Annotated in this window: 55 protein-coding genes (2 of these 55 running past the window's edge); 29 read left to right on the top strand and 26 right to left on the bottom strand. The window is 62.8% G+C overall.

The window, feature by feature from the left end:
- The 5 genes from rho to hutC form a co-directional block, all read right to left on the bottom strand.
- On the bottom strand, positions 1–627 hold the start of the coding sequence (gene rho, locus IGS60_RS01310) for a transcription termination factor Rho (RefSeq protein WP_034746249.1). 636 nt of this gene lie to the left of the window's left edge; 627 of the gene's 1,263 nt are visible here — the first part of the coding sequence; it begins with the start codon at positions 625–627; its stop codon lies off the left edge, out of view.
- A 155-nt stretch (positions 628–782) separates the two neighbouring features.
- Positions 783–1,109: a thioredoxin TrxA gene (gene trxA / locus IGS60_RS01315; protein WP_070224200.1), complete on the bottom strand. Its 327-nt coding sequence runs from the start codon at positions 1,107–1,109 to the stop codon at positions 783–785.
- 303 nt (positions 1,110–1,412) lie between these two features.
- On the bottom strand, positions 1,413–1,871 hold the full coding sequence (locus IGS60_RS01320; protein ID WP_070224201.1) for a response regulator: 459 nt from the start codon (positions 1,869–1,871) through the stop codon (positions 1,413–1,415).
- 73 nt (positions 1,872–1,944) lie between these two features.
- Positions 1,945–5,268, bottom strand: a complete 3,324-nt coding sequence (locus IGS60_RS01325; protein ID WP_230501924.1) for a PAS domain-containing hybrid sensor histidine kinase/response regulator — start codon at positions 5,266–5,268, stop codon at positions 1,945–1,947.
- A 451-nt stretch (positions 5,269–5,719) separates the two neighbouring features.
- Entirely contained in the window at positions 5,720–6,439 is a 720-nt protein-coding gene (gene hutC / locus IGS60_RS01330) for a histidine utilization repressor (RefSeq protein WP_070224202.1), read from the bottom strand.
- Positions 6,440–6,619: 180 nt separating this feature from the next.
- Here hutC and ada point away from each other — a divergent pair, with 180 nt between their 5' ends.
- From ada to IGS60_RS01345, 3 genes are all read left to right on the top strand, one after another.
- Complete coding sequence (gene ada, locus IGS60_RS01335; RefSeq protein WP_230501926.1) at positions 6,620–7,675, top strand: bifunctional DNA-binding transcriptional regulator/O6-methylguanine-DNA methyltransferase Ada; 1,056 nt, start codon at positions 6,620–6,622, stop codon at positions 7,673–7,675.
- Positions 7,672–8,361: a 2OG-Fe(II) oxygenase gene (locus IGS60_RS01340; RefSeq protein WP_230501928.1), complete on the top strand. Its 690-nt coding sequence runs from the start codon at positions 7,672–7,674 to the stop codon at positions 8,359–8,361. The genes ada and IGS60_RS01340 overlap by 4 nt, the downstream gene beginning before the upstream one ends.
- A 75-nt stretch (positions 8,362–8,436) precedes the next feature.
- Entirely contained in the window at positions 8,437–10,113 is a 1,677-nt protein-coding gene (locus tag IGS60_RS01345; RefSeq protein WP_230501930.1) for a mechanosensitive ion channel family protein, read from the top strand.
- A gap of 42 nt (positions 10,114–10,155) precedes the next feature.
- Here IGS60_RS01345 and IGS60_RS01350 read toward each other — a convergent pair whose 3' ends face one another.
- From IGS60_RS01350 to IGS60_RS01370, 5 genes are all read right to left on the bottom strand, one after another.
- Positions 10,156–10,659 carry a hypothetical protein gene (locus tag IGS60_RS01350; RefSeq protein WP_230501932.1) on the bottom strand — a complete coding sequence of 168 codons (504 nt, stop codon included), beginning with the start codon at positions 10,657–10,659 and terminating at the stop codon, positions 10,156–10,158.
- 170 nt (positions 10,660–10,829) lie between these two features.
- Positions 10,830–11,345 (bottom strand): hypothetical protein, encoded by a 516-nt coding sequence (locus IGS60_RS01355; protein ID WP_230501934.1) that lies wholly within the window; start codon positions 11,343–11,345, stop codon positions 10,830–10,832.
- Positions 11,346–11,358: 13 nt separating this feature from the next.
- Entirely contained in the window at positions 11,359–11,793 is a 435-nt protein-coding gene (locus tag IGS60_RS01360) for a hypothetical protein (protein ID WP_230501936.1), read from the bottom strand.
- A 64-nt stretch (positions 11,794–11,857) separates the two neighbouring features.
- On the bottom strand, positions 11,858–12,328 hold the full coding sequence (locus tag IGS60_RS01365) for a hypothetical protein (protein WP_230501937.1): 471 nt from the start codon (positions 12,326–12,328) through the stop codon (positions 11,858–11,860).
- A complete protein-coding gene (locus tag IGS60_RS01370) occupies positions 12,303–13,334 on the bottom strand; it encodes a hypothetical protein (RefSeq protein WP_230501938.1) in 1,032 nt (343 codons plus the stop codon). Before IGS60_RS01370 ends, IGS60_RS01365 begins: the two co-directional genes overlap by 26 nt.
- A gap of 164 nt (positions 13,335–13,498) precedes the next feature.
- Here IGS60_RS01370 and IGS60_RS01375 point away from each other — a divergent pair, with 164 nt between their 5' ends.
- The 9 genes from IGS60_RS01375 to IGS60_RS01415 all read left to right on the top strand — a co-directional run bounded on the left by IGS60_RS01375 (position 13,499) and on the right by IGS60_RS01415 (position 24,802).
- Entirely contained in the window at positions 13,499–14,113 is a 615-nt protein-coding gene (locus IGS60_RS01375) for a GNAT family N-acetyltransferase (RefSeq protein ID WP_230501940.1), read from the top strand.
- A gap of 67 nt (positions 14,114–14,180) precedes the next feature.
- Entirely contained in the window at positions 14,181–15,854 is a 1,674-nt protein-coding gene (locus IGS60_RS01380; RefSeq protein ID WP_230501942.1) for an amidohydrolase, read from the top strand.
- A 127-nt stretch (positions 15,855–15,981) separates the two neighbouring features.
- Entirely contained in the window at positions 15,982–17,685 is a 1,704-nt protein-coding gene (gene hutU, locus IGS60_RS01385) for a urocanate hydratase (RefSeq protein ID WP_230501944.1), read from the top strand.
- Positions 17,686–17,704: 19 nt separating this feature from the next.
- Positions 17,705–19,264 carry a histidine ammonia-lyase gene (gene hutH / locus IGS60_RS01390; protein WP_230501946.1) on the top strand — a complete coding sequence of 520 codons (1,560 nt, stop codon included), beginning with the start codon at positions 17,705–17,707 and terminating at the stop codon, positions 19,262–19,264.
- Positions 19,265–19,284: 20 nt separating this feature from the next.
- Positions 19,285–20,088, top strand: coding sequence for an N-formylglutamate deformylase (gene hutG / locus IGS60_RS01395; protein WP_230501947.1), 804 nt, complete (start codon positions 19,285–19,287; stop codon positions 20,086–20,088).
- Positions 20,073–21,461 (top strand): formimidoylglutamate deiminase, encoded by a 1,389-nt coding sequence (locus IGS60_RS01400; RefSeq protein ID WP_230501949.1) that lies wholly within the window; start codon positions 20,073–20,075, stop codon positions 21,459–21,461. Before hutG ends, IGS60_RS01400 begins: the two co-directional genes overlap by 16 nt.
- A complete protein-coding gene (locus tag IGS60_RS01405) occupies positions 21,461–22,036 on the top strand; it encodes a HutD family protein (protein ID WP_230501951.1) in 576 nt (191 codons plus the stop codon). Before IGS60_RS01400 ends, IGS60_RS01405 begins: the two co-directional genes overlap by 1 nt.
- A 12-nt stretch (positions 22,037–22,048) precedes the next feature.
- Positions 22,049–23,275 carry an imidazolonepropionase gene (gene hutI, locus IGS60_RS01410; protein ID WP_230501954.1) on the top strand — a complete coding sequence of 409 codons (1,227 nt, stop codon included), beginning with the start codon at positions 22,049–22,051 and terminating at the stop codon, positions 23,273–23,275.
- Positions 23,276–23,356: 81 nt separating this feature from the next.
- Positions 23,357–24,802, top strand: coding sequence for a glycine betaine ABC transporter substrate-binding protein (locus IGS60_RS01415; protein WP_230502662.1), 1,446 nt, complete (start codon positions 23,357–23,359; stop codon positions 24,800–24,802).
- Positions 24,803–24,813: 11 nt separating this feature from the next.
- Here the strand turns inward: IGS60_RS01415 and IGS60_RS01420 are convergent, their stop codons facing one another.
- Complete coding sequence (locus tag IGS60_RS01420) at positions 24,814–24,993, bottom strand: hypothetical protein (RefSeq protein ID WP_034746290.1); 180 nt, start codon at positions 24,991–24,993, stop codon at positions 24,814–24,816.
- Positions 24,994–25,208: 215 nt separating this feature from the next.
- Here IGS60_RS01420 and IGS60_RS01425 point away from each other — a divergent pair, with 215 nt between their 5' ends.
- Positions 25,209–25,346 carry a hypothetical protein gene (locus IGS60_RS01425; RefSeq protein WP_157751284.1) on the top strand — a complete coding sequence of 46 codons (138 nt, stop codon included), beginning with the start codon at positions 25,209–25,211 and terminating at the stop codon, positions 25,344–25,346.
- Between the two features lie 203 nt (positions 25,347–25,549).
- On the opposite strand, the gene IGS60_RS01430 is transcribed toward IGS60_RS01425, so the two are convergent.
- The 4 genes from IGS60_RS01430 to IGS60_RS01445 form a co-directional block, all read right to left on the bottom strand.
- Positions 25,550–26,074, bottom strand: coding sequence for a GNAT family N-acetyltransferase (locus tag IGS60_RS01430; protein ID WP_070224219.1), 525 nt, complete (start codon positions 26,072–26,074; stop codon positions 25,550–25,552).
- Positions 26,071–27,015: a DMT family transporter gene (locus IGS60_RS01435; protein WP_230501956.1), complete on the bottom strand. Its 945-nt coding sequence runs from the start codon at positions 27,013–27,015 to the stop codon at positions 26,071–26,073. The genes IGS60_RS01430 and IGS60_RS01435 overlap by 4 nt, the downstream gene beginning before the upstream one ends.
- Positions 27,016–27,333: 318 nt before the next feature.
- Complete coding sequence (locus IGS60_RS01440) at positions 27,334–27,783, bottom strand: glycine zipper 2TM domain-containing protein (protein WP_034780449.1); 450 nt, start codon at positions 27,781–27,783, stop codon at positions 27,334–27,336.
- A gap of 153 nt (positions 27,784–27,936) precedes the next feature.
- A complete protein-coding gene (locus tag IGS60_RS01445; protein ID WP_230501958.1) occupies positions 27,937–28,365 on the bottom strand; it encodes a DUF962 domain-containing protein in 429 nt (142 codons plus the stop codon).
- Between IGS60_RS01445 and IGS60_RS01450 the strand changes: the two genes are divergently transcribed.
- Together IGS60_RS01450 and IGS60_RS01455 are read left to right on the top strand one after the other, a co-directional pair.
- On the top strand, positions 28,355–29,404 hold the full coding sequence (locus tag IGS60_RS01450; RefSeq protein ID WP_230501960.1) for a hypothetical protein: 1,050 nt from the start codon (positions 28,355–28,357) through the stop codon (positions 29,402–29,404). The genes IGS60_RS01445 and IGS60_RS01450 overlap by 11 nt on opposite strands.
- Before the next feature lie 66 nt (positions 29,405–29,470).
- Entirely contained in the window at positions 29,471–29,983 is a 513-nt protein-coding gene (locus IGS60_RS01455) for a DNA-deoxyinosine glycosylase (RefSeq protein WP_230502664.1), read from the top strand.
- 15 nt (positions 29,984–29,998) lie between these two features.
- Here IGS60_RS01455 and IGS60_RS01460 read toward each other — a convergent pair whose 3' ends face one another.
- Both IGS60_RS01460 and IGS60_RS01465 read right to left on the bottom strand, forming a co-directional pair.
- Complete coding sequence (locus tag IGS60_RS01460) at positions 29,999–31,207, bottom strand: hypothetical protein (protein ID WP_230501962.1); 1,209 nt, start codon at positions 31,205–31,207, stop codon at positions 29,999–30,001.
- 106 nt (positions 31,208–31,313) lie between these two features.
- The gene (locus IGS60_RS01465) at positions 31,314–32,180 is read right to left on the bottom strand and encodes an HDOD domain-containing protein (RefSeq protein WP_070224224.1); all 867 of its coding nucleotides are present in this window, start codon (positions 32,178–32,180) and stop codon (positions 31,314–31,316) included.
- A 275-nt stretch (positions 32,181–32,455) separates the two neighbouring features.
- Here IGS60_RS01465 and IGS60_RS01470 point away from each other — a divergent pair, with 275 nt between their 5' ends.
- Positions 32,456–33,046 (top strand): DNA-3-methyladenine glycosylase, encoded by a 591-nt coding sequence (locus tag IGS60_RS01470; RefSeq protein ID WP_230501964.1) that lies wholly within the window; start codon positions 32,456–32,458, stop codon positions 33,044–33,046.
- On the opposite strand, the gene IGS60_RS01475 is transcribed toward IGS60_RS01470, so the two are convergent.
- Entirely contained in the window at positions 33,043–34,740 is a 1,698-nt protein-coding gene (locus IGS60_RS01475) for a methyl-accepting chemotaxis protein (RefSeq protein ID WP_230501966.1), read from the bottom strand. The genes IGS60_RS01470 and IGS60_RS01475 overlap by 4 nt on opposite strands.
- Positions 34,741–34,804: 64 nt before the next feature.
- A complete protein-coding gene (locus IGS60_RS01480) occupies positions 34,805–35,263 on the bottom strand; it encodes a cache domain-containing protein (protein ID WP_034780434.1) in 459 nt (152 codons plus the stop codon).
- Between the two features lie 281 nt (positions 35,264–35,544).
- Between IGS60_RS01480 and IGS60_RS01485 the strand changes: the two genes are divergently transcribed.
- The 5 genes from IGS60_RS01485 to IGS60_RS01505 all read left to right on the top strand — a co-directional run bounded on the left by IGS60_RS01485 (position 35,545) and on the right by IGS60_RS01505 (position 41,258).
- Positions 35,545–36,909 carry a lysine 2,3-aminomutase gene (locus IGS60_RS01485; protein ID WP_230501969.1) on the top strand — a complete coding sequence of 455 codons (1,365 nt, stop codon included), beginning with the start codon at positions 35,545–35,547 and terminating at the stop codon, positions 36,907–36,909.
- A gap of 2 nt (positions 36,910–36,911) precedes the next feature.
- Positions 36,912–38,261: a nitrate/nitrite transporter gene (locus IGS60_RS01490; protein ID WP_230501971.1), complete on the top strand. Its 1,350-nt coding sequence runs from the start codon at positions 36,912–36,914 to the stop codon at positions 38,259–38,261.
- Positions 38,206–39,054, top strand: a complete 849-nt coding sequence (locus IGS60_RS01495; RefSeq protein ID WP_070291020.1) for a fumarylacetoacetate hydrolase family protein — start codon at positions 38,206–38,208, stop codon at positions 39,052–39,054. Before IGS60_RS01490 ends, IGS60_RS01495 begins: the two co-directional genes overlap by 56 nt.
- Complete coding sequence (locus tag IGS60_RS01500; protein WP_070311625.1) at positions 39,054–39,620, top strand: carboxymuconolactone decarboxylase family protein; 567 nt, start codon at positions 39,054–39,056, stop codon at positions 39,618–39,620. The genes IGS60_RS01495 and IGS60_RS01500 overlap by 1 nt, the downstream gene beginning before the upstream one ends.
- A gap of 90 nt (positions 39,621–39,710) precedes the next feature.
- A complete protein-coding gene (locus IGS60_RS01505; protein ID WP_230501973.1) occupies positions 39,711–41,258 on the top strand; it encodes a S1C family serine protease in 1,548 nt (515 codons plus the stop codon).
- A gap of 56 nt (positions 41,259–41,314) precedes the next feature.
- Here the strand turns inward: IGS60_RS01505 and IGS60_RS01510 are convergent, their stop codons facing one another.
- The 3 genes from IGS60_RS01510 to yjgA all read right to left on the bottom strand — a co-directional run bounded on the left by IGS60_RS01510 (position 41,315) and on the right by yjgA (position 43,298).
- Positions 41,315–41,983 (bottom strand): alpha/beta hydrolase, encoded by a 669-nt coding sequence (locus tag IGS60_RS01510; protein ID WP_099409140.1) that lies wholly within the window; start codon positions 41,981–41,983, stop codon positions 41,315–41,317.
- Positions 41,980–42,609: a molybdopterin adenylyltransferase gene (gene mog / locus IGS60_RS01515; RefSeq protein WP_099409141.1), complete on the bottom strand. Its 630-nt coding sequence runs from the start codon at positions 42,607–42,609 to the stop codon at positions 41,980–41,982. Before mog ends, IGS60_RS01510 begins: the two co-directional genes overlap by 4 nt.
- 89 nt (positions 42,610–42,698) lie before the next feature.
- Positions 42,699–43,298 (bottom strand): ribosome biogenesis factor YjgA, encoded by a 600-nt coding sequence (gene yjgA, locus IGS60_RS01520; protein WP_070224233.1) that lies wholly within the window; start codon positions 43,296–43,298, stop codon positions 42,699–42,701.
- Between the two features lie 92 nt (positions 43,299–43,390).
- Between yjgA and pmbA the strand changes: the two genes are divergently transcribed.
- Positions 43,391–44,743: a metalloprotease PmbA gene (pmbA, locus tag IGS60_RS01525; RefSeq protein WP_230501975.1), complete on the top strand. Its 1,353-nt coding sequence runs from the start codon at positions 43,391–43,393 to the stop codon at positions 44,741–44,743.
- 46 nt (positions 44,744–44,789) lie between these two features.
- On the opposite strand, the gene IGS60_RS01530 is transcribed toward pmbA, so the two are convergent.
- From IGS60_RS01530 to IGS60_RS01540, 3 genes are all read right to left on the bottom strand, one after another.
- Complete coding sequence (locus tag IGS60_RS01530; RefSeq protein WP_230501977.1) at positions 44,790–45,899, bottom strand: cytochrome-c peroxidase; 1,110 nt, start codon at positions 45,897–45,899, stop codon at positions 44,790–44,792.
- Positions 45,900–46,320: 421 nt separating this feature from the next.
- Complete coding sequence (locus IGS60_RS01535; protein WP_230501979.1) at positions 46,321–48,030, bottom strand: methyl-accepting chemotaxis protein; 1,710 nt, start codon at positions 48,028–48,030, stop codon at positions 46,321–46,323.
- A 368-nt stretch (positions 48,031–48,398) separates the two neighbouring features.
- Positions 48,399–49,523 (bottom strand): M14-type cytosolic carboxypeptidase, encoded by a 1,125-nt coding sequence (locus IGS60_RS01540; protein WP_230501980.1) that lies wholly within the window; start codon positions 49,521–49,523, stop codon positions 48,399–48,401.
- Positions 49,524–49,664: 141 nt separating this feature from the next.
- Between IGS60_RS01540 and IGS60_RS01545 the strand changes: the two genes are divergently transcribed.
- Positions 49,665–49,919, top strand: coding sequence for a hypothetical protein (locus IGS60_RS01545; RefSeq protein WP_070224236.1), 255 nt, complete (start codon positions 49,665–49,667; stop codon positions 49,917–49,919).
- Between the two features lie 235 nt (positions 49,920–50,154).
- On the opposite strand, the gene paaX is transcribed toward IGS60_RS01545, so the two are convergent.
- The gene (paaX, locus tag IGS60_RS01550) at positions 50,155–51,084 is read right to left on the bottom strand and encodes a phenylacetic acid degradation operon negative regulatory protein PaaX (protein WP_070224237.1); all 930 of its coding nucleotides are present in this window, start codon (positions 51,082–51,084) and stop codon (positions 50,155–50,157) included.
- A gap of 267 nt (positions 51,085–51,351) precedes the next feature.
- On the opposite strand from paaX, the gene paaA reads away from it, so the two are divergent.
- From paaA to paaG, 6 genes are all read left to right on the top strand, one after another.
- Positions 51,352–52,341: a 1,2-phenylacetyl-CoA epoxidase subunit PaaA gene (paaA, locus tag IGS60_RS01555; RefSeq protein WP_070291027.1), complete on the top strand. Its 990-nt coding sequence runs from the start codon at positions 51,352–51,354 to the stop codon at positions 52,339–52,341.
- A gap of 28 nt (positions 52,342–52,369) precedes the next feature.
- Positions 52,370–52,654 (top strand): 1,2-phenylacetyl-CoA epoxidase subunit PaaB, encoded by a 285-nt coding sequence (gene paaB, locus IGS60_RS01560; RefSeq protein ID WP_070224239.1) that lies wholly within the window; start codon positions 52,370–52,372, stop codon positions 52,652–52,654.
- Complete coding sequence (gene paaC / locus IGS60_RS01565; protein WP_256267233.1) at positions 52,654–53,421, top strand: 1,2-phenylacetyl-CoA epoxidase subunit PaaC; 768 nt, start codon at positions 52,654–52,656, stop codon at positions 53,419–53,421. The genes paaB and paaC overlap by 1 nt, the downstream gene beginning before the upstream one ends.
- Positions 53,421–53,948: a 1,2-phenylacetyl-CoA epoxidase subunit PaaD gene (paaD, locus tag IGS60_RS01570; RefSeq protein ID WP_230501982.1), complete on the top strand. Its 528-nt coding sequence runs from the start codon at positions 53,421–53,423 to the stop codon at positions 53,946–53,948. Before paaC ends, paaD begins: the two co-directional genes overlap by 1 nt.
- Before the next feature lie 40 nt (positions 53,949–53,988).
- Positions 53,989–55,068, top strand: a complete 1,080-nt coding sequence (gene paaE / locus IGS60_RS01575) for a 1,2-phenylacetyl-CoA epoxidase subunit PaaE (RefSeq protein WP_070311618.1) — start codon at positions 53,989–53,991, stop codon at positions 55,066–55,068.
- A gap of 74 nt (positions 55,069–55,142) precedes the next feature.
- On the top strand, positions 55,143–55,235 hold the start of the coding sequence (gene paaG / locus IGS60_RS01580) for a 2-(1,2-epoxy-1,2-dihydrophenyl)acetyl-CoA isomerase PaaG (RefSeq protein WP_121670501.1). 699 nt of this gene lie beyond the right edge of the window; 93 of the gene's 792 nt are visible here — the first part of the coding sequence; its start codon is at positions 55,143–55,145; its stop codon lies beyond the right edge, outside the window.

The following is a 55,235-nucleotide window of genomic DNA, read 5'->3' on the forward strand; positions in this document are numbered from 1 at the left end:
GATCAGCAGCACGATCAGCGTGATGTCCGGGTGGTTGGCCGTGATCGCATGGGCGATGTGCTGCAGGATCACGGATTTGCCGGATTTCGGCGACGCCACCAGCAAGCCGCGCTGGCCTTTGCCGATCGGGGCGATCAGGTCGATGATGCGGCCGGTGATGTTTTCCTGGCCATTCATTTCACGTTCCAGGCGCAGCGGCTCGTTCGGGTGCAGCGGCGTCAGGTTTTCAAACAGGATGCGGTGTTTCGACATCTCCGGCGATTCGCCGTTGACCTTGTCGACTTTGACCAGTGCGAAATAGCGTTCGCCATCTTTCGGGGTCCGTACCTCGCCTTCGATCGAATCGCCGGTGTGCAGATTGAAGCGGCGGATTTGCGAAGGGGAGATGTAAATATCGTCGGTGGACGCCATGTAGCTGGCGTCAGGCGAGCGCAGGAAGCCGAAGCCGTCAGGCAGCACTTCCAGGGCGCCGTCGCCAAAAATCTGTTCGCCGGACTTGGCGCGTTTTTTCAGGATAGCGAACATCAGCTCCTGTTTGCGCAAGCGGGCTGCGTTGTCAATGTCAAGACCGATCGCCATCTCAAGCAGGGCGGATACGTGTAGGGCCTTTAGTTCGGATAAATGCATATGTGTTGAGTGTCCCGAGACGGGATGTAAAGGTAGGGGAGGGGACTGCGTGGCGTTGATTAATTATTGGGGAAGGCTGTGCACGAATGAGGCAAAGCCGCTTCCCGGTCTATCCAGTCAGGCGGCGCTGCGGGCGCAGCGCTGCCCATCATACATTAAATGTTGCTGTCGACGAAAGCGGTCAACTGGCCCTTGGCCATGGCGCCCACTTTTTGAGCAGCTGCAGCACCATCCTTGAACAGGATCAGGGTCGGGATGCCGCGGATGCCGAACTTGGCAGGTACCGCCTGGTTGGCGTCCACGTCCATCTTGGCGATCACGATGCGGCCGGCGTATTCCTTGGCCACTTCTTCCAGGATCGGGGCGATGGCCTTGCAGGGACCGCACCATTCTGCCCAGAAGTCGACCAGTACTGGCAACTCGGATTTCAGGACGTCTGCTTCAAAAGATGCATCGCTAATGTGTTTGATATTTTCGCTCATATTTTCCTCAAATGAGGGTGGGATCAATAATGCCTGGAATTCACCATACGCTGGTTCGCCATCCATGCTTCCTGGAATGCAGTGAGAAGATGGGGGCAATGGGCACAAATTCAATGTTCTTGGAAGGTGCGACCAGAGGTATGCAGGCGGGGATGGCTGAAATAATAACCCATTTTTTCAAAGCGTGGCGATTATTGCAGAAAAACTTGAGGCATATCGCCCCTGCGCCTGCCGCCAGGGCGGCAAAGCCGCATGCCTGCTGGCTTGCGGCGCCGTGTCCGCTCTCCCGGCCTGGCTGCGCGCTCAGGCTTGCGCGCCGGCCTGACGCGCCGTGTGCTGCAGCTGCAAGTTCACCATCAGCTGCAGTTCCGCGCTTTCCATCGGCTTGCGGAAGGTGCCTAATATATGCAGGCCGTTGGCCATGGCCAGGCGTTCGGCCGCCAGGCGCACGGCCGAATGCAGTCCCGACAGCAGGACTACGCCGCCGCGAAAACCGTTTTCAGCCGCCATGCGCAAAAATTCGATGCCGTCGATGTCGGGCATGGACAGGTCGCAGATCAGCAGGTCGGGCTGGTGCTGCTTCAGAGTGGCCAGCGCCTGTTCGCTGTGCGACTCGCAGCGGATGTCGAACGGGCCCATTTGCTCGAGCATGTCGCTGAGCACGTCGAGCATGAACACGTCGTCGTCCAGCAGCAATACGCGCAATGGCGCCAGGCCTGCTTCGCTGTGTTCACGGCTTGCTTGGTTTGATACAGTAGTCATCGTCCTGTCTTCCTATTGATATGCTGCATCGCTGTCGATGCCGATACCTTGCCTTAACGGAATTTGGCGGTAGCTAATCGTCATTGGCAAAGCTGGTGTTATTCATGATTTGTTCGGTAATTTGTTCCAGCAGGGGCCACAGGCGCGCGACGATGTGCCGGGCCCGCTCCGCCTCGTCGGCCGCTTCGCCCGGCGCCAGGGTTTCCAGGTTGTGGCACAGCTCGGCCAGTCCCAGGGCCCCCACGGTGCGCGCCGACGACTTGATGCGGTGTCCCAGTTCGCGCACCTGGTGCACGTCGCCGCGCGCCAGGGCCGCATCGATGTCGCCAAAGCCGTCCTGCGTCGTCTGCAGGAACTTGAAGGCGAATTTGCGCACCTTTTCCGGGTTATAACCGAGCAGCTTGGCCAGGATCGACAGGTCGATCACCTGCGGGTCGCCCGCCAGCGTGGTCTTGAAGGCGGGCGCGGCGCGGCTGCGCGCCGGTGGTGGCGGCGTGTCGCGCGCCGGCAGCCAGCTGGCGATGGTCTGGTACATCATGGCCGGCTGGATGGGCTTGGAAATGAAATCGTCCATGCCCGCGTCCAGGCAGCGCACGCGGTCTTCGCTGGTGGCCGTGGCCGTCATGGCCAGCACGCGCAGGTGCGCCAGCTGCGGGTCGGCGCGGATGTGGCGCGTTGCCTGCAAGCCATCCATCAGCGGCATCTGCACGTCCATCAGCACGCAGTCGAACTGGGTCTGGCGCAGCAGGTCGAGCGCTTCCTCGCCATTGTTGGCCAGGCAGACGGAGGCGCCCGCTTCTTCCAGCAATTCCAGTGCCACCTGCTGATTAAACGTGTTGTCTTCCACCAGCAGAATGCGCGCATGCTTGAGCGTGCGCATCACCAGGGCCGCGTCGGCGCTGGCGCGCATGGCCGCCGCCGTCTGCACCATGCTGTCGAGCATGGCGGGCGCCGCCTGGTCGGAAATGCCCAGGTTGGCCGTGAACCAGAAGGTGCTGCCGGCGCCGGGACGGCTGTCGACGCCCACGTCGCCGCCCATCAGCTGGGCCAGCTGCTTGCAGATGGCCAGGCCCAGGCCCGTGCCGCCATATTCGCGCGTGGTGGACGTGTCAGCCTGCTGGAAGGACTGGAACAGCTTGCTCATTTCATCCTGCGACAGGCCGATGCCGTGGTCGCATACTTCAAAGCGCACCAGGCAGTGCCTGGCGTCCGCCACCACCTTGCGCACTTTCACGGTGATGCTGCCCTGTTCGCTGAACTTGATGGCGTTATTGGCGTAGTTGATCAGCACTTGTCCCAGGCGCAGCGGGTCGCCCACGAGCACGGCCGGTAATTGCGGGTCGATTTCAAACAGCAACTCCAGGTTCTTGCCGGCGGCGCGCGGCGCCACCACTGTCATCAGCGTTTGCACGACGTGGTCGAAACTGAAGTTGACGCGCTCGATCTCCAGCTTGCCCGCCTCGATCTTCGAAATGTCGAGAATGTCGTCGATGATGCCCAGCAAGTGTTCGCCGGCAAAACGGATTTTTTCCAGGTAATCGCGCTGGCGCGGTTCCAGGTCCGTTTTCAGGGCCAGATACGCCATGCCGATCACGCCATTCATCGGCGTGCGGATTTCATGGCTCATGTTGGCCAGGAATTGCCCCTTCGCCAGGCTCGCTTCTTCGGCCACCTGCTTGGCCTGGTCCAGCTGCTCCGTGCGCTGCGCCACGCGCTCTTCCAGATGTTCATTGAGTTCGCGCAAGGCACTCTCGCTGCGCTTGTGATACGTGATGTCCGTCAGGCTGGCCACCACCATGCCCACCTTGCCGTATTCATCGCGGATGGCCTCGGTATTTACGGACAGCCACGACAGGCTGCCGTCGGGCTGTTGCACGCCCATCAGCACGTCGCGCATGGCGACACCCGTCGACAGGGTGATGTGCACGGGATGGCTGCGCTGGTCGAAGGGGGAACCGTCTTCGTGGATCGCTTGCCACAGGCTGTTGCCGGCTGGACTGGCCGCCAGCATGCGCTCGGCAGCGGCATTGCTTTCCAGTATGTGGCCGTGGCTGTCCTGCACCACCAGCCCGTTCGTCACGGCGCCGAACACGGACGCCATGCGCTGGCTCGAGTTCGACAGGGCGATCGACGCCTGGCGCCGCTCCGTGATGTCGGTGATCATCGCCAGGGTGCCGCCCGGCTCGCCGTTGTCCGACTGGATGCTGGTGCTCGACAGCAAGCCCCACAGGCTCGACTGATCCTTGCGGAAGAAGCGGAAATCGACCTGATCCGGCTGGCTGGCGGCACTGCCGTGGCTGGCCAGGCGGCGCTGCATCAGCAGCTGGCTGTCGCGGTCCATGAAGTCGAGCAGGGGACGGCCCAGCATTTCCTGCACCGTGTAGCCGAGCATGTGCGCCATCTTCGGGTTGACGAAGGTGGTCTTGCCGTCCGCATCCGTCATCCAGATGCCTTCGGCGGCCGTCTGCACGATCAGGCGGTAGCGTTCGGAACTGGCGTGCAGCGCTTCCTCGGCGCGTTGCCGCTGCGTCATGTCGCGCAGCGAGACGATGGAAAATACTTGCCCGGCCATGCGCAGCGGCGACAGGCTGACCTTGGCCGGGAAGTGCGTGCCATCGCGGCGGCGCGCCATCATCACCCGGCCCGGCAGGCTGTGCCGCGCTTGCGGGTCGCCCACGGAGTGGTTGGCCGTGCTTTCCGGTACCAATTGCTCCAACGACATGCCCGTCAATTCGGCCAGCGGATAGCCGAAGCAGCGCGCGCCGATCTGGTTGGCGTAGTGCACCTTGCCTTCGACGTCGGCCACCAGCATGGCTTCGGGCGCCGCTTCCAGCATCGAGCGCATGCGCGATTGCTCATCCTGTTTGCGTTCGCTGATATCGCAGACGATGCCGCTGGCCTGCGTGGCGGCGCCATCCGAGGCGCGTGTCAGCACGGCGCCGCGCGCCAGCAGCCAGCGCCAGTGGCCGTCGCTGTGGCGCAAGCGGAATTCGCAATTGAAGGTGCCGGGCGCCTGGCCATCCAGATGCTGGCGAAAGGCCAGGCTCAGGCGCGCGCGGTCGTCGCGGTGCACTTCGGCCAGCCACTCGTCCAGTGCATGGTCGAGCCTGGCGCTTTTGTCGCCCAGCACGTCCTGGTACTGGGGCGCGAACTGCAGCCGGTCGGCCTGTCGTCGCCAGGTCCAGCCAGCCATGGCCGCGCCGCGCAAGGCTTGCCCGGCGTCCTGTTCGGCCAGGGCATGCGCGGGCAGCAGCAGGCGGCGCAACTGTTGCCGCAGCCGCCAGGCTTGCCAGCAAGCCACTCCCGCCAGGGCGGTGGCGCTGGCGGCAGCGTAAGGCCATAGCAGTGTTGGCGCCATGCCGTGTACCGCCGCCTGCACCGGCAAGGAAAGCGTCATGCCTGCCGCCAGCATCGTATGAGCGAGACGACGCAGCGCAGGGCGCCGTCGGCGTGATGCGCTGAAACTCGTGTGGCTGCAATACGACAAATGCATCCCTTTCTGGAGCATGATGGAACTGGGCTGACAGTGCATGATGCGCGCTCAAATAAACGCCTGCGGCGCTTTCTGGCGGCAACTATAGCATCGAATATTTGCTCGGGGTATTTAAGTTCTGAAACAGCCAAAACGGGATTTTTTTTGCCCCGGAATGGCTGTTTTTTTCGCGATTTGGTGAGAATCTGAGAGAAAGTCGGCGCGAAATCGTGCTACGGAATCAGCGATCTGTAGAACGCCTGATAAAACCGTAGCGAGCGGCAGCGATTTGTGGCCGAGAAGCGCAACCGTGCTTGAGCACGGTGAGCATCACAGGCCGCAAAGCGCGACGCGCAGTAGGTTTTTTCAGGTGTTCTCAGGTGAAACTTCCGGCAAACTGATATCGGTGTCCGGGATGCCACATGGTGGCGATCGAGGCGATCTTGCCGCCCGAGCGCGTCTGGCGGCGCAGGACCAGGCACGCCTGTTTCGTGTCGATGGCCAGCATTTCCGCGATGTCGCGCGGTGCCGACAGCGCTTCGATGCTGTAGGTGGCGCCTTGCAGGGGCGCGGCGGCCATCAGGTATTCGTTCGGCGTGATGCTGGAAAAATCCTGCGTCATGTAGTCTGGTGCGCACTCGGGGTTGACCCAGCGGTCTTCCACTTGGATCGGCACGCCGTTTTCAAAATGCACGATCAGCGAGTGGAAGAGCGGGTGTTCCGGCGGCAGGCCGAATTGCTTGGCCAGCAAATCCGAGGCTTTCGTACGTTCCAGCAATTGCAGGCTGCTGCGGTGGATATGTCCGCGCGCCCGCACTTCATCGGCGATACTCTTGATTTCCAACAAGGTCGCCTGGTATTTTTGCTGCGCCACATAGGTGCCGGAACCCTGGCGCCGCGTCAGCACCTGTTCGCTGGTCAGTTCGCGCACGGCGCGGTTGACCGTCATGCGCGAGACGCCGAATTGTTTCACGAGGGCTTGCTCGGAGGGAATCACGTCGCCTTCCTTCCAGCGTCCGGCGGCGATGCCGGCCAGCAGAAAATCCTTGATGCGCTGGAAAATGGGCGTATTTTCCTGGGTAGTATGATCGTCCAATGCGGTTTCTCCGGGGCGCGGGCAGGGCGCGCCGCCGGCTGGAGGCGCGATGGCCGATTTTAGCACCGAGCAAGGCAGGCGCCGCCAGCCTTTTTTGAATTCAAAAGCAAGCGCCGGAGTGTGGCGCGCGCGGGTGCTGGCTATGCTGGTGACTTATTATTGATTTGCACGGAGTTCGCCATGGAACACGCTTACCTGACTGACGATGAACGCTGGGACGCCCTGCAGCGGCGCGCGCCCGATGCCGACGGCGTCTTTTATTACTCGGTGCGCACGACGGGCGTGTATTGCCGCCCTTCCTGCGCGGCGCGTCCCGCCTTGCGCCGCAACGTGGCTTTTCACGCCACGTGCGAGCAGGCGGAGGCGGCCGGTTTCCGCCCCTGCCTGCGCTGCAAGCCGAACTTGCCGCCGCTGGCCCAGCGCCAGGCGGCCATCGTGGCCGACATCTGCCGTTTGATCGACGCCAGCGACGAGCTGCCCGACCTGGACGCGCTGGCGCAGGCGGCCGGCATGAGCCGCTTTCACTTTCACCGCGTCTTCAAGGCGCACACGGGCATCACGCCGAAAGCCTACGCGGCGGCGCGGCGCGGCGAGCGCCTCAAGGCCGGCTTGCAGGGGGCGGCGAACGTCACGGAAACGTTATATGCGGCCGGCTTCAATTCCAGCGGCCGCCTGTATGCCGCCACGCCCGGCTTGCTGGGCATGACGCCGGGCGCGTTTCGCGCCGGCGGCAGCGGGGCCGTGATCCGCTTTGCCATCGGCGCCTGCTCGCTGGGCGCCATCCTCGTGGCCAGCACGGACAAGGGCATCTGCGCCATTTTGATCGACGACGACCCGGAAGTGCTGCTGCGCGACTTGCAGGATCGCTTTCCGCAAGCCGAGCTGCGCGGCGCCGAGCCTGATTATGAACAGACGGTGGCGCAGGTGGTGGGCCTGGTCGAGGCGCCGGGCCTGGGACTGGACTTGCCGCTGGACGTGCGCGGCACCGTGTTCCAGCAGCGCGTGTGGCAAGCCTTGCGCGAAATTCCCGCCGGCAGCACCGTCAGCTATGCCGAGCTGGCGCGCCGCATCGGCGCGCCGAAAGGCGCGCGCGCCGTGGCGGGCGCCTGCGCCGCCAATGCCCTGGCCGTCGCCATCCCCTGCCACAGGGTGGTGCGCAACGATGGCGCCTTGTCCGGTTACCGCTGGGGCGTGGAACGCAAGCAGGCGCTGCTGGAACGCGAGGGCGAACGGTGAGGGCGCTCGATTGGCGGCAGATCGAGGATGAGCTGAATCAATACGGCTGCGCCGTCGTGCCGGGCTTGCTCAATCCCGCGCAGTGCGCGGCGCTGGCAGCGCAGTATGACGATGCGTCGCGCTTTCGCAGCCGTGTGGTGATGCAGCGCCATGGCTTTGGACAGGGCGAGTACCAGTATTGGGCGCATCCGCTGCCCGATGTGGTGGCCGGCCTGCGCGAACAGCTGTACGGACCGCTGGCGGCGATTGCCAACCGCTGGCACGCCAGCATGGGTCTGGAGACGCGCTTTCCCTCCAGCCACGCCGATTTCCTCGCGCGCTGCCATGCGGCGGGGCAAACGCGGCCCACGCCCTTGCTGCTGCGCTACCGCGAAGGCGATTACAACTGCCTGCACCAGGACCTGTATGGCGAGCACGTGTTTCCGCTGCAGCTGGCCGTGCTGCTGTCGCGCCCGCAGGACGATTTCACGGGCGGCGAATTCGTGCTGACGGAGCAGCGCCCGCGCATGCAGTCGCGTGCCGAAGTCGTGCCCTTGATGCAGGGCGACGCCGTGATCTTTCCCGTGGCGCAACGCCCCGTCAACGGCGCGCGCGGCAGTTACCGCGTCAACATGCGCCATGGCGTGTCGCGCCTGCGTTCGGGCTTGCGCCACACCCTGGGCATCATTTTTCATGATGCGAGCTGAACGGTAGGTGCGGCGCTTGAGTTTCCGCAATTACATGGCATGATGGCTACTCCTTGTCACTCTTTCATTTCTGCCATGTCCGCGTTGCTCCGCCTGTTGTGCCTGTTGACGATCTTCCTGCTGCCCGCAGCCCATGCGGACGAGGGCGCATCCTCGCTCGTTGCGGAAGCCGCGACCGCCATCGCGCCGTCACAGGCCGCCGCCGTCAAGACGGCGCCATTGATGTTTGCCAACCGCAAGGTATTCGTCTTCCGCGCCGCGCTGGCCGGCTATCCGCCCGATGAACGGGCCATCGGCGCGCAGCGCCGCCTGGAAAGCGTGCTGGCGAAAAACGGTCCCTTGCAGGCGAGCACGCGCATGATTCCAGAAGGCACGCAAGTGCTGCTCGACGGCGTGCAGCTGTTCGTCGTCGTGCCTGGCGACGTCAACTTGCTGGCCGGTGACACGACGGAAAGCGTGGCGAAAACGGCCGCCGGCGAGTTGAGCAAGGCCGTGTTTGACTATCGCGAACAGGGCAGTTGGCGCTACCTGGCGATCGCCGCCGCCGTGTGCGCGGCCGCCACGCTCGTGTTCTGGCTGGTGTGGATGGGCTTGACGCGCTTGTACCGCTGGGCCAAGCGCCGCAGCGGCATCCTGCTCGCTTCGCGCCTGCGCGACGTGCGCCTGAAAAATGTGCGCGTGCTCGACGCCGAACACTACATCGCCTTCGCGTATCAACTGCTCAGCGCCGTGCTGTGGGGCTTGCGTCTGATGGCCACGTATCTGTGGGCCGCCTTCGTGCTGGGCCGTTTGCCCTACACGCGCTCCTGGGGCGAAAGTCTGAGCGGCTACCTGTTCGACGTGGCGGCCGACGTCTTCCACGCCATCATCGGTGCCTTGCCGGGGCTGGTGCTGGTGTGCGTGATCTTCGCCATCGCGCGCCTGATCGCCGCCACGGCCGCCTCGCTGTTCAAGCGCGTGGAAAGCGGCGAATTGCAGATCGGCTGGCTCGACAAGGACACGGCCCTGCCTACGCGCCGCATCGCCAGCGTGGTGATCTGGCTGTTCGCGCTGGCCATGGCGTATCCGTATCTGCCCGGCTCGCACACGGCCGCTTTCCAGGGGCTGTCCGTGCTGGTGGGCTTGATGGTGTCGATCGGCGCGTCGAGCATCGTGGGCCAGGGCGCCAGCGGCCTGATCCTGATGTACACGCGCGCCCTGCGCAAGGGCGAATATGTGCGCGTGGGTGACTGCGAGGGCACGGTGGTCGAGTTGGGCATGTTCGAGACGCGCCTGCGCACGGGCCTGGGCGAGGAGGTCGCCTTGCCGAACGCCTGGGTGATGTCGCAAACGACCAAGAATTATTCGCGCGCCCAGCCCGGCGGCGGCTTCGTGCTCGACTCCACCGTCACCATCGGCTACGCCACGCCGTGGCGGCAAGTGCACGCCATGCTGGAACTGGCCGCGTCGCGCACGACGGAACTGTCGACCACGCCGAAACCGTACGTGATGCAGCTGGCCTTGCAAGATTACTACGTGCAATACCGCCTCGTCGCCTACGCCAGCGCCGAAGTCCCCCGCCAACGCGCCGAAGTGCTGAACCGCTTGCACCAGAACATCATCGACGTCTTCAACGAGTTCGACGTGCAGATCACCTCGCCGCACTACATCGACGACCCGAAAGAGTCGCAGGTGGTGCCGCCCGGTGAATGGTTCAGGGCGCCGGCGAAGCGGGGGGAGGAATCGATTGAGGTGGTTCCGCCCAAGTCTTGAACGCGAGGCGTGGTCTGTGCGTGACGGATGCAATGGCACGCGCTATCTTGGTTTTTCCTCGGGAGCGCAGGTATTCTTGCCATTTGTCAGCTGAATCACTTGGAATCCCCCGGCGGGTGCCGTGAGCAGGCAGAAATCTGCCGAGTAGCGCGAAGTGGGATCGGACGCGGATGGCGGCCTTCCCAGGAAGGATACGCCATACACTTTTCCCGCCACCAGCGGCGCGGCAGCGCTGCTCTCTGCCCCCTCGGGAGCCTTGCCATAGCGCACGCATCCCTTGTTTGGCAGACGATAGCTGGGATCGCCAAACGAGGCATTCGGAAACATGACCGTCCATACATCTTTCCAGCCATTCGGCCCAGGCGTGCTGATCGTCAGCATCTTCAGGCTGACTGGCCCCCTTGAGCGTTCCTCTTCGCTGGCAATTTTGAAGCAGGGAAGGCCAGCCTCCGTCATGACGGCGGCAGTGCCCATGCGCGACCACGCCGAGGCATTGATGCTCGTCAAGGCGGCAAGCAGGAATAACAGTGTGTGACGATATGGCATGGCGATCCTTGCACTATCTGATGAGCGAATGCTCTGGGCAACTATCCTGTTTCCACGCTGGCGTGTCGCTGCCAATGGCGATGATTTTTCGTTCACCAGTGGCCGTGGCTACTATGCAAAACTTTCCCATGTAGCCATAGGTACCAATAGGCTCTTGTGGCAGATGGGCATTATTGGCCTTTTTGTGCTGGGGTGTCTGCCGGGCAAATTTCGTCTATCCAGGCCTGCATATCGCGCTTGATGGGAATGACCTGTTGACCACCGTTAGCTGTCGTGATGAGACAGAATTTCCCTTTATAGCCACGGGTTGAGTCAGACGGGTCATCCGGCCTGCCATTCAAGAAGACGCTGTACATCCTGCCTGTTTTCAACATCGTCGCGGCAGTCGATTCGGCTTCTGCTGGTACTTGGCCATACAAATAGCAGGTTTTTGCATGCATGGGTAGGGTCGTCGCTCCATAGAGAATGAAGGACCAGACCTCTACAGGCGGCTTTATGGAGATGTCGTAAACCATGAGTGCGCCCAGCATTGGCGTTCCATTGCGGCGTTCTTCTTTTTTTGAAATGGTAAAGCATGGTATGCCTTTGAATGAGCTAATCTCGGCTTCGGCCATGCGGGACCACGCCGAGGCATCCATGCTCGTCAAGGTCGCCAGCAGACAAAGAATAAGGTGGCGATGATTCATGGCATGCCTTGCGTTATCGGGAAGAATTTCTGGCTGGGCACGTATCATCCATCCAGGCCTGTGTATCGCTTTTGATGACGACGAGGCTTGGCTTGGCAGAGACCTGCTGTATGAGACAGAACTTTGCCACATATCCATAGGTAGGATCGGCAGGATCGGCTGGCCTGCCATTCAGAAATACCTCGTACACCCTGCCGGTCTTCAATTCAGGCGCGGGCGCAGCGTCGGCATGTGCCGGAATATTCCCATAGGTAATGCAATTTGTTGAAGACAGCGGAATTTTCTTACTGTCCGTCATGAGAAACCCCCATATTTCCGTCGTTGGCTTGACCGTCACGTCGGACACGCTCAAGGCGCCGAGGAAGGGCTGGCCGTTGCGCCTCTCTTCCTGTTTGGAAATGCTAAAGCAGGGCACGCCATTGATCGAGGTAACTTCGGCATCGGCCATGCGTGAGCGCGCGTAGCCGTTCATACTTGAGAGCGCGAGTAGTATGAACAGTGTTGGATTGATGCTAACGGGGTGTTGGGCAGACTTCATCGATCCAGGCCTGCATGTCGCTGTTGATGGGGATGACTTGCTGACCGCCAGAGGCCGTAGTTCTCACGCAGAATTTTCCTTGGTAACCATAGGTTGGATCGGACGGATCTTTAGGGCTGCCATTCAGGAACACATGATAAAAATGCCCGGGTATCAGTTTTTCAGCGCGTATGCCCGTCGCGCCGGTAGGCAGGTTTCCATAGCGGATGCATGTGCTGGCACGGATGGGTAACGCCATGTCTGGCGGTAGGGAGAATCCCCATACTTCTTTTACTGGTTGCACGGACATGTCTGAAACCATGAGTGCGCCAAGAAATGGCAGGCCATTGCGCGTCTCTTCCTTTTTTGTAATCGAGAAGCAGGGTATGCCCTGCGCCGACTGGATAACTGCTTCTGCCATGCGGGAATATGCCCATGTGTCAGGGAATATCGAATATAGGCTCATGGTCAATATCGTTGCCAGGCAAGTTTTTCGGGCTCTTACGGTCGTTAAAAAAATCATTGAGTACCTTTTTAAACAGTTCTCCGGAGTTTTTATACCGCTGTTGGCGCATGGCGCGAGTGGTAGTTAAAAACCTCAGCACAAAGTAGTCCGCCAATAAATCACCTTGCGCTTCCATGTCATGGCTGGATAATTTCTGATTGGGGAGCAAGGTATATTTGTAGTCCAGCCCCAGGCGAATGGCTCCCCGCAGTTTTACTGAATATCCGAGTTGGTACTGCCAAACATGAACCATTTCGTGCATAAACCAGTGTTTCAGACTATCTTTTTCTTTGGAAAAGTCCTCTTTGTAATCCGACTCATGAAAGTAAATCTCCCCATCCGGCGTCATGGCCACATCCTTCGGTTGCAAGCCGAACCATAGATACGGCTCCCCATGCACCTTGACCTTGCCGTAGTCGATCGCATCCTGGAACAGCATCCACGCCATGTCGATCTCGCCCTTGGTCAGCGGGCGAACCTTGTCTTTCACTTTGACCTGTTTGACGGACGAACCGACGTCCTTGTCGGTCGTCTTGATGCCATCGAGCTGGACGAGCTTGACGGCTGGCGCCGCGTGTTTGGGCGCGGCGGCGCAGCATGGTGATTTTTCCGCGAGCGGCAGGAATTCGGCCTGGGTAATTTGCTCTTCCCGCTTGCTGGCGATGCGCCCCGTGCGTCCCTTCGCATCCGTCGTGCCCGTCCACGTTTCGCCATTGCTCAAGGTGAGCCGGTAGTCGGCGTGCGCCAGCGGCACCTTGTTTTGCGAGATGAATTCCAGCTGTTCGTCGTAGCCGCAGCACCAGCATTCGTCGGGCTGGCCGGCCAGGCGGTGCAGTTCGCAGCCGCTTGTCGCGTTGCGTAGGGTGGCGCCCAGCACGGGCTGGCCGTCGGCGCTGAAGGTGACGATCATGCTGTCGAAGCGCGCGCCCAGGCTTTTCTTTTGATGGGCCACGAGCTTGAAGAACACGTCGCACGCGGTGGTGCTGATGACATGGTGCCTGGCCATGGAACCTCCGCGATAAAACGCCAGCGTAGGCCAGCGGCGGCGGGGAGGTATTGACTGGGCGCAAGGCTTGGGCGCTTGCGTTAAGATGCCGGGCGTCGCAAGATACAACGAACAGAAAGAGAACCATGTCCAGCGCACCCCATACTGAAGCATCGCAAGCCGCCCGCAGCCTGGCCGCCGCCCTGATCGGCGACCCGTTTTACCGCGCCGTCACGGTGGCCTGCGGCGACGACGAAACGGCACGGCTGGCCATGCTGGAAGCGTATTTTGCGCTGGCGCTGACCGAGGGCGAGCAGGCGGGCCGCGTCGACCTGGCCGATGCGGTAGGCAATGGCGCCGCCATCTGGACGACGGATGCGCCGGCAGCCCAGCGTCAGGCCGCCTACGCGCAGCGCGAAGCAGCCTTGCGCGTGCTGCTGGGAGAGCAGGGCTACGCGCATTTCACGGCCATCGTCGAGAACATGGAGCACGCGCTGGCGCCGCATGGTCTGCAGGACGCGTGGTATCTTTCGATCGCCGGTATCGCGCCGGACGCACAGAGCAGGGGATTGGGTGCATCCGTGCTGGCGCCTGGCCTGGCCGCCGTCGATGCGGCGGGCGCCGCGTGCTTCCTGGAGACCTACAATGAACGCAGCCTGCCGTTTTATGCCCGGATGGGCTTTGTGGTGGCGGGGCGTTACGCGGAAGCCGTCACGGGCTGCGATTACTGGCTGATGGTAAGGCCGCCGCACGCTGCCTGATTGACCATTTTGCCAATTTCTATACACTCGTCTTTTCACTCATTTATTAAAAGACCTGGAGATGGAAATGCCGACCCCGCAACTGCGCCGCACCCTGCTAGTTCTCGCCTGCCTGGGCACCTTGGGCCAGGCCCATGCCGACACGGTCATCAACAATGCCAACGGCTACACGCTCGACGCGCATGGCAAGGTGGTGCGCTTCACGGCGCTGGCCTTTGACGACGCTGGAAAACTCCTTGCCGTCGGCAGCGCCGCGCAGGTGAAGCGCAAGGCGGCCAAGGGCGCCCTGCACGTCGACGTGCGGGGAAAAACCGTGTTGCCCGGCCTGATCGACGCGCACGGCCACGTGTTCGGCCTGGGGACGATCGCCAGCGGCGTGATGCTGTACGGTTCGTCGTCGCTGCCGGCCGCCGTGCAGGCCGTGGGCGACTTCGCCCGCGCGCATCCCGAGCGCGGCTGGATCGTCGGCAGCGGCTGGAACCAGGAAATCTGGAAGCTGGGCCGCTTTCCCACGGCCGCAGAACTCGATGCGGTGGAAAGCGCGCGGCCAGTGTGGCTGCGCCGGGTCGATGGCCACGCGGGCTGGGCCAACAGCCGCGCGCTGGCGCTGGCCGGCATCACGCGCGCCACGCAAGACCCGGCCGGCGGCAAGATAGTCCGCGATGCGGACGGCAACGCCACCGGCGTGCTGGTCGACAGCGCCATGGACTTGATGGATGCCGTGCTGCCCAAGCCGGGCGACGTGGAAAACCGCGCCGCCCTCGATGGCGCGCTGTCGCAGCTGTCGCAGGCGGGCCTGACCAGCGTGCACGATGCGGGCATCGGCCAGATGCAGGACCGGCTGTTCCGCGACTATGCGGACCACGGAAAATTGACGGTGCGCGTCTACGGCATGATTGCCGATACCACGGAAGACTTCGACGCATTGTCAAAAAGCGGCCCATTAAAAAGCTATGCGCGCGACATGTACGCCTTGCGCGCCGTCAAACTGCTGTCCGACGGGGCCCTGGGCAGCCGCGGCGCGGCCCTGCTGGCGCCGTACAGCGACGATCCTTCTACCAGCGGCCTGCTGTTCTACAAGGACGACGCCATGCGCGCGAAGATGGAAAAAGCCATGCGCGCCGGCTACCAGGTGAACGTGCACGCCATCGGCGACGCGGGCAACCATCAAATCCTCGACGGCTATGAAGCCTTGATCGCGCAAAACCATAGCGTGGGCCTGCGCCACCGCATGGAGCACGCGCAGGTGGTGCAATTGAGCGACATCCCCCGTTTCAAGAGTCTGGGCATCGTGCCGTCGATGCAGCCCACGCACGCCACGTCCGACCAGAACATGGCGGAGCAGCGCGTGGGCCACGAACGCATCAAGGGCGCGTATGCGTGGCGCACCTTCCTCAAGCAGGGTTCGCGCATCGCCTGCGGCTCCGACTTCCCCATCGAGTCGCCGAACCCGTTCGAGGGCATCCACGCGGCCGTTACGCGGCAAAACAGCGAAGGGTTCCCGGCCGGCGGCTGGTATCCGCAGCAAGCCATGACGGTCGCCGAGGCGCTGCGCTGCTTTACCCTCGACGCGGCCTGGGCGGCCCACCAGGAAAAGGTCATCGGCACGCTGGAAGCGGGCAAATGGGCGGACTTCATCGTCGTCAACCAGGACCTGTTCACCGTCAACCCCAAGGCCATCGGCAAGACGCAGGTGCTGCAGACGTGGGTGGCGGGCAAGCGCGTGTTCGAGAAAAAATGAGGGCCGGGGTCAGACCCGTCGGGTCTGACCCCAAAAGAAAACCTGTTGACTTGGTTGTATAGACAACCTATGCTGGGAGTACCAGAGCGGGCCAGGTACGCCCGCTCGCACCCTACGAGGAGACAGCATGAACAGCACAATGGACACCGATCCACGCTTTGATGCCAGCCGTACCATCCGCGCCCCGCGCGGCACGGTCATGGCTTGCAAGAGTTGGCAGGCCGAGGCGGCCTACCGCATGTTGCAAAACAACCTGGACCCGGAAGTGGCGGAAAATCCGCAGCACCTGGTCGTCTACGGCGGCATCGGCCGCGCGGCCCGCAACTGGGCCTGTTTCGACCAGATCCTCGCCTCGCTGCGCGAACTGGAAGACGACCAGACCCTCCTGATCCAGTCCGGCAAGCCGGTGGGCGTGTTCCAGACCCACGCGGACGCGCCGCGCGTGCTGATCGCCAATTCCAACCTGGTGCCGAAATGGGCGAATTGGGAACACTTCAACGAACTCGATCGCCAGGGCCTGTTCATGTACGGCCAGATGACGGCCGGCAGCTGGATTTACATCGGCACGCAGGGCATCGTGCAGGGCACGTATGAAACCTTCGCCGAGGCGGGCCGCCAGCATTTCGGCGGCGACTGGGGCGGGCGCTGGATCTTGACGGCGGGCCTGGGCGGCATGGGCGGCGCGCAGCCGCTGGCCGCCACCATGGCGGGCGCCGTCTCGCTCAATATCGAATGCCAGCAAAGCAGCATCGACTTCCGCCTGCGCACGCGCTACCTGGACAAGCAGGCGGCGAGCCTGGACGAAGCTTTGGCGCTGGTGAAATATCACACCGAACGCAAGGAAGCCATTTCCATTGGCCTCCTGGGCAACGCGGCCGAAGTGCTGCCGGAACTAGTGCGCCGCGCCAAGGCGGGCGGCCTGGTGCCGGACCTGGTGACGGACCAGACGTCCGCGCACGACCTGGTCAACGGCTACCTGCCGCGCGGCTGGAGCGTGTCGGACTGGAAGGCGGCGCAGCAAGACCCGCAGCGCCACGCGCGCCTGACGGTGGCCGCCGCCGATTCCTGCGCCGCCCACGTGCAGGCCATGCTCGATTTCCACGCCATGGGCGTGCACACCGTCGATTACGGCAACAACATCCGCCAGGTGGCGTTCGACCAGGGCGTGCAGAACGCCTTCGACTTCCCCGGTTTCGTGCCCGCGTATATCCGCCCGCAATTTTGCGAAGGGCGGGGGCCGTTCCGCTGGGTGGCCCTGTCGGGCGACCCGGAAGACATCTATAAAACGGATGCGAAGATCAAGGAGCTGTTCCCGCACCACAAGCAGGTGCACCACTGGCTGGACATGGCGCGCGAACGCATCGCCTTCCAGGGCCTGCCGGCGCGCATCTGCTGGCTGGGACTGGGCGAGCGCCACATCGCCGGCCTGGCCTTCAACGAGATGGTGCGCACGGGCGAGCTGAAGGCGCCCATCGTCATCGGCCGCGACCACCTGGACACGGGTTCCGTCGCCAGCCCGAACCGCGAGACGGAAAGCATGAAGGACGGCACGGACGCCGTCTCCGACTGGCCGCTGCTGAACGCCATGCTGAACACGGCCGGCGGCGCCACCTGGGTCTCGCTGCACCATGGCGGCGGCGTGGGAATGGGGTATTCTCAGCATGCGGGCATGGTCATCGTGGCCGACGGCACGGAAGGGGCGGCGAAACGCCTGGCCCGGGTGCTGGTCAACGACAGCGGCTCGGGCGTGATGCGCCATGCCGATGCCGGCTATGAAACCGCGGCCGCCTGCGCCAAGCGCAACGGCCTGATTCTTCCAATGCTTCCTTGAGACCTTGATGCGAATGACTATGACACAGCATGCCAAAAGTTGGACCCTGAAACCGGGCGCGATGACCCTGGGCGACCTGCGCGCCGTCTGGGCCGCGCCCGCCAAACTGATCCTCGCCGCCGAGGCCTATCCCGTCATTGAGGCGTCGGCCGGCGCAGTGCAGGCCATCGTCGCCAAGGGTGATGCGGCCTACGGCATCAACACGGGCTTCGGCCTGCTCGCCAAGACGCGCATCCCCGATGAAAAACTCGAGCAATTGCAGCGCAACCTGATCCTGTCGCATTCCGTCGGCACGGGAGAGCTGCTGTCGGACGCCGTCGTGCGCCTGATCATGCTGATGAAGATCGGCAGCCTGGCGCGCGGCTTTTCCGGCGTGCGCCCGCTGATCGTTGATACCTTGATCGCCCTGTACAACGCGGGCATCATGCCGGCCATTCCCGCCAAGGGCTCCGTCGGCGCCTCGGGCGACCTGGCGCCCCTGTCGCACATGACCCTGGCCATGCTGGGCGTGGGCGACGTGCGCGTCAACGGCGAATTGATGGCGGCGCCCGAAGCGCTGGCGCAGGCAGGCATCGCGCCCGTCGTGCTGGCGGCGAAAGAGGGCCTGGCGCTGATCAACGGCACGCAAGTGTCGAACGCGTTGGCGCTGCATGGCCTGTTCATGGCCGAGCGCCTGCTGGAAGCGGCCATGGTCACGGGCGCGCTGTCGCTGGACGCGGCCAAGGGCAGCGACTCGCCGTTCGACGCGCGCGTGCACGCCGTGCGGGGACAGCCGGGGCAGATACTGGCCGCGCAGATGTACCGCCAGCTGGTAGCCAACAGCGCGATCCGCGCTTCGCACCTGGAAGGCGACGAACGCGTGCAGGACCCGTACAGCCTGCGCTGCCAGCCGCAAGTCATGGGTGCCTGCCTCGATCTGATCGGCAACGTGGGCCGTACCCTGCTGATCGAAGCCAATGCCGTCACGGACAATCCGCTGATCTTCCAGGATGGCCCCAACGGGCAGGCGGAAATCGTCTCGGGCGGGAACTTCCATGCCGAGCCGGTGGCCTTTGCCGCCGACACCCTGGCGCTGGCGATCGCCGAAATCGGCGCGCTGGCCGAGCGCCGCATCGCGCTGCTGATCGACGCCACGTTGTCCGGCCTGCCACCGTTTCTCGTGCGCGACCCGGGCGTCAATTCCGGCTTCATGATCGCCCACGTGACGGCGGCCGCGCTGGCGTCGGAAAACAAGTCGCTCGCCCATCCAGCCAGCGTCGACAGCCTGCCCACGTCCGCGAACCAGGAAGACCACGTGAGCATGGCCACGTTCGCCGGGCGCCGCCTGGACGACATGGCGCACAACACGGCCGTCATCGTCGGCATCGAACTGCTGGCCGCCGCGCAGGGCATCGATTTCCACCGTCCGCTGAAAACCTCGCCGCACCTGGAACACGTGCACCACCAGCTGCGCCAGAAGGTGCCGTTCTTCGACGCCGACCGCTTCTTCGCGCCCGACATCGAGGCGGCCAAGCAGATGGTGCTGCAGGGCGAATTGAGCAGCACCTGCAAGAATTTGTTCGCCCCGCTGTACGCTTGAGCGGGCGCAAGGAGACAGGCATGGATTTCCGCTTCAACGAAGGCAGCATCCCGCTGCTCGTGTCGATGCCCCACGTGGGCACCGACATACCGGACGATATCGCCGCGCGCATGACGCCGCAGGCCCTGATCAAGGCCGACACGGACTGGCATTTGCGCGAGCTGTATGGTTTTTTGCAGGAGATGGACGCGTCCGTGCTGTCGGCGCGCTGGTCGCGCTACACCATCGACTTGAACCGCCCGCAGGAAGACACGAATCTGTACCCGGGCCAGGACACGACGGGCTTGCTGCCCAACGATACCTTCCACCGTGAGCCGCTGTACCTGGCCGGCAAGGAGCCCGATGCGGCTGACGTGCAGCGCCGGTTGCAGCGCTACTGGGCGCCGTACCACCAGCAGCTGCGCGCGGAACTGGACCGGCTGCTGCGCGTGCATGGCGCCGTGGTGCTGTGGGATGCCCATTCCATCGCCTCGCATGTGCCGCGCTTCTTCGACGGCAAGCTGCCCGACCTGAACTTCGGCACGGCCGATGGCGCCAGCTGCGATGCTGGCCTGACGTCCGCCGTGGTGGACATCGCGCGCGCGCAGGATGCATTTACAGTGGCCTTGAATGGCCGCTTCAAAGGCGGCCATATCACGCGCCATTACGGCCAGCCGGACAAGTGCGTGCATGCGATCCAGCTGGAGATGTGCCAGTGCCTGTACATGAATGAACCTGGCATGGACGAGGCGGCGCCATTCGGCTACCGGCCGGACCTGGCGGCCCGGGTGCAGCCGCTGCTGCGCCAGATGATGGAAGCGGCCGTGGCATGGGTGGCGCGTTGAGTACCTGTCTGTTCGCGCGCCACGCGCTGCTGCCGCAAGGCTGGCGCCGCGACGTGCTGCTGGAATGGGATGCGGCCGGCGACTTGACGCACGTCAAAGAGGGCGCTTCGCCGCCCGCCGGTGCCGAAGTGGCCGAGTATGTCTTGCCCGGCATGGTCAACCTGCATTCGCATGCGTTCCAGCGCGCGCTGGGCGGCATGACGGAGGTTGCGGGTGACGAGGTTAATCAGGTAGCGGACAGCTTCTGGACCTGGCGCGAGCTGATGTACCGCTTCGCGCGCCACATCACGCCGGAACAGATGGAAGCCATCGCCGCGCAGCTGTTTGCCGAATGCCTGCGCCATGGCTACACGTCCGTCTGCGAATTTCACTACCTGCAGCGCGATGCGGCTGGCGCCCTGTATGCGCGTCCCGCCGAAACGGCTGAACGGGTGCTGGCCGCGGCGCGCATCAGCGGCATCGGCATGACCATGCTGCCCGTGCTGTACAGCCATGCGGGCTTGGGCGCACAGCCCCTCAAACCCGAGCAGGCGCGCTTCCGCACGGGTGCGGACGATGTCTTGCGCATCGTCGAGGCGCTGGCGCCGCAGCGCGGCGGGCAGGTGGAAGTGGGCTTTGCTCCGCATTCGCTGCGCGCCGCCGGCGTGGTGCAGATCCGCGAAGTGGCGCAAGCGCTGCCCGCGGATCGCCCTATCCACATCCACATCGCCGAGCAGCAGGGCGAGGTGCGCCAGTGCCTGGATTACAGCGGCCGGCGCCCGGTGCAGTATTTGTACGACCAGGTCGACGTCGATGCGCGCTGGTGCCTCGTGCATGCCACGCATGTGCAGCCCGACGAGGTGGCGCGGATGGCCGCCAGCGGCGCTGTCGCGGGCCTGTGCCCGACGACGGAAGCGAACCTGGGCGATGGCCTGTTCCCGCTGGCCGAATTCATCGCCGCCGGCGGGCGTTTCGGCGTCGGCAGCGACAGCCACGTGTCGCAGTCGCCCGTGGAAGAATTGCGCTGGCTCGAATACGGCCAGCGCTTGCAGCGCCAGCAGCGCAATGTGGCCGCCACGCCGGAGCAGCGCCATGTGGGCGACTATCTGTGGCAGGCAGCCTTGCGGGGCGGAGCGCAGGCGGCCGGACGCAAGCTCGGTGCTTTGGCACCGGGCTGCCGCGCCGATGTGCTGGTGCTCGACGACGCGCATGTGAACCTGTGCGGCGTGGCCATCGCCGACGTGCTGGGCAGTTTTATCTTCTGCGGCAACGACAAGCTGGTGCGCGACGTGCTGTGCGGCGGCCAGTGGCAGGTGCGCGATGGGCGCCACGTGGCGCAGGACGCCATCGCCACCGCCTACAAGCGCACACTGGCGCAACTGAGGGCGCTCTGATGGCGACTTTCATCCCACAGGAATACCTGCGCGCCGCGCCGTGGAAAAACGGCGGCGGCAGCACGACGGAAATCGCCATTTCTCCGCCGGACGCCGGTTTCGACGATTTTGACTGGCGTATCAGCCTGGCGACGATCACGGCCAGCGGGCCGTTTTCCAGCTTTCCCGGCATTGACCGCAGCCTGATGCTGGTCGATGGCGACAGCGTGCAGCTGACGCTCGACGGCACGTGCAAGGTGGTTTTGAGCGCGGCGCAACCGATGCTGTGGTTTCCCGGCGAGGCCGCCGTGGAGGCGCAGGTCAAGGGGCCGACGACGGATTTCAATGTGATGACGCGGCGCGACCGCTGCCGCCATCAGCTGGAAAAAATCACGGCGCCGGGCAAGCTGGCGCGGCGCAGCGCGGCGACCCTGCTGTTTGTCGCCGGCGAAGGCCACGTGCTGGCGCGCGGTGGCGAGCAGCAGTTCGCGCTGGCCCGCCATGACGCGCTGCTGCTGGACGCCGACGACGCGCCGGACTGGCGGCTCGACGCCTTGCAGCGCACGGCCGTGTTCCGCGTCGACCTGTTCATCTAGGAGAGAAAAGCGATGCAAGACTGGGATATGGTCATCCACAACGTCCACCTGGCCACCATGGAACATGGCTATGGCGAACTGCTCGACGCGGCCATCGCCGTCAAGGATGGCCGCATCGCCTGGTTCGGTCCCGGCGACGAGTTGCCGGCCAGCGGCGCCGTGCTGATTGACGGCCAGGGCTGCTGGCTGACGCCCGGCCTGATCGACTGCCATACGCACATCGTCCATGCGGGCAACCGCAGCGACGAATTCGAGGCGCGCCTGAATGGTGCCAGCTATGAAGACATCAGCCGCGCCGGCGGCGGCATCATGTCCACCGTGCGCGCCACGCGCGCGGCCAGCGACGATGAATTGCTGCGGCAAAGCCTGCCCCGCGTGCTGGCGCTGCTGGCCGAGGGCGTGACGACGCTGGAAATCAAGTCCGGCTATGGCCTGGCTGCGGACAGCGAGGCGAAGATGCTGCGCGTGGCGCGCAGGATAGGCGAACAGCTGCCCGTATCCGTGCGCACCACGTTTCTCGGCGCGCACGCGCTGCCGCCCGAATACGCGGGACAGGCCGACGCGTATATCGAGCTGCTGTGCGCGCAGATGCTGCCCCGGCTGGCCGGCGATGGCCTGGTTGACGCCGTCGACGCGTTTTGCGAGCGCATCGGCTTTACGCTGGCGCAAACCGAAACGGTGTTCGAGGCGGCGCAGGCGCTGGGCCTGCCCGTCAAACTGCATGCGGAGCAGCTGTCGGATTTGGGCGGGGCGGCGCTGGTGGCCCGCTACGGCGGCCTGTCGGCCGACCACCTGGAATTCCTGTCGGACGAGGGCATCGCCGCCATGGCGCGGCATAGCACGGTGGCCGTGCTGCTGCCGGGCGCCTATTATTTTTTGCGCGAAGTACAGCAACCTCCCATCTCAGATTTGCGCGCGGCCGGCGTGCCGATGGCCGTGTCCACCGATTGCAATCCGGGCACGTCGCCGATGACGTCATTGCTGCTGGCGATGAACATGGCGTGCACCTTGTGGCGCTTGACGCCGCAGGAAGCGCTGGCCGGTGTTACGTGCCACGCGGCGCGCGCGCTTGGCTTGCAGCAGGAAACGGGCAGCCTGGCAGTGGGCAAGCGCGCCGATTTCGCCCTGTGGCGCATCGCGCGCCCGGCCGACCTGGCGTATGCGCTGGGCCTGAACCCGTGCGCGGGCGTGGTGTACGGCGGTGTCTGGCGCGCGCCGGTGGTAAGCTTGCCGGATTGATCATCCGTCCTGGAGCGCCGCGTGCGTGCTGCTTATTTGCCGTTTTACTTGCTGTTGTTACTAGTCTTCGCCGCCGCGCCCATGTCCTCCCTTGCCATGGACGGCGGCACCCTGAAGGTGGGTTCGAAGCGCTTTACGGAATCGTACATCCTCGGCGAAATCGTCAAGCAGAGCGCCGCGCCGCACGTCAGGGCGCAGCACCGCCAGGGCCTGGGCAACACGGCCATCGTGCTCGCCGCGCTGCAGGCGGGCAGCATCGACGTATATGCCGAATACATGGGCACCATCGCCAGCGAAATTCTCAAGCACGACAAAGCCATCGACCTGGCGCAGATGCGGCGCGAGCTGGCGGCGCTGGGGCTGGGCGTGGCCGTGCCGCTGGGCTTTAACAATACGTATGCGCTGGCCATGCGCGGCGATGAAACATCCATCACGAGCCTGGCGCAGCTGGCGCAGCACCCGGCCTTGACATTCGGCCTGTCGCATGAATTCATCGGCAGGATCGATGGCTGGCCTGGCCTGGCCGCGCGCTATGGCTTGCCGCAGCGCCCGCGTGGACTCGATCACGGCATCGCCTATGAAGCGCTGGCGCAGCGCCAGGTGGATGTGATCGACATCTATTCGACGGACGCGAAGATCCGCCAGTACGGCTTGCGCGTGCTGGCTGACACGCAGCAGTATTTTCCCCGCTACGACGCCATGCTGCTGTACCGGCTCGACGTGCCGCAGCGTTTTCCCGCTGCCTGGCAAGCCTTGCAAGGCTTGCAGGGGCGCATCAGCGAGGGCGACATGATCGCCATGAATGCGGCCGTGGAAATCGACGGCAAGAGCTTTGCCGGCGTGGCGCGGCAGTGGCTGGCATCGGGCACGCGGGCGAACACACCGGCCGCCGCGCGCAGCGGTTTGCTCGATAAAATCATCGGCGACGATCTGTGGACCCTGACGCGCCAGCACCTGACGCTGGTGCTGCTGTCGGTGGCCCTGGCGTGCCTGATCGGCATTCCGCTGGGCGTGCTGGCGGCGTTTTCGGCGCCGCTGCGGCAAACCGTGCTGGCCTTCGTCGGCGTGCTGCAGACGGTGCCGTCGCTGGCCCTGCTGGCGATATTGATTCCCGTGCTGGGCATGATCGGCACCGTGCCGGCGCTGGTGGCGTTATTCGTGTACGCCTTGCTGCCCATCGTGCGCAACACGTGCACGGGCATCTTGCAGGTGCCGCAAGGCTTGCGCATGGCGGCGCTGGCGCTGGGCTTGAGCCGGCGCGACCGCCTGCTGCATGTGGACTTGCCGCTGGCCTTGCCCGTGATGCTGGCGGGCGTGAAAACGGCGGCCGTGATGAGCGTGGGCACGGCCACCATCGCCGCCTTCATCGGCGCGGGCGGCTATGGCGAACGCATCACCATCGGCCTGGCGCTGAATGACAACGACATGCTGCTGGCCGGCGCGATCCCCGCAGCCGTGCTGGCCCTGCTGACGCAAGGCCTGTTCGAACTGGTGGAGCGTTGGGCCGTGGCCGGCCGGCAGCGCTGACGGCATCACGGTTACAGCGAATGCAGTTTCGAGCGCACCGAGACGACGGCCTGGTGCAGGATGCGTTCGGCCTGGAAGTCGTTTTCGCGCTGTTCGGCGATGGCTTGCAAGTCGCGCGTGTAGCGTTCCAGGCGCGAACGCAGGTAGGCGCGGTAGATCTTCATGACGAGCGGTTTGGCAGAGACATTCATGATGTGGCTCCCGGATGCGAAATGATGCGTTCATTTTGTGTGAGCGGAATGCCGCCACTTTGCGTCATATCAAACGCCATGACCCCGTCAAATTGGCGCGTTTGACATTGCGCAATGCCCCCAACGTCGCAGATGCCACACTGAATCTTCCCTGCTTGCCTGGACATCATCAGCCGCGAGCCCTGATCCCATCAAGCATACTCAAGGAGCGTCGCATGGTCATTTTTGCCGTGGTTGCTGGCTGCATCGCCTGCCTGACAGTGTACCAAATCTATAAAAATGCGCAGGGTGGCAGTGGGGTTGCGCAACAACATATCGGCTTGCACGGCACATTGATTGAACCACGGAAATAATCAGTGTCATCCGAGCGACACTTGGTGACACTTGGTTAGCAGATTTAAGTCAAATGTAAGGCCCGGTAAGCAAATGTAAAGGTCTGCGCCATCGCAAGCGGCTGCGTTTATATTGATAACCGTTGATTGCATTCTCCCCCTCCCACTTGACAATGGGTTCACCCCGCGGTGCCGCTAGCCCGCGGGGATTTTTTTTGGGGAACTTACTCTGACGGTTCCAATGCAATGGCTTTCGGCGTGCCCGCCGACAATTGCGTCAAGGCATCGCCAGCCACGCGGCAGATACGCCAGTCCGGCATCACGTCCGCGCCCATGCCCTGGTAGAAGTTGATCGCGTTTTCATTCCAGTCCAGCACCGACCATTCGAAGCGGCCGCAATCGCGTTCGACGGCCAGTTGCGCCAGCGCCACGAGCATCTGCTTGCCATAGCCCTTGCCGCGCACCGATTGCTTCACGTACAGGTCTTCCAGGTACAGGCCCTTGCGGCACAGGAAGGTGGAAAAGTTGTGGAAGAACAGGGCGAACGTCACTACTTCACCATGTTCCTCACCGACCAGCGCTTCGCACGCGGGGTGCTTGCCGAACAGGCTGTCGTGCAGCATGGATTCCTTGGCGATCATCATGTGTTCGAGTTTTTCAAACACGGCCAGTTCATGGATCATGCCGAAGATGGCCGCCACGTCGGATGCGGTCGCGGGACGGATGGCGAGGGAGGAAGAGGTGCTCATGTTGCCTTTGCGGATGAAGTGGTGGAAAGAGAGGAAACGGCAGCCGTCTTGCGCGCGCCCGACGTCAGGGCCCATGCCACGCTGGACAGGCACAGCACCATGCCCACCCATTCGATGGGAGCGGGCCGGTAATGTTCGAACTGCACCGACAGCAGCACGGAAATGACGGGCGTGACGACGCCGATATACACGGTCTTTTGCGTGCCGATGCGGGCGATCAGGGTGAAATACGCGCTGAAGGCGATCACCGAGCCGAAGAGGGCCAGGTACAACAATCCCATCCAGTAACTGGGGCGCGTGGGCAGCTGCCAGGACTGGCCTGTGGCGATGGCCCAGCTAGCCACCATCAAGGTGCCCCACAGCATGGTCCAGGCCATGGTCAGCATCACATTGCCCGACTGTTCGCGCACTTTCATGACGAGGGCGTTGCCTGCCGTGCTGGACACGGTGGCCACCAGGGCCAGCATGAATCCGAGCAGGAAATGCCCGTTGCCGCCGCCGAGCATATCGTGCAGCGCCGCGCCGATGGACTGGTAAAACAGCAGCACGATACCGCAGATGGCGACAAACGCGGCGCAGCAGGTGCTCCAGGTGATTTGTGTGCCGAAGGCAATGCGGTTGAGCAAGGGCGTCCAGAACACCATCAACGCGAACAGCACGCTGACGAGGGCCGACACCAGGTATTGCTCCGAACTATACGTACACACATAGCTGAGGGCAAACGAGGCCAGGCCCTGCAGCAGCATCCATTTTTGCGCGCGCCAGGGCAGGCGCAGGCGGTCGCCGCGTACGGCGCACCAGGCAAACAGGGTGGCGGACGCGAGGCCAAAGCGGTAGACCACGGAAACGGCGGGGGCGACGTCGCCCAGCTGCAAGGTGATGGCCCAGAAGGTGGAGCCCCAGATCAGGCAGGCAATGATGAACAGGAGAGGAGAGGACATCGCGCAAGTATACGGGCATCGCGCAGCGATGGCGAGTGCGGTCGAGCTTGCTCGATGTGTTGCCAAGAAATACCAGGCATTGAGCCAGCGCAGTGCTTCTGAAAAATATTGAATTTATGAAAATATTTACATTAATATCAAGTAAATATTTTCCGGATTGCATCTTTGAAGGGGACCGCCATGCCAGCCTCACTGCACATCAAAGTATGGAGCGTGCTTGTATATGTCGTCGTGACTGCTGTGATTGCCATCTGGCTGCACCCTTCTGCCTTGCTCGCTGCCGGCGCATTCGGCTGAGCGCATGCGCCGGCAAGCAGATCAGTGGGTGACGCGGGTCTTGCGGCCGTCCGACAGCAGGCGCACGCGCTCGCCGGGGCGGAACAGCTCGTCGGCGTCTTGCACGATGGCGCGCATGTCGCCATTGTCCAGGCGCACGGTGATTTCCAGGCCGGGTTTGTTGGACGCGTTCGCTTCTATGCTCTTGCCGGCCATGCCGCCGGCGACGGCGCCGAGGATGCTGGCCGCAATGGCGCCCTTGCCGCCCCCGACTGTCGAGCCGGCCACGCCGCCCAGCGCCGCGCCAGCCAGCACGCCGGTGCCCGTTTCGCCCTTGTCGATGGTTACCTGGCGCACGGATTCAACCGTGCCCATGCGAACCGATTGTTCATTCTGCGCCTGGCGCGCGTTGTAGACATTTGCCGAGTTCGGTTGTACGGCGCAGCCGGCCAGGGTGGCGAGCAATGCCACTGCAATAATTGGTGCTTTCATGTAGGACTCCCTTGGACAAAAGTTGGTTGCCGATTGCGTCGACCGGCAGATGATGACTTATCATAAGGACACTTGCCTAAGATAACTAGTTGCGAATAGTAAAAATCTGTTACTGGCCCCGCGTGACCGAGTGGCCACGTGACCGCCTGCCACTCAATACGCCAGCCGCAGGCGCCGGTACAAAAATCCCAGCACGAAGAGCGGACCCACCAGCAAAAAGCGCACATCGTCGAGAAACGACGGCTTCTTGCCTTCGATCTGGTGGCCGATGAACTGGCCTATCCAGGCCAGCACGAACAGCGCCAGCGACGCGGGCAGGATGGTCAGCGGCGGCATGAGCTGCAGCAGGCCCAGCATGGCGGCCAGCATCGCCAGCATGCCCGCCGCAAACGGGCGCGACAGCTTGTAGTAATAGTATAAGGCCACGATACTGCCGAGCAGCGCCACGCTGGGATGCACGCTCCACAGCAGCCCCAGCAAGCTGAAAACGATCAGCGGCACGCACACGATGTGCACCCATTCATTGACGTGGTTGCGGTGGCTTTCGCCATACTGGGCCAGCAGGGTGTCGATGGTGCGCATGGGCGGTCTCTTGTGTGGTGTTCTGGCTGGAAATTCTACACCGGAACTCAGGCAACCGAACGCAGCGAACCGCCCGCAGAATTGTTGTATTGGAAATTCTGGGCTATTATTTCCAATTGGAAATGTTTTCACTCACTGCACAGATGGAATAAAGGTATCCGTGACATTGCAAGCCAGCCACCCTGATTACCAGCGCTATTCGATGGCGTCCCTGCAACAAGCCCTGTCCGGCGCCGACGGAGCCGATGCGGCACGGCGCCAGCGCATCGAAGCGGAAATTGCCCAGCGCCAGCAGGATGACCATGCGGCAGAACAGCGCCAGTGGGCCGCGCGGCCGCAGGACAAGCCGCTCGATCCGGCCACTGCCGCGCTCAAGGAAGCAGCCGGCCCCTTTCTGCGGTCTGCGGGCTATGTGTTGCTGTTCGCATGGGTGGTGTTGCGAGTTGCGGGCTTGCTGGAAACCTTGCAGACAGGTAGCCGGACCTATGTGTTTGGCAATCTCGGTTTGTTGATCTTTGGTGCCTGCCTGGTGCGCGGCAAGCTGCGCGCGGCAGTCTGGCTGCGCTGGCTGGCGGTATTCTGGATCGTGCCTGCCGTGCTGGCGATCGATTTCCTGTTTCTGCAGCCGATGTCCCTGACGGTGATGCAATTCAAGCTCGCACCTGGCTATCGTATCTGGTCGGTGCTGGAAGCCGTGCTGTCATTGTGGGTCATTCATTACCTGTATCGTCAACTGGGTATGCCTGCCGTCATGGCCGCCTGCGATGCCAGGGGCTACAAGCGACGCGATCTGCGCATCCCTGCCATCTGCGGCCTGATCCTCGGCATGGCTGGCGTCGCTTTCCAGCTGCATGCCTCGCATGGAGATATGGCTACGCAGGCGCGTGCGATCGTGGCGCAGCGCTATGGATCGGGCTACCAATACCATGTCAACGGCGTCGGCAATGCCGTCACACCGCAAGGCAAATTTCATACGGCACAGGTACTGGTGTGGGATGACAAGGGCATCATGTCTGTGCCCGTGCAATGGCTCCAGTAAAATAGGCGCTGCCCCCACTTCTGCAGGATGCCGCTTTTGACCCGCTTATTGTCTGTTGAACCGGCCATGCCGGACCCGCGCAAGCGCTGTTTCGCCCCCGTCGTCGATGCCGGCACGCGCCTGCTGATACTGGGCAGCCTGCCCGGCGAAAAATCGCTGGCGCACAGCCAGTACTATGCGCATCCGCAAAACAAGTTCTGGATGCTGCTGGGCGAGGTGCTGGGCGTGGAGTTGAAGGGCCTGCCCTATGAAGAGCGTTTGGCCACCTTGCTGGCGCACGGCGTGGGCCTGTGGGATGTGGTGGCGCAGGCGCAGCGCGCGGGCAGCCTGGACAGCAATATCCGCTTCCGCGACGACAACGACCTCGTCGCCCTGGCCGCCAGCCTGCCGCGGCTGCACACGATCGCCTTCAACGGCGGCACGGCCGCCAAGCTGGGCGTCAAGGTGCTGGGCGAGCACGCGCAGCGCTACCGCATCGTCAGCTTGCCGTCGAGCAGCCCGGCGTACACGCTCGCGTATGCGCAGAAATTGCAGGCGTGGCTGTCGCTGCGTGGCCAACCGGAGCCGGCCGCGCGTTAATCGTGTTGCCGGCCTTTACGCAGGCGCGTACGGCTGCGCTTCCAGTGGTTGCCCCTTGGCATCGAATCTCAGCGCCACGGACAAGTTGGTGACGCCGATGGTGGCCAGCGCGTCGCAGATGTCGTCGACTTCGTCCTGCAGGTCGGCGGCCAGGTCCAGCGGCTTGTCGGCGCTGTGCAGCAGTGCGCCGTCCGCCGTGCTGACGTTGACGCGCAACAGCATTTCACCGTGTTCATCGGCCGGGCCGACGACTACCGAGACGTCACCGGCGTCCACCTTGTTTTCCGCCAGTGCATGGTTGATGCCGGACATCATCTGCAGCATCGCATATTCGCTCATGCCTTGTTCCTTGCCGCCGTGGAACAAGTCCTGGTAGAGGAAGCTCACTTCCAGCGCGCTGCCGGCCGGCGCCAGGCAGCGTTTCACCAGGTCGCCCACTTCCGTCGTCCACTGCTGGTAGCGGGCCATGCGCGCGTCAAACCAGGCGTCGAGCGCCGCTTCGTCCTTCGGTTCCGCATAGAACGGGTCGTCCACGCGCTTCAGGGCAAAGCCCAGCAGGAAGCGCAGTTCGACGGCCGTGTCCCGCGGGCCGAAAGCCGTCTCGCTCCAGCCGACGATGCTGCTTTCCAGGCCCGGCGTGGCGACGATCTTCTTGTCCGTCATCGACGAATAGGCATCGCGCACCATCTCATGCAGATGGCTATAGGTAATGCGGTCGATTTCATCGAGGTCATAGGCATGGCTCATCAAGACCACCTTGGCCTTGGCGCTTTCCAGTTCTGCTTGCTGGAAACTTTTCACCAGCGCTTCGAACGCGTCCTGGTCCTGGAAACTGTCCGCTTCTTTCAGGCCGCCCGTGCTTTGCACCAGCAGGGGCACGACGAAGGCGTTGATTTCCATGGCCGGGGCGTTTTCGCGGCGGATCAGGGAAATGGACGCCGCTTCCTCGATATGGCTGCGCAGATACTGGTAGGCGCCCACGTCTTCGTACTTGGAACGCTCGATGGCGTCGTACAGGATTTCATCCTTCTTTTGATTCAAGGCCTTGCGGATCAGGCGGCCGAATTCGACGGCTTGCTCGGCCAGCACCGTGCCCTGCGATTCGCTGTCTTCCTGCTCGGCCAGGTTCAGGGCCATCGTGCACAGCATGCGCGTGACGGATTCGTCCTTGTCTTCAGGCGTGTTGGCGGATTTACGGGGGACAGGGCGCTTATTTTTGGGCATGGCGATCAACAGGTTAAGAAATACGGGTCAGGCAAACGGAAACGGGCGCCAAGGCTTTGCCTGGCGCCGGGACAGATCATACAGGCGGACGCGGCCGCCTGATACTTCAATGGTCGGTATCGAACATCTCGTGCAGCTCGTCGAGCAGGTCGGCGGCTTCTTCCTGCGACAGGCCAAGATGCTGGCATGCAAGCTCACCGCCCTTGTCCCACTCGAGCGAGGTACTGTTGCCATGGTAGCGCTGAATGCCTTTTTCGGCCAGCAGCGACAGGGCGACGAGCGAGCGGATGGCATCGTCCGTGGACGGGTCGGCCAGCACCGTGTAGTCGTGGTGGTGCAAAATCGCCCAGGAAACGTCAGAGGACAGGCCCCAGTTGCGTGCCAGCAAGCAGCCGATGGCTGCGTGGTTGGTCTGGTGGCGCGCGTCTTCCAGGGCCGTAAAGCAATTATGCGCATCGTTGGCCGCCGCCGCGTACGTGTTGACGTAGTCGGGGAAGCGGTTCATCAGCAGGGGCACGCCGATGTCGCAGAACAGGCCGAAGGTGTGGGCGATGTCGGGCGGGGCGATGCGCAGCTTGCGCGAGGTAAATACCAGGGCGCGCGCACGCTTGGCCGACACGTCCCAGAAGTGGGTCAGTTCCACGCCTTCCGCTTCCAGCGCCTGGCGCGCCAGCAAGCCCGTCATCATGGCGCTGCACTGGTTAATGCCGAGAAAGTTGATGCCTTGCTCGACGGATTTGGCCTTGCGCGCGGCGCCATAGAACGGCGAATTGGCGAGTTTCAGCAGGGCGCCCGACATGCCGACATCGTCGGCGATGATGCGCGCGATGCGGCGCGGCGACGGGTCTTGTTCGGCCAGTTCGCGCTGCAAGTCGACCAGCAGGCTGGGACGCGGCGGGATACGGATGGAACGCATCAGGGCGTCAACCGGATCTTCCTGCACTACCTGCTTTTGCGCTGCCGCTCTCATCATCATTGCCTTGCCTGTGGTTATTCTGTTGCGCACTGCCGCTGCCGGCCTCGTGGGCGTCTGGTGCAGTGCCCGACGATTATCGCTGTTTATGCATGGCAATAGTTCGTCTCTGCAAATTATTCTGGAAAAAATCCCCGTTTTGGCTTGCTCCATCCCCTATTTTCCACATTTTACGACGCTCCCTATCCCGATACTCATGATGGAAAAATCAAGTTTTATTTGTTTTCAAGGTGGGGCCAGGCGTGCTGCGGACAGTGCGGCAGTACAATTGCCGGATGAAAAAAATCCTCGCGGGTATCGATTTTGCGGACGATTCCAGCAACGTGGCGCGTCAGTTGATCGGCGTGACCGTGCTGGTGGACGGCGTGGGCGGGCGCATCGTGGAAACGGAAGCGTATGACCGGCTGGACCCCGCCTCGCACACGTATGGCGGCATGACGCCGCGCAATGCGGCCATGTTCGGCCCGCCCGCGCACGCCTATGTCTACCGCTCGTACGGCATTCACTGGTGCCTGAACTTTGTGTGCCGCGAAGCGGGCCATGGCGCGGGCGTGTTGATCCGCGCCATCGAACCGCTCGTGGGACTCGATACCATGCGCGAACGGCGCGGCGTCGAGGATGCCCGGCAGCTGTGTTCTGGGCCGGGCAAGGTGTGCCAGGCGCTCGGTGTGAGCCATCTGCAGAACCGGCTGGCGCTCGATGCGCCGCCGTTCATGCTGCTGACCCGCGAGGATGAGGTTGCGGTACGGGCGGGGCCGCGCATCGGCATTTCCAAGGCGATGGAGACGCCGTGGCGTTTCGTGCTGGCAGGCTCGCCCTACCTGAGCAAGCCGATGCGCGCGCCTGTCATCGAGTTACCTCGCTAGCCACGCCGGCGCTGGGGCGCATCCTTGACGTTACGCATGCCGGGCTTGCCGCGCAGCGGACTGTGCAGCGCGCGCCGGTCCTGGGGCGGCGTCCTGGCGGGGTCTTGAAAGGCGTCGTCGTCCGCGCCGGCGGGCGTGGCCGGCGCGGCTGGATCCAGGGTAAAGACGCTGACCGCCGCCGACAGTTTGACGGCCTGGTCCTGCAAACTGGCCGCCGCCGCTGCCGCCTGCTCCACCAGGGCCGCGTTTTGCTGCGTGACGTCATCCATTTGCGCGACGGCCTGGTTTACTTCCGTGATGCCCGACGCCTGCTCGGCGCTGGCCTCTTTCACGCGCTGGATGATCTCGTTGACTTGCTGCACCGAGGCTACGATGGCGCCCATGCTGTCGCCCGCCTGCTGCACGGCCACGCTGCCGCCGTCGATGGTGGTGACGGAGGTGGCGATCAGGGTCTTGATTTCCTTGGCCGCCTGCGCCGAGCGCTGCGCCAGGGTGCGCACTTCCGACGCCACCACGGCAAAGCCCCGGCCCTGCTCGCCCGCGCGCGCCGCCTCCACCGCCGCATTCAGCGCGAGGATATTGGTCTGGAAGGAAATACCATCGATCACGCCGATAATATCCACGATCTGGCGCGAATTGGCGCGTATCGTCGCCATCGTCGCCACCGCCTGCTGCATCGATGCTCCCCCTTGCACGGCCAGGGTCGACGCTTGTCCCGCCAGCTCGCAAGCCAGCTGGGCATTGTCCGCATTGTTGTTGACGGCTGCCGTCAAGGTTTCCATGGCGCTTGATGTTTCTTCCAGCGAACTGGCTTGCATTTCCGTGCGCGCCGACAGGTCCAGGTTGCCGGTGGCAATTTCGCGCGAGGCCGTGTCGATCGATTGCACGGCGCCCGTGATGGTGCGCAAGGTCTGGTTCAGGTGGGCGATGGTCTGGTCCAGCACGCGCGACGTGGCGGCGATTTCGTCATTGCCCGGCTTGGGGGCGCCGGCCATCAGCTTGCCCGCCGCCAGGTCTTGCACGGCGTCGGCAATGCCGCGGATTTCCACCAGCATGGCGCGGCGCACCAGCATGGTCACCACGATGGAGACGAGGATGGACAGCAGGACCGTCAGCAGCAGGCTCCAGCCCAGGCTGCGAAACTCGGCGCTGGCCGTCGCGTGGGCCTGGCTGCTGAGCGTTGTTTCCAGGGCAGACAGTTGCGCCAGCTGCGTATTGAACTGGACGAATTGGGTTTCCGCCTTGAGCATGGAGTTGGTGGCGATCGACTGGTCCATCTGCGCCATTTCCATGGTTTCCAGTACCGCCTTGCGATAGCCGGCCAGGGCCGTGATGGCCGCATCGACCAGAGTGCGCTCGGCGCCCGTGGCCGAGGAACGCAGCGTGCCCAGCTGGGCGCCGATGGCCGCGTGGCGCGCCTTGATCTGTTGCTCCAGCGCATCGAGGCGGGCCTTGGCGAAGCTGCCATTCGTCCATGACAGCAGCTGGTACATATTGCCATGTACGTGCTTGGCCTCGCCTAGTACGTCCGCGGCCGCCTTCAAATGCGTAATGCGTACCCGCACCATGTTTTCCAGCGAGGCATTTTGCCGCACCATGCCATACCAGGCGCCGCTCGAGCTGAGTATCAGCAACAGCAAGACCAGGGTGGGCGCCAGCAATAATTTTGGTCCGATGCGTAATTGATTGAGCATGCTTGACTCCTGGCTATGGCTGATCAAACCGCAGGCGGCGCGCGGCGTGCACGCCGCCCCTGCCTTATTTTTTGTAGATGCCCGCTTCCAGCACCACATCGTTGACGCGCAGGATGTACGTGGTCTTCGGCTCGATCTTGCCGCTGGTGGGATTCTTGTACTGGTAATCGACCCAGCCCTTGCCCTGTTTTTGCGCCAGCTCGATGATTTCACGCCGATATTTCTTGCCATTCGCGTCCGGCACATCCGTCAAATCCTTGCCGACGATGGAAGGATTGATCGGGTGGGCCAGCACGATGCCCGTCTTGATGTCGCGCATGTCCACGTACAGCGAGCCCTGCACGAAGTCCGGGTCTTTGGCCGTGATTTTCTTCATCATTTCTTCCTTGCCATGCGCCTTCATGAAGGCGGCGCCCCGTTCGGCCATGGCGATGGCGTCTTTTTCCGTTGGTTCGACCGCGGCACTGACGCTGCCGCCGGCAAATGCCAGGCACAGCAGGCTACCCGTGAATAAGCGTTTCATGAAAGCTCCTTGTGATATCGAGGGATGTGTTGCCAAGCCGTAATTTACGTCGCCGACAGTCCCATCAAATTGCGGTGGAACAAACTTAGGTGTTGCTTGTAGGCAGCATGCAACGTATCGACCGCTTGTTGATATGTAGCAATTTGGTTCTTATAGGCAAGAATTATGATGACTTTCACAGCATGCCGAGCTGGACTGGCATGGAGAGGAAAAAGCTGGAATTGGCCGATATACGGCCGATTTCATGAAAGTTGTCGCCATTTACAGGCAAGGAGCTGATCGTGTCCGCACTCATTACCGAGCCGTCTGCACCCAAGTTCAAGCCGTACACGCGGCAAACCATTCAACAAGCGCGGCAGTGGGAATGGCTGCCGGAAGAGCAGCGCGAAGCCGTGCAAGTGGTCTCGCACGTCTTGCCGTTTCGCACCAATGAATATGTGCTTGATCAGTTGATCGACTGGAACAACATCCCTGACGATCCCATCTACCGCCTCGTCTTTCCCCACCGCGACATGCTGCCGCCGGAGCAGTACGCGCACCTGCGCGACCTGGTGCTGGTGCAGCGGGACAAGGCGGCCATCGACGCCTATGTGCATGGCTTGCGCCTGGGAATGAATCCCCATCCTGCCGGGCAGATGACGCATAACGTGCCGCGGGTCAACGATGCGCCCGTGCGCGGCCTGCAGCATAAGTATGCGCAGACGGTGCTGTTTTTTCCCAGCGCGGGCCAGACCTGCCACGCGTATTGCACTTTCTGTTTTCGCTGGCCCCAGTTCGTCGGCATGGACGACATGAAGTTCGATGCGCGCGAATCAAACGAGCTGGCCGCCTACCTGAAACTGCATCCGGAAGTGACGGACGTGCTGATTACGGGCGGCGATCCGATGATCATGAACACGCGGCAGCTGGCGGCCTACCTGGAGCCGTTGCTGGCGCCGGGCCTGGAACACATCCAGAACATCCGCATCGGCACCAAGGCGGTGGCGTACTGGCCGCAGCGCTTTGTCTCGGACCGCGATGCGGATGACTTGATGCGCCTGTTCGAGCGCATCGTCAAGGCGGGCAAGAACCTGGCCGTGATGGGCCATTACAGCCATGCCGTCGAGTTGCGCCAGGACATCGCCCAGCAAGCCGTGAAGCGCATCATTTCCACGGGCGCCACCGTGCGCATGCAGGGGCCGCTGATCCGCCACATCAACGAAGACCCGGCAAGCTGGGCCGAGCTGTGGCAGACGGGCACGCGCCTGGGGGCGATTCCGTATTACATGTTTGTCGAACGGGACACGGGCCCGCGCGGTTATTTCGAGTTGCCGCTGGCGAAGGCGCACGAAATTTTCCAGGCCGCCTACCAGATGGTGTCGGGCCTGTCGCGCACGGTGCGGGGACCGTCCATGAGCGCCTTTCCCGGCAAGATCGTCATCGACGGCATCGTCACCATCAATGGCGAAAAACTGTTTGCCCTGCAATTCTTGCAGGCACGCAACCCGGACTGGGTGCGCCGGCCGTTCTTTGCGAAATTCGATGCGGAAGCGACGTGGATGGACGATTTGAAGCCCGCGTTCGGCCACGATAAATTCTTCTTCGAGACGGATGAACCTGTGCCGCAGCTGCCGCATAAAATCATCCGCCTGGCGCAGGCTGCCTGAGCATGCACGCGGCCGGTGCGCCCGCCCGTTCCGGCGTGGCCGTGTTTTGCCTGGTGTTCCTGCCATTCGCGCTCGGGCATTACCTGTCGTGCCTGCTGCGCGGCGTCAATGCCGTGCTGACGGCGGAATTGCTGGGCGCCATCGCCTTGACGCCAGCGCAGCTGGGCCTGCTGACCAGCGCCTTTTTTCTTGCCTTTGCGCTGGTGCAATTACCGGTCGGCATGGCGCTGGACCGCTACGGCCCCCGCACCGTGCAACTGTGGCTGCTGGCGCTGGCGGCCCTGGGCGTGTGGCTGTTCAGCCGGGGCCACAGCTTTGCCGAGCTGATGTGGGCGCGCGCCCTGATGGGGGCGGGGCTGGGCGGCTGTTTCATGGCTGCCGTGAAAGCGATCTCGTGCGCCATCGCGCCGTCGCGCCTGCCTTCCGTGCACGGCTATCTGATCGCCGTGGGCGGCCTGGGCGCGGCCACGGCCACCATGCCCGTCAAGCTGGCCCTGCATTACACGGACTGGCGCGGCGTGTTCCTGGGGCTGGCGCTGGCGGCGCTGGCCGTCGGCTTGCTGATCCGCCTGCTGTCGCCGGCCATGCCCGCGCCTGCCGCAGGCATGCACAAGGTGAGCAAGGTCAGCGTCTGGAGCGTGTACCGCGATCCCGGCTTTCGCCGCACCATCGCGCTGATCCTGTTGCCGCACACGGTGTTCTTTGGCGTGCAGGGCTTGTGGGTGGGGCGCTGGCTGGCCGACGTGGGCGGCTTGTCCGATGACAACGTGGCGTATTTTCTGTACCTGGGCATGGCGGCCGTCATCTTCGGCGCCATCGGCATGGGCATGCTGACGGAATGGGCCGGGCGGCGTGGCATTGCGCCCATGCAAGTGGCGGCCGTGGGCATCATCCTGTTTGTCGCCGTGCAAGCGGCGATGGCGTGTAATGTGGTGCCCAGCCTGCCGTTGCTGTCCGTGCTGTTTACCTTGCTGGGCACGGTGACGGGCCTCGAGTATGCGATCGTCGCGCAAAGCATGCCGGCCAGCCTGACGGGCAGGGCGGCCACCTGTCTGAATTTGCTCATTTTTACGGGCGCCTTCCTGGTGCAGGCGGGTTTTGGCCTGATCCTCGGCTGCTGGCCCCTGAACGGCTTGCAGCAGTATCCGCCGCAGGCGTATCAGGCGGCGTTTGGCGTGCTGGCGGCCTTGCAACTGCCGGGACTTGCGATGTTTTTCATCAACCGCTACAGGCGTGTCGGGCCATCCGGTAAAATGGCAGCCTGCACAGCGGCAATGATCAACTCCAAGGAAGACTATGAAACTCGTTCGTTATGGACGTCCAGGCAAGGAAAAACCGGGCCTGATCGATGAAGAAGGCAAACTGCGCGACCTGTCCGGCGTGATTGCCGATATTGACGGCGCACAACTGTCCGACAAGGCCTTGCGCAAGCTGGCCAAGCTCGACGAAAAGACCTTGCCCCTGGTGCGCGGCAACCCGCGCTTCGGCGTGCCGCTGGCCAAGGTCGGCAAGTTCATCGGCATCGGCCTCAATTACGCGGACCACGCGGCCGAATCGGGCATGCCGATCCCGGCCGAACCCATCGTGTTCATGAAGGCGATCACTTGCCTGAACGGTCCGGACGACAATGTCGTGCTGCCGAAAGGCTCGAAAAAGACGGACTGGGAAGTGGAGCTGGGCGTGATCATCGGCACGCGCGCGCAGTACGTGAGCGAAGAGGACGCCTTGAAATACGTGGCCGGCTATTGCGTCGTCAACGACATTTCCGAGCGCTCGTTCCAGCTGGAACGGGGCGGCCAATGGGATAAAGGCAAGGGCTGCGACACCTTCGGCCCTGTCGGCCCGTGGCTGGTGACGCGCGATGAAGTCATCGACGAGCAGGACCTGGACCTGTACCTGGAAGTCAACGGCAAGCGCATGCAGACTGGCAATACGCAAACCATGATCTTCACGGTGGCGCAGATCGTCAGCTACCTGTCGCAATTCATGACCCTGGAACCGGGCGACGTGATCGCCACGGGCACGCCGCCGGGTGTGGGCCAGGGTCGCAAGCCGCAGCGCTTCCTCAAAAAAGGCGACAGCCTGCGCCTGGGCATCGCCGGCCTGGGTGAACAGCAGCAGGACGTGGTCGCCTGGACTGCCTGATGGCCGGTAGCGATATCGACCGCTTGCCCGCGCTGCCTTTGGCGCAGCTGGACCCGCAGCAGCGCGCCGCCGCGCAAGCCATCATCGATGGTCCGCGCGGTGCCCTGTACGGCCCCTTCGTGCCGCTGATCCGCAGCCCCGAGCTGATGGAAGCGGCGCAGCGCATGGGCGAATACTTGCGCTACCGCAGCGCCATCGGCACGCGGCTGTCGGAGCTGGCGATCCTGGTGACGGCGCGCCAGTGGGACCAGCAAGTCGAGTGGGCCATCCACGCGCCGCTGGCCGTGCAGAACGGTATCGCGCAAGCGGCCGTGGACGCCATCGCCGCGCGGCGCGCGCCGCTTGCCCTGAAGGAAGACGAGCAAGCCGTGCACGACTTCTGCATCGAGCTGCAGCAAAACAAGCGCGTCAGCGACGCCACGTATGCGCGCGCGCTGGCGCTGTTCGGCGAGCATGGCGTGGTCGACTTGATGGGCATCAATGGCTATTACACCTTCCTGGCCATGGTGATGAATGGCGCGCAGACGGCCGTGCCGGCCTTGGGCGTCACGCCTTTGCCCGATTAGAATAGTTCTTCGGCAAAGATGGACAAAGTGTAATGAAGTTGCAATTATTCAATATATAATTTTGCTTCCCTTCCATTGCCAATTAGCTCAATGAAAACTCGTCCGTGCATCACCCTGATGGGCCGCGCCTTCCTGGCGCTGGCCCTTTCTTTTTCCCCCTTGATGACGCTGCGGGCGCTTGCCGCCGAGACCACCGCCAGCGCTTCTGCGCTGGAAAATTCCGTCGTCAAGGTGTTTTCCACCCTGCGCGGGCCGGACCCGTATAAACCCTGGAGCAAAGCCGCGCCGCAAGAGGTGACGGGCTCCGGCGTCGTCATCGAGGGCCGCCGTATCCTTACCAATGCGCACGTGGTCGGCTATGCCAGCCAGGTGCAGATCCAGGCGAATGGCGCGGGCGACAAGATACCGGCAACCGTGCTGGCCATTTCGCGCGGCATGGACCTGGCCTTGCTGAAGATCGATGACGACAGTTTTTTCGCCAGCCACAAGGCGGTGCCGCGCGCCAATGTCTTGCCGGACGTGCGCGATGCCGTGCTGGCATATGGTTATCCGACGGGCGGCACCTCGCTGTCGATCACCAAGGGTATCGTCTCGCGCATCGAATTCGTGCGCTACAACTTTCCCGTCTCCGGCCTGCGCATCCAGATCGATGCGGCCATCAATCCGGGCAATAGCGGCGGCCCCGTGATTGCCGGTGACAAGATGATCGGCCTGGCCTTTGCGGGCATGCTCAATGCGCAAAACATCGGCTACATCATCCCCAACGAGGAAATCGAGCTGTTCCTGCGCGACCAGGAAGGCGGCGCGCCCAAGGGCAAGCCGGCCATGCGCGACGTGACGCAAACGCTGGAAAATCCCGCGCTGCGCACGTATTTGAAGCTGGCCAAGGGTGTCGAGGGCGCCGTCGTGATGACGCCGGCCAGCAAGGATGCCGCCTATCCGCTCAAGGAGTGGGATGTGATCACGCATATCGGCGATTTTCCGGTTGACAACCAGGGCATGGTCAAGCTGAATGCCAACAGCCGCGTGCGCTTCCAGTACCGCGTGCAGCAACTGGCGAAAGACGGCGAATTGCCGTTGACGGTGGTGCGCCAGGGCGCGCCCCTGAAAATCAAGGTGCCCGTCTCGGCGGCGCACCCGATGCTCATCAGCGGCCTGCAGGGCAGTTATCCGTCCTATTTCATCTTCGGCCCCATGGTGTTTTCACGCGCCACGACGGAATTCATGGCGGCGCCCAATGGCAACCCGGCGATCTTGGGCGGCATGGCGTTTGCCGGCAATCCGCTGGCCACGCGGCGCGGCGATGCGCCCGATGCCGAGCGCGAAGAGCTGGTGGTGATCGCCGCGCCGTTCTTCCCGCACAAGCTGATGAATGGCTACAGCACCCGTTTCTTCTCGGTCGTCGATTCCGTCAATGGCGTGCGCGTGCGCAGCCTGGCGCACCTGGTGGCCTTGCTGCGTGACCAGACCGATGAATTGCTGACGTTCCGCTTCCAGCAGCGCGATGCGGAAATGGTCGTCGTGCCCCGCAAGGAGATGCTGGCCGCGACGGAATCGGTGCTGACGGACAACGGCATCCGCTCGGAAGCGTCGCCCGACATGTTGAAGATATGGAATGCAAAAACGCCGGCGAACTGATCGTTCCCGGCGCTTCGTTTGACAACAGGCGCGGCGTACACCGCGCCTGTTTTATTTTAAGCCAATACTTTTTTCAGCCAGGCGCCGATGGCGTCGATCTCTTCCTGGCACAGCGAGTGCTGCATCATGTATTCATGCCATTCCACCTTGTAACCCATACCGGTGAGCAAGTCGCGCGACTGCTGCGCGCGGCCGATCGGCACCACGGGATCGGCCGTGCCGTGCGCCATGAAGATCGGTGTTTCCAGGCTGGCCGGCGTGCGCTCAAGAGCCGTCTTGTCGGCCAGGGGCAGGTAGCCGGACAGGCACATCAGGCCGGCCAGCGGTTCCGCATGGCGCAAGCCCGTTTGCAAGGTCATGGCGCAGCCTTGCGAGAAGCCGGCCAGGATGATGCGGCTGGCGGGAATGCCGCGCGCCTTTTCGCGCGCGATCAGCGCTTCGATTTGTCCCTGCGAGGCGCGCAAGCCGCCTTCGTCTTCGCGGCGCACGAGGTCGTTTACGAGGATGTCGTACCAGGCGCGCATCACATAACCGTTGTTGATGGTGACGGGCATGGTGCCGGCGCTGGGGAAGATGAAGCGGATGGCGGGGCAGCCGCGCAGGTCCAGCTCCTTCACCAGGGGCACGAAATCGTTGCCGTCGGCGCCCAGGCCGTGCATCCAGATGATGGAGACGGTGGGGTTCGGTGCGCTGTCGAGTTCTATGGTTTCCAGCAAGGTGCTCATGTATTTTCCTCTGGTAGTGGTTGCGCCGGACGCAGCGCCGATTTGGGACGGAAGGCCTTGCAGATGGCCGGGTCGGTTTCCATGTAGGGACCTCCGATGAGGTCGATGCAATACGGCACGGCGGCAAAGATGCCGTTAACCAGTTGCACGCCGTCGGCGTCTTTCAAGCCTTCCAGGGTTTCCTTGATGGCTTTCGGCTGGCCCGGCAAGTTCATGATCAGGCAAGCGCGCTCGGGCGTTTCGCGGATCACGGCCACCTGGCGCGAGAGGATCGCCGTCGGCACGAATTGCAGGCTGATCTGGCGCATCTGTTCGCCGAAACCGGGCATTTCCTTGGTTCCGACGGTCAAGGTCGCATCCGGCGTGACGTCGCGCCGCGCCGGACCCGTGCCGCCCGTCGTCAGGATCAGATGGCAATGGTTCAGGTCGACCATGTCGATCAGGGTGTTTTCAATTTGCGAGCGCTCGTCCGGGATCAGGCGCTTTTCCAGGCGGAACGGCGTGCGGATGGCGGCGGACAGCCAGCTTTCCAGGGCGGGGATACCCAGGTCTTCATACACGCCGCCGCTGGCGCGGTCCGAGATCGACACGAGGCCGATAATCAATTCGTCTTCTATCGTGGTCATGGGCACCTCTCTATGTCGTAAAAAAACCGGGCTTATCCCGGTTTTTCGCTGCTTTCGGGGTCAGACCCGCCGGGTCTGACCCCAGTTGCTTATTCGTCTTCTTCTTGCTCAACGCCATCTTCATCGGCATCTTTCTTGCCGCTGTTGTTCTTCTTGGCGATCTCTTTCAAGATCTGGAAGATTTCGCGGTAGGCTTTCGGCGGCTTGTTCTCGGCTTGCTCCTTGCGGGCATTGCGGATCAGGGTGCGCAGGTGCTGCACGTCCAGCTCCGGGTTTTCCGACAGCAAGACGGTGAGCGCCTTGTCATCCGTCAACAGCTTGTCGCGGCGGCGTTCCATCGCGTGCATATTGGCCGTGTCGGCTTTCGACAAGCCTTTCCAGCTATCGATGGTGCGTTGGATGGCGGCAACTTCTTCTTCATCCAGGGTGCGCATTTTCTTGCCCACGTATTGCAGCTGACGGCGGCGGCCTTCGTGATCCTTGATTTGCTGGCATTCGAGAATGGCGTCGCGCACGTCTTCCGGCATCGGGACGCGCTTGACGCGGTCGCGTGCCTCATTGACGAGTTCTTCGCCCAGCTTTTGCAGGACGGTCATCTGGCGCTTGAGTTCCGATTTCGACGGACGTTCATATTCCTGTTCGAATTCGGTGGATTGGAAGCCGCAAGCTCCCCGGTTTGGATTTGGCATGATAAGGCGGGATTGGCCGCGTAGGCCGCACCTGTAAACTGTAAACGACTGCTATGATAACCTTTTTAGCGGCTTTCCGAAGAAAACAGCGCATGAACGACTCCGTATTTACCCATAGTCAAGAGCAATTGCAGCAACTGGCCCGTGATGTGTTGTCTTTTGCGCGGGAAGCGGGCGGCACCGACGCTGCCGTCGAGGTCAGCGAAGGCGGCGGCCTGTCCGTTTCTGTACGAAAAGGCAAGATCGAGACGATCGAGCAAAACAAGGACAAGGGCATGGGCGTGACCGTGTTTGTCGGCAAGAAACGCGGCAATGCCAGCACCTCCGACTTTTCGCCGTCCGCCCTGCGCGCCACGGTGGACGCCGCCTACAATATCGCGCGCTTCACGGCCGAGGACGATTGCGCGGGCCTGGCCGACGCCGACATGCTGGAAATGTCCCCCCGCGATTTGCAACTGTTCTATCCCTGGCTCATTTCGACCGAGGAAGCCGTCGCACTGGCCCAACGTGCCGAGGCGGCCGCGTTTGCCGTCGATCCGCGCATCACGAACAGCGAGGGCGCCAGCGTGCACGTGCAGCAATCGCACTTTGTATCCGCCAATTCGCGCGGCTTCATCGGCGGCTACCCGTTTTCGCGCCACACGCTGTCCGTGGCACCCATCGCCGGCAAGGGCGCGAAGATGCAGCGCGACGACTGGTATTCGTCCGTGCGCGACGCCGCCAAGATGTCGAGCCCGGAAGCCATCGGCCGCTATGCCGCCGAGCGCGCGCTGTCGCGCCTGAACGCGCGCAAGCTGGGCACGCGCACTTGCCCCGTGCTGTTCGAGGCGCCGCTGGCAGCCGGTTTGCTCGGTACCTATGTGCAAGCGACCTCGGGCGGCGCCCTGTACCGCAAATCCACGTTCCTGAACGATTCACTGGGCACGCAAGTGCTGCCGTCGCACGTGCACATCTTTGAAGATCCGCACGTGATCGGCGGCGTCGGTTCGGCGCCGTTCGACGAAGAAGGTGTGAAAACCGTCAGCCGCGACGTCGTCAAGGATGGCGTGGTGCAAGGCTATTTCCTGTCGACCTATACGGCCCGCAAGCTGGGCATGCAGACGACGGGCAACGCGGGCGGTTCGCACAATCTGTACCTGACCTCGAGCCTGACGGCCGCCAGCGACGATTTTAGTGCCATGCTGAAAAAACTGGGCACGGGCTTGCTGGTGACGGAACTGATGGGACAAGGAACCAATTACGTGACAGGCGACTATTCGCGCGGCGCGTCCGGTTTCTGGGTGGAAAATGGCGTGATCCAGTATCCGGTGGAAGAAATCACGATTGCCGGCAACATGAAGGACATGCTGCGCAACATCGTTGCCGTAGGCGCCGACGTGCTGCGCCGCGGCACCAAAGAGACGGGTTCCATCCTCATCGAGAGCATGGTGGTGGCGGGCGGCTGAGTGCTTGGGGACCCGCCGCGGCTACGCCGCGCAGGCGCCCCATGCTTTACTGCTGGACTTGATAGCCATCCGTCAGGGTGGCCAAAAATTTCACCATATCCTCGATCTCGCCCGCCGTCAGCGCCGGCGCCATGCCGCGCTTGCGGTCGAACGGCGCTTCGCTGACGTTGACGTTGGCGCGGTACCTCGCGGGTACGTCATTGAATTTCTGCACTTTCCCTCGTTGGTCGCGCGGATACCATTCTTGCGGATGCGTATCGCGCCGCACATAGAAGCGCAGGGCATCCGTCAGGTTGTCGAACACGCCGTTGTGGAAAAACACCTGGCGCGTGGCCACATTGCGCAGGCTGGGCACCTTGAAGGCGCCGCACAGCTCGCCTTTCAGCGCCAGGTCCGTGCGGTCGGGACCGCACAAGCCCAGATCGAAATACGCGGGGTCGGCCGTGGCGGGAATGCGCGTATTGCGCGGCACGCCCAGATTGTCGAAACTGAAGTCCGTAAACAAGGGCGGCGCGCCATGTTCGCCCCGCCCGCTGGGGTGGCAAGCGGCGCAATTGCCCTTGCGTTCATCGTTGAACAGGGCCAGGCCACGCAATTCCGCCAGCTCCAGCGGAACCTTGTTGGCCAGGTAGAGGTCATATTTGGAATCGTAGCGGTGGAAGTCCGGCTCTTCCTGCTGGAATTGCTGCAAGGCATAGGTGATGCGGCTGAATGCCTGTTGCGGTTGCGTAAAGATGGCAGCGCCAAAGACGTGCCGGAATGCTTCCGCGTAACTGCCGTTGCGCAGCCGTTCCACCACTTCATCCGTGCTGGCATTGGCCATTTCGTGCGGTGCCAGGAAAGGCCGTTCCGCCTGTTCCGCGAGGCTGGCGGCGCGGCCGTCCCAGTTGATGCCGCCGTTGGGTGCGCCTTCCCCATCAAAGCGGAAGGGCGGAGTGTGTTCCAGGTAGCGCAGCGATGGCGTAGCGCGGTAGCCGTGCGCCTGGCCATCTGCGCCCCCCAGTTGCACGGCCAGCTTGTTGGCTGGCGCGTAAGCATGGGCCGGGTCATGGCAACTGGCGCACGACTGCTTGCCCGAGGCGGACAGGCTGGCATCGTGGAAGATGCGCCGCCCCAGCTGTGCGGCAGGGCTGAGTTCGGCCGCTGCGCCTGGCATGCCGGGCAAGCCAAGCAACAAAGATATGCACACGTGTGCAAATCGGGTCGGTGAAAATCGCGCCTCAGCGCGTGGCTGGTCTTTGATGGTCATAGGTGGGGTCGCTATCGGCAAGGGGAGGGACAGACAATGCTGCGCCCAGTATAGGCAGCAATAGCCGGCGTGGCAACGATTTGCGATGCTGCGCTGCGCCATGGTTTAGAGCCTATCCCAGTAGGGAGCGTCTTCTGCTGGCAGTTCATCAGGAGCGCGGACAAGGCGTGAGGAGGACGCGTGGCGAGCCACGCGACGACGATCAACGCAGTTCCCGCTTCTGAGGGCCGCCAGCAGGGGATGTATTCATCTACTGGGATAGGCTCTTGGTGCCGCCCGCCGTGCCGGAGTGCGGCACGGGCGGCTGGCTGCGGCACCGTTAGTACGGTCAGTATTGTTCCCACTCGCCTTCCGCCACCATGGCGGGCGCGGCGCTCTTGCGGCTGGCGGGGGCGTTGGCGACGAGCCGGGGCTGGGCCGCCGTGGCGGCTGCGGGCCGTGGCGCCGGCTTTGGCTCCGGCCGCGATGCTGGCGCGGCTGGCGCCAGCGCCTGTGTGCCGTCGAGTTTGAACACGCTGACGGCTTCGGCCAGGATGCCCGCTTGATCCTGCAGCGCTTCGGACGCGGCGGCCGCCTCTTCCACGAGGGCTGCATTTTGCTGGGTCACGGCGTCCATTTCCGTGATGGCCTGGTTGATCTGTTCAATGCCCGCTTCCTGCTCGTTGCTGGCGGACGTGATCTCGGCCATGATATCCGTGACGCGCCGCACGCTATTGACGATTTCCTCCATGGTGCTGCCCGCCTGGTTCACGAGGGTGCTGCCAAGACTGACCTGGTGCACGGAATCGTCGATGAGGATCTTGATTTCCTTGGCGGCGGAGGCGGAGCGGTGGGCCAGGTTGCGCACTTCCGTGGCGACCACGGCAAAGCCCCGTCCCTGTTCGCCTGCCCTGGCTGCTTCCACGGCCGCATTCAGCGCCAGGATATTGGTCTGGAAGGCAATGCCGTCGATAACGCTGATGATGTCGACGATTTTCTTCGACGAGGCATTGATGGAATCCATGGTGGTGATTACTTCCGCCACCACCTGGCCGCCCTTGCTGGCCACGCTGGAGGCCGATTGCGCCATCTGGTTGGCTTGGCGCGCGTTTTCGCCATTCTGCTTGACGGTCGACGTCAGTTCTTCCATCGACGAGGCCGTTTCTTCCAGCGAGCTGGCTTGCTGTTCCGTGCGCGAAGACAGGTCCATATTGCCGGAGGCGATTTCACGCGAGCCGTGGGCGATGGCGTCCGTGCCATGGCGCACGCGGGCCACGATGCCTTGCAGATTGTCATTCATCTCTTTCAAGGCGCGCAGCAGCTGGCCCGTTTCATCGTTGCCGCGCGCGTCGATGCTGACCGACAAGTCGCCGGCCGCCACCCGTTGCGCCACCTTGACGGCTTCGGCGATGGGCCGGCTGATGGAACGGCTGATCAGGATGGCCAGCGCGATGGCAATGGCCGTCGCCGCGATGGACAGGGACAAGGTCAGGATGATGGCCATGCGCCCATCGGCGGCGGCTTGCTTGCCTTCGCTTTCCATCAGCGATTCCTGGAAGCTGGTCATGGCCGCCAGGGCCGTCAAGAATTTTTCTTGCGGATAGCGCAACTGCGTCAACAGGAAGATGCCCGCCGTTTCTGATTTGCCTTCTTGTAATAGTTTGATGTTCGCATCGCGCGTCCTGGCATAGCTTTCGCGGCTGCTCATCACGGCCTGGAGCAGTTCCTGGCCCTTGGGCGTGTTGATCATGGTTTTCAGGCGCGCCAGCAGCTCCGTATTCTTTTTGATCGAGGCCTGAATCTTGGTCACGGAACTGCTGACTTCGTCGGCATCGTTGGCGCCGATGATGGCGATGCTCAGCAGGCGGGCCTGGATATTGACCTCGGACTGTATCGTATTCGACAACATGACCTTGACATAGCGGTCGTTGAGAATTTTTTCCGTCGAGGTGTTGATGTTGCGAATGCGGCTGATGGAAACAAATGCCACCATGGCAAGCAGGACAATGATCAAGCCGAAACTGACGGCCAGGCGGGTACTGATTTTAAGCTTATACATAGGTCATTCATCCTCGGCGAAAAGCGGAAAGCGTGCGCAGGGAATCGTCCCGCGGACAGGCTGTGTCCATTCAAGACGATGCTGATGCGGTCAGTTTGCGTTACAGAAAGCTAATTCGGCAGGGACAGGGCCGTGGATGCGTATTGCCGGTGGCCGGGAAGTCATTGGCGACCCGCCCGGCGAGATATTCTTGCGGGGCAGCGCAGCGTGGCGCGGCCCGATTCTGTTGCTTAGTGTAGGACGATAATTTCTGACAGGCAAGATGTTAGGAAAAAAATCCGCTCGGCCAGCAACGCTTGTCGTGCGGTCAAAAAAAATGCCCCGGCGAGCGGGGCAAGGGATCAGGCAGGCCGTGTCGGCCCAGGCGCTCAGGCGCGCAAGGTGGACAGGATAGGTTGCAGCACGGCCGCGCCCAGTGCGGCGCTGCGGGCGCCGCTCCAGCCCGTTTGCGGGTCGGGATCGTTGGCGTTGTCCTTGAACGGCAATTCCAGGGTCAGCGACAGGCAGCCGAAAGCGTGCGTGATGTGGGGCGAGCCCATGGTCAGCACTTCCGGCGTGAACGGGCCGTCTTCATAGCCATGCTCATCCTGGAAGTCGGGGCTGGCCACCTTGAAGTCGGCGATGAAGCGCTCTTGCTCGGCCTTTTGTGCTGGCGTGAAATTTTCCAGCGCATCGCTGCCGGCCACGAAGACGTAGGGCAAGCCTTCGTCGCCATGCACGTCGAGGAACAGGTCGCAACCGATTTCATGCATTTTCTGTTTCACCAGGAACACTTCCGGGCTGCGCTCCATGGTCGGCGTCATCCATTCGCGGTTCAGGTTGGCGCCGGCCGCGTTGGTGCGCAGGTTGCCGTGCACGGAACCGTCCGGGTTCATGTTCGGCACCACGTAGAAGACGGCGTCCTGCAGGCACTGGCGGGCAAAGGGATTGGCCTGGTTCAGCAAGGCTTCAAGCATGCCTTCGACAAACCACTCGGCCATCGTCTCGCCCGGATGCTGGCGCGCGATGACCCAGACTTTTTTCTCGGCATCGGCGTCGCCGACGACCAGCAGATTCATGTCGCGGCCTTCCACCGTGCTGCCCAGGTCGATCAGGCGCACGAGCGGCGACGCTTGCGCGCTGTCGATCAGGGCCAGGTGGCGGTCCCATGGATACGGTTCGAAATAGGCGTAGTAGACGCTTTCTTCCTCGGGCGTGTGTTCGATGGTCATCACCGTGCCGTCAAAGCTGGTCGGCACGCGGAACCAGGTTTCGCGGTCGTAGCTGGCCACGGCCTGGTAGTCTTTCCAGCCGTCCGGGTAGGCGGACTTGCCGGCATTCATGAAGCGGATCGTGCACGCCTCGCCTTGCGCGCCTTGCAGGCGGAAGTAAAACCACTGCGTGATGTCGGCGTGGGAATCCTTGCGGATGTTCAGTTCGATGGACTGGGCATCGTCGGCGCGCAGCACCTCGATCGCGCCGGCGTCGAATTGCTGGCTGATTTTAATGGTCATGAGTGTTCCTGATAAAAACGTATGGGTTTTGCATCGTGTGCAATGGCGCGATGATACCTGTTTTGCGGTGGCCTTTGTGCTGGCGCAAACGATGACGGACATGCTTTGCTAACGTGGAAGCTCCGACATGGGGAGATCATCATGGACGACCATAGCAACCACATACGCGAACTGGAAAAGAAAATCAGCGCCCTCAGCGACGCGCTGGCGCACCTGGGCAAGGGCACGACCTTGCAGGAATTGCTGCGCATCATACGTTTCCCCGGCTACACGACGCCGGCCGAATTCACCTTCAACGTCGCCATCCTCGACACCATGCTGGTGCAGGCCAATGCGCTGGAAAAGCTGGGGCAGGATTTGCTGGCGGGGGCCAAGCAGGTGGTGGCAAAACAGTGAGCAGGCGGTGACTTACAACACCTAACAAAACCGTAGCGAGCGGAAGGGAGTTGTGGTTGAGAAGCGCAACTGTACGAAGGTACAGTGAGCATCGCAGGCCGCAAATACCGACGCGCAGTAGGTTTTGATAGGTGTTCTTATTCCTGAACACCTGAAAAATGGCCAGGGCAAGGCGCAGGGCCGCAGGCAGTACGAACGTACGCCCAGGCCCTGCAACGCCGCCATGGACGTTTTATCAGGTGTTCAGTCCGCCGAAGCGTTCGTAAAACCACGGCTCCACGTCCGGCGCGTGCTCATCCTCGCGACGCAGGGTGGCCAGGATGTGTTCCTCTGCAGGAGCATACGTGATGCGGTACAGGTCGCGCGCCAGCGCATAGGCTTGCGTGCCAGGCCACGGTTCGGGCAGCAGTTCGACGGGCAGTTGCGGGTCGTGCAACTGCACGCGACGGTAGGCGTGCGTCAGCAGCGAGCGGATGACGAACGCTTGCTCCGCATCGAACACGGGTTCTTCCTGCAGCAGGGTCAGCAGCGGCTGGAAGCTGGCGATGAATTTTTCGTAGCCGGCCATCACTTCCGACAAGTCCCAGCAGTCGCCCACCATGTCGCGCAGGGGCCGCGTGCTGACACCCGGCAACTCTGTTGTGTGGCAGACATACAGCTTGCCCTGCACCTCGTTGCGCACGAGGATATCTTCCAGCGCCTCCGCATTGCTGGCCGGATGGCCAAAGATGCCGGGAGAGATCAAGCCGTAGCCCGCCCACAATAATTCCTTGCGCAGCGCGCCCCGTTCGGCGGCGCCGATGCTGCCGGCCGGACCGATCACCAGGGTCCAGCTGCCATCCCAGTGCACGACCAGCGGCGCGTAGATGCGGCGGTAGGCGCGTTCGAAGCGGGCCAGCGCCTCCGGGCGTATCGCATAGGCGCTGCGGCGGCCGTCGCGCTGCGAGCTGAGCCAGCCTTCCTGCGCCAGGCGGAACACGCTGGTGCGCAATAGCCGGTCATTGACGCCGAATGGCGCCAGCAGTTCGATCAGGCTGCCCAGCCAGATGGCGCCGCCGCGCGGCACGATGGCGTCGCCGAAGATGGTCATCACCAGGGACTTCGAGCGCGGTGGGTCGCTTTCCAGGAAATCGGCTATCCATGCCGTGCAGCGGGTGTTCTTCATGTGGTTCCGGTCTGGCCGTGTTGCGGTCGGTTCAATAAAAGCAGCAGTTTACTTGGCTGCGCGGGTAGCGCGGCAATAATTTGCCGGAAGCGCGGGTAGCGCCCCATGGTGTTTTCTCATAAGCAATATCATACGCACAAAAAAGCTGCACAAGATACGATTTTTTAAAATGATTCACATCAAGTGTATGCAAATCGTTTTTTGTATCGTATTATCTGTTTATCGCACCGCGTTGCTGCGCAAAATCAAAGACATGGGAGACACATCATGTACGCACAAATGGTTGAAACCGGCCTCAAGAACGTCCGCTCCATCGACGACATGGGCCAGGAAGAGCGCGCTTTCCAGGCGCGCATCGACGAAGGCATCAAGATCGAGGCCAAGGACTGGATGCCGGACGCCTACCGCAAGACGCTGATCCGCCAGATTTCGCAGCACGCGCACTCGGAAATCGTCGGCCAATTGCCCGAAGGTAACTGGGTCACGCGCGCACCGACCCTGAAACGCAAGTCGATCCTGCTGGCGAAGATCCAGGACGAAGCGGGCCACGGCCTGTACCTGTACAGCGCCGCGGAAACCCTGGGCGTGTCGCGCGACGATTTGCTCGCTGCCTTGCATTCTGGCAAAGCCAAGTATTCCAGCATCTTCAACTATCCCACCCTGTCGTGGGCCGACATGGGCGCCATCGGCTGGCTGGTCGACGGTTCCGCCATCATCAACCAGATTCCCCTGTGCCGCTGTTCCTACGGTCCGTATGCGCGCGCCATGATCCGCGTCTGCAAGGAAGAATCGTTCCATGCGCGCCAGGGCTACGACATCATGATGTCGCTGTGCAAGGGTACGCCCGCACAGAAAGCCATGGCGCAAGATGCCTTGAACCGCTGGTGGTGGCCATCGCTGATGATGTTCGGCCCGTCCGACGCCGCCTCCGTCAACAGCGCGCAATCGGCGCAATGGCGCATCAAGCTGTTCTCGAACGATGAATTGCGCCAGCGCATGGTCGACCAGACCGTGCCGCAAATCGAATACCTTGGCCTGACCGTGCCCGATCCCGACCTGAAGTTCAACGCGGAGACGGGCCACTATGAATTTGGCGAGATCGACTGGGCCGAGTTCAACAATGTCCTGAAGGGTAATGGCCCGTGCAACCGCGAACGTTTGCAAACGCGCGTGAAAGCGTATGAAGACGGCGCATGGTTCCGCGATGCCTTGGTCGCCTATGCCGACAAGCAAGCCGCTAACAAAGCAGCAGCGTAATTACATAAGACAGATAGGGGATAGCAACATGAGCAAAGAATGGCCTTTGTGGGAAGTTTTCATCCGCAGCCAGCACGGCCTGGCGCACAAGCATGTAGGTAGCCTGCACGCGTCCGACGCCGCGATGGCGGTCAACCATGCGCGCGACGTCTACACGCGCCGCAATGAAGGCGTGAGCATCTGGGTGGTGCGCGCGGCCGATATCGTCGCCAGCAGCCCCGGCGACAAGGGCGCCCTGTTCGAACCGTCGAACAGCAAGGTGTACCGCCATCCCACCTTCTTCCCGATGCCGGAAGAAGTCAAGAACCTGTGATGGGAGCGCCTGCAATGGATGACAAGGTCAACTACCTTTTGCGCCTGGGCGACAACGCCCTGATCCTCAGCCAGCAGCTGTCGCAGCTGTGCGGCAAGGGACCGGCGCTGGAAGAAGACATGGCGCTGACCAACGTGGCGCTCGATCTGTTGGGCCAGACGCGCTTGTGGTTCAGCTATGCGGCGGAACTGGAAAACGCGGGCCGCGACGAGGACGACATCGCCTTCTTGCGCGACGCCCACGATTTCAAGAACTGCCTGCTGGTCGAACAGCCGAACGGCAATTACGCCGACACCATGATGCGCCAGTTCTTCTTCGACAGCTGGCACTACTTCCAGCTGCTGGAACTGACGAAATCGACGGATGGTCGCATCGTCGATGTGGCGCAAAAGTCGATCAAGGAAGTGACGTATCACCTGCGCCGCAGCGGTGACCTCATCGTGCGCCTCGGCGACGGCACGGCGGACAGCCATGCGAAAACGCAGGCCGCGGCCGACAAGCTGTGGATGTACACGGGCGAGATGTTCAAGTACGACGCCGTCGACCAGGCCATGGTCGCCGCCGGCATCGCGCCGCCATCGGACGTGCTGCGCCGGGCTTTCCTCGAGCACGTGGCCGAGATCTTCGCCGAAGCCACCTTGACCATGCCGGCGCCCGACGCCTGGATGCAAAAGGGCGGCAAGCAGGGCACGCACACGGAACACTTGGGTTTTATTCTGGCCGAGATGCAGTTCCTGCAGCGCGCCTACCCCGGGGCGGAGTGGTAATGAACACGCCCATGGCAGCGCTGGACGCGGCCCAGGTCTGGGCCTGGCTGGGCGACGTGCCTGACCCGGAAATCCCCGTCATTTCGGTGGTGGACCTGGGCATCGTGCGCGCCGTCGAAGTGACGGATGGCGATGCGTGCATCGTGACGATCACGCCCACGTATTCGGGTTGTCCGGCCATGCAGGTGATCGCCGACGCCGTCACGGATGCCTTGTGCAGCCATGGCGTGGCCAAGGTGACCCTGGTGAACCAGCTGGCGCCCGCCTGGACCACGGACTGGATGAGCGAGGCGGGCAAGGCCAAGCTGAAAGGCTACGGCATCGCCCCGCCGCAGCAGCAGGTGATCGACATCAGCGGTTTGCGTGGCGGCGTCAAGCGCCAGGCGATGCCGAAACTGGACGTGATCTGCCCGAACTGCGGCTCGACGCACACGCAGCTGACCAGCCAGTTCGGCTCCACGCCGTGCAAGGCCCTGTACAAATGCCTGGCTTGCCGCGAACCGTTTGACTACTTCAAGTGCCACTAAAAAAATCAGGCACACGTTCCGAAGAAACTGGAGATGAAGCATGAGTAAATTTTATCCGCTGTCCGTGGCCAACGTGCGCAACGAAACGCGCGACACCATCGCCGTCACGTTCGACGTGCCGTCTGAACTGCAGCAGCAGTTCCGCTTCCAGCAGGGCCAGCACCTGACCCTGCGCGCCAACATCAACGCGGAAGACGTGCGCCGTTCGTATTCCATTTGTTCGGCGGTGCAGGACGGCACCCTGCGCGTGGCCATCAAGCGCACGCCGGGCGGCGCTTTCTCCACCTGGGCCAACGACACCCTGAAAGCCGGCGCCACCATCGAGGTGATGCCGCCCATGGGACACTTCAACGTGCCGCTCGACTGCGTCAACCGCAAGCATTACCTGGCATTCGCGGCCGGCAGCGGCATCACGCCCATCCTCTCCATCATCAAGACGACCTTGCTGACGGAACCTCTGAGCCGTTTTACTCTGTTCTACGGCAACCGCGCCTCGTCCTCCGTCATCTTCAAGGAAGAATTGACGGACCTGAAGGATGTGTACCTGGAGCGTTTGAACCTCGTCTACGTGATGAGCCGCGAGCAGCAGGACATCGAATTGTTCAACGGCCGCATCACGCAGGAAAAATGCGAGCAGTTCCTGCAGCACTGGATCAAAGTCGAAGACTACGACAACGCGTTTATTTGCGGCCCGGAAGACATGATGCTCGGCGTGTCCGCTGCCCTGCAGGCGGCCGGCATGCCCAAGCAGAATATCAAGATCGAACTGTTCGCCGCCAGCATCCCGAAAAACGCCCACAAGCCGCGCGCCCAGCTGGCTGCGGATGCTGTGCAGGAAACGGAAGTGACCGTCATCATGGACGGCAACCATACCACGTTCATGATGGACAAGGACAAGGAGTCCATCCTCGACGCGGGACTGCGCAGTGGGCTGGACATGCGCTACTCGTGCAAGGGCGGCGTGTGCTCGACCTGCCGCTGCAAGATCCTCGACGGCAAGGTCGAGATGGACGTCAACTACGCGCTGGAAGACTATGAAGTGGCGCGCGGCTTCGTCCTCAGCTGCCAGAGTTTTCCGCTGACCGACAAGGTCGTCGTCGACTTCGATCAGGCAGAATAAAAGCCGGGGTCAGACCCGCCGGGTCTGACCCCAGATTTCCGCTGCGGGCCAATAAATAAAAATAGCGAGATGCCATGACCTACCAAAACATCCTCTTCACCATCGAGCAGGGTATCGCGACGCTCACCCTGAACCGTCCCGACAAGCTCAATAGCTTTACGCAAGCC

Origin of the sequence: Janthinobacterium sp. FW305-128 (genome assembly GCF_020858135.1) — a bacterium.
GTDB lineage: Bacteria > Pseudomonadota > Gammaproteobacteria > Burkholderiales > Burkholderiaceae_D > Janthinobacterium.

What these genes read in the sequence shown, in the direction of transcription:
- hutH (WP_230501946.1), top strand. Translation starts at nt 17,705, where the DNA reads ATGACACAGCATGCCAAAAGTTGGACCCTGAAACCGGGCGCGATGACC.
- mog (WP_099409141.1), bottom strand. Translation starts at nt 42,609, where the DNA reads ATGACCACGATAGAAGACGAATTGATTATCGGCCTCGTGTCGATCTCG.
- IGS60_RS01475 (WP_230501966.1), bottom strand. Translation starts at nt 34,740, where the DNA reads ATGCTCAATCAATTACGCATCGGACCAAAATTATTGCTGGCGCCCACC.
- IGS60_RS01325 (WP_230501924.1), bottom strand. Translation starts at nt 5,268, where the DNA reads ATGACGCTTTCCTTGCCGGTGCAGGCGGCGGTACACGGCATGGCGCCA.
- IGS60_RS01470 (WP_230501964.1), top strand. Translation starts at nt 32,456, where the DNA reads ATGAAAAAAATCCTCGCGGGTATCGATTTTGCGGACGATTCCAGCAAC.
- IGS60_RS01510 (WP_099409140.1), bottom strand. Translation starts at nt 41,983, where the DNA reads ATGAGCACCTTGCTGGAAACCATAGAACTCGACAGCGCACCGAACCCC.
- IGS60_RS01405 (WP_230501951.1), top strand. Translation starts at nt 21,461, where the DNA reads ATGGCGACTTTCATCCCACAGGAATACCTGCGCGCCGCGCCGTGGAAA.
- IGS60_RS01545 (WP_070224236.1), top strand. Translation starts at nt 49,665, where the DNA reads ATGGACGACCATAGCAACCACATACGCGAACTGGAAAAGAAAATCAGC.
- IGS60_RS01435 (WP_230501956.1), bottom strand. Translation starts at nt 27,015, where the DNA reads ATGTCCTCTCCTCTCCTGTTCATCATTGCCTGCCTGATCTGGGGCTCC.
- IGS60_RS01460 (WP_230501962.1), bottom strand. Translation starts at nt 31,207, where the DNA reads ATGCCCAAAAATAAGCGCCCTGTCCCCCGTAAATCCGCCAACACGCCT.
- IGS60_RS01505 (WP_230501973.1), top strand. Translation starts at nt 39,711, where the DNA reads ATGAAAACTCGTCCGTGCATCACCCTGATGGGCCGCGCCTTCCTGGCG.
- IGS60_RS01535 (WP_230501979.1), bottom strand. Translation starts at nt 48,030, where the DNA reads ATGTATAAGCTTAAAATCAGTACCCGCCTGGCCGTCAGTTTCGGCTTG.
- paaX (WP_070224237.1), bottom strand. Translation starts at nt 51,084, where the DNA reads ATGAAGAACACCCGCTGCACGGCATGGATAGCCGATTTCCTGGAAAGC.
- IGS60_RS01360 (WP_230501936.1), bottom strand. Translation starts at nt 11,793, where the DNA reads ATGGCCGATGCCGAAGTTACCTCGATCAATGGCGTGCCCTGCTTTAGC.
- hutU (WP_230501944.1), top strand. Translation starts at nt 15,982, where the DNA reads ATGAACAGCACAATGGACACCGATCCACGCTTTGATGCCAGCCGTACC.
- IGS60_RS01400 (WP_230501949.1), top strand. Translation starts at nt 20,073, where the DNA reads ATGGGTGGCGCGTTGAGTACCTGTCTGTTCGCGCGCCACGCGCTGCTG.
- IGS60_RS01500 (WP_070311625.1), top strand. Translation starts at nt 39,054, where the DNA reads ATGGCCGGTAGCGATATCGACCGCTTGCCCGCGCTGCCTTTGGCGCAG.
- IGS60_RS01355 (WP_230501934.1), bottom strand. Translation starts at nt 11,345, where the DNA reads ATGAATCATCGCCACCTTATTCTTTGTCTGCTGGCGACCTTGACGAGC.
- hutI (WP_230501954.1), top strand. Translation starts at nt 22,049, where the DNA reads ATGCAAGACTGGGATATGGTCATCCACAACGTCCACCTGGCCACCATG.
- IGS60_RS01540 (WP_230501980.1), bottom strand. Translation starts at nt 49,523, where the DNA reads ATGACCATTAAAATCAGCCAGCAATTCGACGCCGGCGCGATCGAGGTG.
- paaA (WP_070291027.1), top strand. Translation starts at nt 51,352, where the DNA reads ATGTACGCACAAATGGTTGAAACCGGCCTCAAGAACGTCCGCTCCATC.
- IGS60_RS01365 (WP_230501937.1), bottom strand. Translation starts at nt 12,328, where the DNA reads ATGAGCCTATATTCGATATTCCCTGACACATGGGCATATTCCCGCATG.
- hutG (WP_230501947.1), top strand. Translation starts at nt 19,285, where the DNA reads ATGGATTTCCGCTTCAACGAAGGCAGCATCCCGCTGCTCGTGTCGATG.
- paaC (WP_256267233.1), top strand. Translation starts at nt 52,654, where the DNA reads ATGGGAGCGCCTGCAATGGATGACAAGGTCAACTACCTTTTGCGCCTG.
- IGS60_RS01440 (WP_034780449.1), bottom strand. Translation starts at nt 27,783, where the DNA reads ATGAAAGCACCAATTATTGCAGTGGCATTGCTCGCCACCCTGGCCGGC.
- IGS60_RS01430 (WP_070224219.1), bottom strand. Translation starts at nt 26,074, where the DNA reads ATGAGCACCTCTTCCTCCCTCGCCATCCGTCCCGCGACCGCATCCGAC.
- IGS60_RS01465 (WP_070224224.1), bottom strand. Translation starts at nt 32,180, where the DNA reads ATGATGAGAGCGGCAGCGCAAAAGCAGGTAGTGCAGGAAGATCCGGTT.
- IGS60_RS01445 (WP_230501958.1), bottom strand. Translation starts at nt 28,365, where the DNA reads ATGCGCACCATCGACACCCTGCTGGCCCAGTATGGCGAAAGCCACCGC.
- IGS60_RS01530 (WP_230501977.1), bottom strand. Translation starts at nt 45,899, where the DNA reads ATGCCAGGCGCAGCGGCCGAACTCAGCCCTGCCGCACAGCTGGGGCGG.
- IGS60_RS01380 (WP_230501942.1), top strand. Translation starts at nt 14,181, where the DNA reads ATGCCGACCCCGCAACTGCGCCGCACCCTGCTAGTTCTCGCCTGCCTG.
- pmbA (WP_230501975.1), top strand. Translation starts at nt 43,391, where the DNA reads ATGAACGACTCCGTATTTACCCATAGTCAAGAGCAATTGCAGCAACTG.
- IGS60_RS01375 (WP_230501940.1), top strand. Translation starts at nt 13,499, where the DNA reads ATGTCCAGCGCACCCCATACTGAAGCATCGCAAGCCGCCCGCAGCCTG.
- IGS60_RS01345 (WP_230501930.1), top strand. Translation starts at nt 8,437, where the DNA reads ATGTCCGCGTTGCTCCGCCTGTTGTGCCTGTTGACGATCTTCCTGCTG.
- IGS60_RS01495 (WP_070291020.1), top strand. Translation starts at nt 38,206, where the DNA reads ATGAAACTCGTTCGTTATGGACGTCCAGGCAAGGAAAAACCGGGCCTG.
- paaE (WP_070311618.1), top strand. Translation starts at nt 53,989, where the DNA reads ATGAGTAAATTTTATCCGCTGTCCGTGGCCAACGTGCGCAACGAAACG.
- paaB (WP_070224239.1), top strand. Translation starts at nt 52,370, where the DNA reads ATGAGCAAAGAATGGCCTTTGTGGGAAGTTTTCATCCGCAGCCAGCAC.
- paaD (WP_230501982.1), top strand. Translation starts at nt 53,421, where the DNA reads ATGAACACGCCCATGGCAGCGCTGGACGCGGCCCAGGTCTGGGCCTGG.
- ada (WP_230501926.1), top strand. Translation starts at nt 6,620, where the DNA reads ATGGAACACGCTTACCTGACTGACGATGAACGCTGGGACGCCCTGCAG.
- IGS60_RS01420 (WP_034746290.1), bottom strand. Translation starts at nt 24,993, where the DNA reads ATGAATGTCTCTGCCAAACCGCTCGTCATGAAGATCTACCGCGCCTAC.
- IGS60_RS01490 (WP_230501971.1), top strand. Translation starts at nt 36,912, where the DNA reads ATGCACGCGGCCGGTGCGCCCGCCCGTTCCGGCGTGGCCGTGTTTTGC.
- IGS60_RS01415 (WP_230502662.1), top strand. Translation starts at nt 23,357, where the DNA reads ATGTCCTCCCTTGCCATGGACGGCGGCACCCTGAAGGTGGGTTCGAAG.
- yjgA (WP_070224233.1), bottom strand. Translation starts at nt 43,298, where the DNA reads ATGCCAAATCCAAACCGGGGAGCTTGCGGCTTCCAATCCACCGAATTC.
- IGS60_RS01320 (WP_070224201.1), bottom strand. Translation starts at nt 1,871, where the DNA reads ATGACTACTGTATCAAACCAAGCAAGCCGTGAACACAGCGAAGCAGGC.
- IGS60_RS01450 (WP_230501960.1), top strand. Translation starts at nt 28,355, where the DNA reads ATGGTGCGCATGGGCGGTCTCTTGTGTGGTGTTCTGGCTGGAAATTCT.
- IGS60_RS01350 (WP_230501932.1), bottom strand. Translation starts at nt 10,659, where the DNA reads ATGCCATATCGTCACACACTGTTATTCCTGCTTGCCGCCTTGACGAGC.
- IGS60_RS01425 (WP_157751284.1), top strand. Translation starts at nt 25,209, where the DNA reads ATGGTCATTTTTGCCGTGGTTGCTGGCTGCATCGCCTGCCTGACAGTG.
- IGS60_RS01480 (WP_034780434.1), bottom strand. Translation starts at nt 35,263, where the DNA reads ATGAAACGCTTATTCACGGGTAGCCTGCTGTGCCTGGCATTTGCCGGC.
- IGS60_RS01455 (WP_230502664.1), top strand. Translation starts at nt 29,471, where the DNA reads ATGCCGGACCCGCGCAAGCGCTGTTTCGCCCCCGTCGTCGATGCCGGC.
- trxA (WP_070224200.1), bottom strand. Translation starts at nt 1,109, where the DNA reads ATGAGCGAAAATATCAAACACATTAGCGATGCATCTTTTGAAGCAGAC.